Annotated in this window: 56 protein-coding genes, 1 tRNA gene and 1 other RNA gene (1 of these 58 cut by a window edge); 24 read left to right on the top strand and 34 right to left on the bottom strand. The window is 56.0% G+C overall.

The features are described from left to right. The 3 genes from ACWKXN_RS17410 to actS form a co-directional block, all read right to left on the bottom strand. On the bottom strand, nt 1-413 hold a 413-nt coding region (locus ACWKXN_RS17410), incomplete at its 3' end, for a POTRA domain-containing protein (protein ID WP_454544072.1). 422 nt (nt 414-835) lie between these two features. After that, nucleotides 836-909, bottom strand: a tRNA-Gly gene (locus tag ACWKXN_RS17405). 80 nt (nt 910-989) lie between these two features. Further along, a complete protein-coding gene (gene actS / locus ACWKXN_RS17400; protein WP_101744677.1) occupies nt 990-1,715 on the bottom strand; it encodes an amidase activator ActS in 726 nt (241 codons plus the stop codon). 181 nt (nt 1,716-1,896) lie between these two features. On the opposite strand from actS, the gene idi reads away from it, so the two are divergent. After that, nucleotides 1,897-2,439: an isopentenyl-diphosphate Delta-isomerase gene (gene idi / locus ACWKXN_RS17395; RefSeq protein ID WP_048980553.1), complete on the top strand. Its 543-nt coding sequence runs from the start codon at nt 1,897-1,899 to the stop codon at nt 2,437-2,439. 38 nt (nt 2,440-2,477) lie between these two features. Here the strand turns inward: idi and lysS are convergent, their stop codons facing one another. The 5 genes from lysS to xerD all read right to left on the bottom strand — a co-directional run bounded on the left by lysS (nt 2,478) and on the right by xerD (nt 8,571). Next, on the bottom strand, nt 2,478-3,995 hold the full coding sequence (gene lysS / locus ACWKXN_RS17390; protein ID WP_096151316.1) for a lysine--tRNA ligase: 1,518 nt from the start codon (nt 3,993-3,995) through the stop codon (nt 2,478-2,480). A 9-nt stretch (nt 3,996-4,004) separates the two neighbouring features. Further along, a protein-coding gene (prfB, locus tag ACWKXN_RS17385) for a peptide chain release factor 2 (RefSeq protein ID WP_096151315.1) occupies nt 4,005-5,103 on the bottom strand; the annotation gives its coding sequence in 2 pieces (ribosomal slippage) (nt 4,005-5,027 and nt 5,029-5,103; 1,098 coding nt in all). A 90-nt stretch (nt 5,104-5,193) separates the two neighbouring features. Next, the gene (gene recJ / locus ACWKXN_RS17380; RefSeq protein WP_454544071.1) at nt 5,194-6,927 is read right to left on the bottom strand and encodes a single-stranded-DNA-specific exonuclease RecJ; all 1,734 of its coding nucleotides are present in this window, start codon (nt 6,925-6,927) and stop codon (nt 5,194-5,196) included. A 5-nt stretch (nt 6,928-6,932) separates the two neighbouring features. After that, complete coding sequence (gene dsbC, locus ACWKXN_RS17375) at nt 6,933-7,646, bottom strand: bifunctional protein-disulfide isomerase/oxidoreductase DsbC (protein WP_023309097.1); 714 nt, start codon at nt 7,644-7,646, stop codon at nt 6,933-6,935. A 28-nt stretch (nt 7,647-7,674) separates the two neighbouring features. Further along, a complete protein-coding gene (xerD, locus tag ACWKXN_RS17370) occupies nt 7,675-8,571 on the bottom strand; it encodes a site-specific tyrosine recombinase XerD (RefSeq protein ID WP_023309098.1) in 897 nt (298 codons plus the stop codon). Nucleotides 8,572-8,672: 101 nt separating this feature from the next. Between xerD and fldB the strand changes: the two genes are divergently transcribed. Then, on the top strand, nt 8,673-9,194 hold the full coding sequence (gene fldB, locus ACWKXN_RS17365) for a flavodoxin FldB (RefSeq protein ID WP_023309099.1): 522 nt from the start codon (nt 8,673-8,675) through the stop codon (nt 9,192-9,194). Nucleotides 9,195-9,200: 6 nt separating this feature from the next. Here the strand turns inward: fldB and ACWKXN_RS17360 are convergent, their stop codons facing one another. Beyond that, entirely contained in the window at nt 9,201-9,611 is a 411-nt protein-coding gene (locus tag ACWKXN_RS17360; RefSeq protein WP_021242050.1) for a protein YgfX, read from the bottom strand. Next, nucleotides 9,592-9,858, bottom strand: coding sequence for an FAD assembly factor SdhE (sdhE, locus tag ACWKXN_RS17355; protein WP_010435322.1), 267 nt, complete (start codon nt 9,856-9,858; stop codon nt 9,592-9,594). The genes ACWKXN_RS17360 and sdhE overlap by 20 nt, the downstream gene beginning before the upstream one ends. A gap of 294 nt (nt 9,859-10,152) precedes the next feature. Here sdhE and ygfZ point away from each other — a divergent pair, with 294 nt between their 5' ends. Then, entirely contained in the window at nt 10,153-11,133 is a 981-nt protein-coding gene (gene ygfZ, locus ACWKXN_RS17350) for a tRNA-modifying protein YgfZ (RefSeq protein ID WP_045888315.1), read from the top strand. Between the two features lie 63 nt (nt 11,134-11,196). Here ygfZ and trhA read toward each other — a convergent pair whose 3' ends face one another. After that, nucleotides 11,197-11,856, bottom strand: a complete 660-nt coding sequence (trhA, locus tag ACWKXN_RS17345; protein WP_033146591.1) for a PAQR family membrane homeostasis protein TrhA — start codon at nt 11,854-11,856, stop codon at nt 11,197-11,199. Nucleotides 11,857-12,021: 165 nt separating this feature from the next. Further along, nucleotides 12,022-12,333 carry a N(4)-acetylcytidine aminohydrolase gene (gene yqfB / locus ACWKXN_RS17340; RefSeq protein ID WP_033146592.1) on the bottom strand — a complete coding sequence of 104 codons (312 nt, stop codon included), beginning with the start codon at nt 12,331-12,333 and terminating at the stop codon, nt 12,022-12,024. A gap of 51 nt (nt 12,334-12,384) precedes the next feature. Here yqfB and ACWKXN_RS17335 point away from each other — a divergent pair, with 51 nt between their 5' ends. Beyond that, nucleotides 12,385-13,116: a MurR/RpiR family transcriptional regulator gene (locus ACWKXN_RS17335; RefSeq protein ID WP_032660101.1), complete on the top strand. Its 732-nt coding sequence runs from the start codon at nt 12,385-12,387 to the stop codon at nt 13,114-13,116. A 116-nt stretch (nt 13,117-13,232) separates the two neighbouring features. After that, nucleotides 13,233-14,666, top strand: coding sequence for a 6-phospho-beta-glucosidase BglA (gene bglA / locus ACWKXN_RS17330; RefSeq protein WP_033146593.1), 1,434 nt, complete (start codon nt 13,233-13,235; stop codon nt 14,664-14,666). Nucleotides 14,667-14,749: 83 nt separating this feature from the next. On the opposite strand, the gene ACWKXN_RS17325 is transcribed toward bglA, so the two are convergent. The 8 genes from ACWKXN_RS17325 to ACWKXN_RS17290 form a co-directional block, all read right to left on the bottom strand. Further along, nucleotides 14,750-15,493, bottom strand: a complete 744-nt coding sequence (locus tag ACWKXN_RS17325; RefSeq protein ID WP_032660097.1) for an SDR family oxidoreductase — start codon at nt 15,491-15,493, stop codon at nt 14,750-14,752. Between the two features lie 70 nt (nt 15,494-15,563). Then, nucleotides 15,564-18,437: an aminomethyl-transferring glycine dehydrogenase gene (gcvP, locus tag ACWKXN_RS17320; RefSeq protein ID WP_454544070.1), complete on the bottom strand. Its 2,874-nt coding sequence runs from the start codon at nt 18,435-18,437 to the stop codon at nt 15,564-15,566. Nucleotides 18,438-18,563: 126 nt separating this feature from the next. Further along, entirely contained in the window at nt 18,564-18,953 is a 390-nt protein-coding gene (gene gcvH, locus ACWKXN_RS17315) for a glycine cleavage system protein GcvH (protein ID WP_008499718.1), read from the bottom strand. A 23-nt stretch (nt 18,954-18,976) separates the two neighbouring features. Next, nucleotides 18,977-20,071, bottom strand: a complete 1,095-nt coding sequence (gene gcvT / locus ACWKXN_RS17310) for a glycine cleavage system aminomethyltransferase GcvT (protein WP_454544069.1) — start codon at nt 20,069-20,071, stop codon at nt 18,977-18,979. A gap of 397 nt (nt 20,072-20,468) precedes the next feature. Next, the gene (ubiI, locus tag ACWKXN_RS17305; protein WP_039262975.1) at nt 20,469-21,671 is read right to left on the bottom strand and encodes an FAD-dependent 2-octaprenylphenol hydroxylase; all 1,203 of its coding nucleotides are present in this window, start codon (nt 21,669-21,671) and stop codon (nt 20,469-20,471) included. A 12-nt stretch (nt 21,672-21,683) separates the two neighbouring features. Further along, a complete protein-coding gene (gene ubiH / locus ACWKXN_RS17300; RefSeq protein WP_454544068.1) occupies nt 21,684-22,862 on the bottom strand; it encodes a 2-octaprenyl-6-methoxyphenyl hydroxylase in 1,179 nt (392 codons plus the stop codon). Next, nucleotides 22,859-24,172, bottom strand: coding sequence for a Xaa-Pro aminopeptidase (pepP, locus tag ACWKXN_RS17295; protein WP_454544073.1), 1,314 nt, complete (start codon nt 24,170-24,172; stop codon nt 22,859-22,861). Before pepP ends, ubiH begins: the two co-directional genes overlap by 4 nt. A 31-nt stretch (nt 24,173-24,203) precedes the next feature. Next, on the bottom strand, nt 24,204-24,782 hold the full coding sequence (locus tag ACWKXN_RS17290; protein ID WP_029739212.1) for a YecA/YgfB family protein: 579 nt from the start codon (nt 24,780-24,782) through the stop codon (nt 24,204-24,206). A gap of 167 nt (nt 24,783-24,949) precedes the next feature. On the opposite strand from ACWKXN_RS17290, the gene zapA reads away from it, so the two are divergent. The 3 genes from zapA (at nt 24,950) to ACWKXN_RS17275 (ending at nt 26,125) form a co-directional block, all read left to right on the top strand. Further along, a complete protein-coding gene (gene zapA / locus ACWKXN_RS17285; protein WP_006811891.1) occupies nt 24,950-25,279 on the top strand; it encodes a cell division protein ZapA in 330 nt (109 codons plus the stop codon). Nucleotides 25,280-25,320: 41 nt separating this feature from the next. Then, nucleotides 25,321-25,504: non-coding RNA, 6S RNA (gene ssrS / locus ACWKXN_RS17280), on the top strand. Nucleotides 25,505-25,528: 24 nt separating this feature from the next. Beyond that, a complete protein-coding gene (locus ACWKXN_RS17275; RefSeq protein WP_032660084.1) occupies nt 25,529-26,125 on the top strand; it encodes a 5-formyltetrahydrofolate cyclo-ligase in 597 nt (198 codons plus the stop codon). Between the two features lie 107 nt (nt 26,126-26,232). Here ACWKXN_RS17275 and serA read toward each other — a convergent pair whose 3' ends face one another. Next, nucleotides 26,233-27,465, bottom strand: a complete 1,233-nt coding sequence (gene serA, locus ACWKXN_RS17270; protein ID WP_023309113.1) for a phosphoglycerate dehydrogenase — start codon at nt 27,463-27,465, stop codon at nt 26,233-26,235. Between the two features lie 266 nt (nt 27,466-27,731). Next, nucleotides 27,732-28,391 carry a ribose-5-phosphate isomerase RpiA gene (gene rpiA / locus ACWKXN_RS17265; RefSeq protein WP_003860091.1) on the bottom strand — a complete coding sequence of 220 codons (660 nt, stop codon included), beginning with the start codon at nt 28,389-28,391 and terminating at the stop codon, nt 27,732-27,734. Nucleotides 28,392-28,518: 127 nt separating this feature from the next. On the opposite strand from rpiA, the gene argP reads away from it, so the two are divergent. Continuing rightward, the gene (gene argP / locus ACWKXN_RS17260) at nt 28,519-29,412 is read left to right on the top strand and encodes a DNA-binding transcriptional regulator ArgP (RefSeq protein ID WP_008499727.1); all 894 of its coding nucleotides are present in this window, start codon (nt 28,519-28,521) and stop codon (nt 29,410-29,412) included. 48 nt (nt 29,413-29,460) lie between these two features. Here argP and ACWKXN_RS17255 read toward each other — a convergent pair whose 3' ends face one another. The 7 genes from ACWKXN_RS17255 to tkt all read right to left on the bottom strand — a co-directional run bounded on the left by ACWKXN_RS17255 (nt 29,461) and on the right by tkt (nt 37,852). Beyond that, on the bottom strand, nt 29,461-30,201 hold the full coding sequence (locus tag ACWKXN_RS17255) for an oxidative stress defense protein (RefSeq protein ID WP_023309114.1): 741 nt from the start codon (nt 30,199-30,201) through the stop codon (nt 29,461-29,463). Nucleotides 30,202-30,292: 91 nt separating this feature from the next. After that, on the bottom strand, nt 30,293-30,928 hold the full coding sequence (gene argO, locus ACWKXN_RS17250) for an arginine exporter ArgO (RefSeq protein WP_021242063.1): 636 nt from the start codon (nt 30,926-30,928) through the stop codon (nt 30,293-30,295). 145 nt (nt 30,929-31,073) lie between these two features. After that, a complete protein-coding gene (mscS, locus tag ACWKXN_RS17245) occupies nt 31,074-31,928 on the bottom strand; it encodes a small-conductance mechanosensitive channel MscS (protein WP_033146600.1) in 855 nt (284 codons plus the stop codon). A 186-nt stretch (nt 31,929-32,114) separates the two neighbouring features. Further along, nucleotides 32,115-33,194 (bottom strand): class II fructose-bisphosphate aldolase, encoded by a 1,080-nt coding sequence (fbaA, locus tag ACWKXN_RS17240; protein ID WP_032660076.1) that lies wholly within the window; start codon nt 33,192-33,194, stop codon nt 32,115-32,117. A gap of 92 nt (nt 33,195-33,286) precedes the next feature. Continuing rightward, nucleotides 33,287-34,450 (bottom strand): phosphoglycerate kinase, encoded by a 1,164-nt coding sequence (gene pgk, locus ACWKXN_RS17235; RefSeq protein ID WP_023333323.1) that lies wholly within the window; start codon nt 34,448-34,450, stop codon nt 33,287-33,289. 49 nt (nt 34,451-34,499) lie between these two features. Then, nucleotides 34,500-35,519 (bottom strand): erythrose-4-phosphate dehydrogenase, encoded by a 1,020-nt coding sequence (gene epd / locus ACWKXN_RS17230; RefSeq protein ID WP_087823222.1) that lies wholly within the window; start codon nt 35,517-35,519, stop codon nt 34,500-34,502. 341 nt (nt 35,520-35,860) lie between these two features. Beyond that, nucleotides 35,861-37,852, bottom strand: coding sequence for a transketolase (gene tkt, locus ACWKXN_RS17225; protein ID WP_048977227.1), 1,992 nt, complete (start codon nt 37,850-37,852; stop codon nt 35,861-35,863). Nucleotides 37,853-38,124: 272 nt separating this feature from the next. On the opposite strand from tkt, the gene loiP reads away from it, so the two are divergent. Together loiP and ACWKXN_RS17215 are read left to right on the top strand one after the other, a co-directional pair. Further along, nucleotides 38,125-38,883, top strand: a complete 759-nt coding sequence (loiP, locus tag ACWKXN_RS17220) for a metalloprotease LoiP (RefSeq protein WP_047060435.1) — start codon at nt 38,125-38,127, stop codon at nt 38,881-38,883. Nucleotides 38,884-39,093: 210 nt separating this feature from the next. Further along, nucleotides 39,094-40,362 (top strand): OprD family outer membrane porin, encoded by a 1,269-nt coding sequence (locus ACWKXN_RS17215; RefSeq protein WP_454544067.1) that lies wholly within the window; start codon nt 39,094-39,096, stop codon nt 40,360-40,362. Between the two features lie 51 nt (nt 40,363-40,413). On the opposite strand, the gene speB is transcribed toward ACWKXN_RS17215, so the two are convergent. The 4 genes from speB to ACWKXN_RS17195 form a co-directional block, all read right to left on the bottom strand. Then, the gene (gene speB / locus ACWKXN_RS17210) at nt 40,414-41,334 is read right to left on the bottom strand and encodes an agmatinase (RefSeq protein ID WP_454544066.1); all 921 of its coding nucleotides are present in this window, start codon (nt 41,332-41,334) and stop codon (nt 40,414-40,416) included. A 208-nt stretch (nt 41,335-41,542) separates the two neighbouring features. Further along, complete coding sequence (gene speA, locus ACWKXN_RS17205) at nt 41,543-43,519, bottom strand: biosynthetic arginine decarboxylase (RefSeq protein WP_023309121.1); 1,977 nt, start codon at nt 43,517-43,519, stop codon at nt 41,543-41,545. Nucleotides 43,520-43,527: 8 nt separating this feature from the next. Beyond that, nucleotides 43,528-43,659, bottom strand: coding sequence for an acid stress response protein YqgB (gene yqgB / locus ACWKXN_RS17200; RefSeq protein WP_127341063.1), 132 nt, complete (start codon nt 43,657-43,659; stop codon nt 43,528-43,530). Nucleotides 43,660-43,753: 94 nt separating this feature from the next. Then, a complete protein-coding gene (locus tag ACWKXN_RS17195) occupies nt 43,754-43,897 on the bottom strand; it encodes a hypothetical protein (RefSeq protein WP_419095317.1) in 144 nt (47 codons plus the stop codon). A 425-nt stretch (nt 43,898-44,322) separates the two neighbouring features. On the opposite strand from ACWKXN_RS17195, the gene metK reads away from it, so the two are divergent. The 8 genes from metK (at nt 44,323) to ruvX (ending at nt 51,406) form a co-directional block, all read left to right on the top strand. Further along, complete coding sequence (gene metK / locus ACWKXN_RS17190) at nt 44,323-45,477, top strand: methionine adenosyltransferase (RefSeq protein ID WP_010435443.1); 1,155 nt, start codon at nt 44,323-44,325, stop codon at nt 45,475-45,477. A 359-nt stretch (nt 45,478-45,836) separates the two neighbouring features. Further along, nucleotides 45,837-47,234 carry a galactose/proton symporter gene (gene galP / locus ACWKXN_RS17185; protein WP_023309123.1) on the top strand — a complete coding sequence of 466 codons (1,398 nt, stop codon included), beginning with the start codon at nt 45,837-45,839 and terminating at the stop codon, nt 47,232-47,234. A 58-nt stretch (nt 47,235-47,292) separates the two neighbouring features. Continuing rightward, a complete protein-coding gene (locus ACWKXN_RS17180) occupies nt 47,293-47,790 on the top strand; it encodes a SprT family zinc-dependent metalloprotease (RefSeq protein ID WP_454544065.1) in 498 nt (165 codons plus the stop codon). Between the two features lie 94 nt (nt 47,791-47,884). Beyond that, on the top strand, nt 47,885-48,592 hold the full coding sequence (gene endA / locus ACWKXN_RS17175) for a deoxyribonuclease I (RefSeq protein ID WP_023333343.1): 708 nt from the start codon (nt 47,885-47,887) through the stop codon (nt 48,590-48,592). Between the two features lie 51 nt (nt 48,593-48,643). Further along, nucleotides 48,644-49,375 carry a 16S rRNA (uracil(1498)-N(3))-methyltransferase gene (rsmE, locus tag ACWKXN_RS17170; RefSeq protein WP_023309126.1) on the top strand — a complete coding sequence of 244 codons (732 nt, stop codon included), beginning with the start codon at nt 48,644-48,646 and terminating at the stop codon, nt 49,373-49,375. Nucleotides 49,376-49,394: 19 nt separating this feature from the next. Beyond that, the gene (gene gshB / locus ACWKXN_RS17165; RefSeq protein WP_029739222.1) at nt 49,395-50,342 is read left to right on the top strand and encodes a glutathione synthase; all 948 of its coding nucleotides are present in this window, start codon (nt 49,395-49,397) and stop codon (nt 50,340-50,342) included. Nucleotides 50,343-50,429: 87 nt separating this feature from the next. Next, nucleotides 50,430-50,990 carry a YqgE/AlgH family protein gene (locus ACWKXN_RS17160; protein ID WP_008499752.1) on the top strand — a complete coding sequence of 187 codons (561 nt, stop codon included), beginning with the start codon at nt 50,430-50,432 and terminating at the stop codon, nt 50,988-50,990. Next, the gene (gene ruvX / locus ACWKXN_RS17155; protein WP_029739223.1) at nt 50,990-51,406 is read left to right on the top strand and encodes a Holliday junction resolvase RuvX; all 417 of its coding nucleotides are present in this window, start codon (nt 50,990-50,992) and stop codon (nt 51,404-51,406) included. Before ACWKXN_RS17160 ends, ruvX begins: the two co-directional genes overlap by 1 nt. 10 nt (nt 51,407-51,416) lie before the next feature. On the opposite strand, the gene ACWKXN_RS17150 is transcribed toward ruvX, so the two are convergent. Beyond that, complete coding sequence (locus tag ACWKXN_RS17150; RefSeq protein ID WP_045888329.1) at nt 51,417-52,397, bottom strand: type IV pilus twitching motility protein PilT; 981 nt, start codon at nt 52,395-52,397, stop codon at nt 51,417-51,419. A 17-nt stretch (nt 52,398-52,414) separates the two neighbouring features. Between ACWKXN_RS17150 and ACWKXN_RS17145 the strand changes: the two genes are divergently transcribed. The 5 genes in view from ACWKXN_RS17145 to hemW are tightly spaced (at most 21 nt apart) and all read left to right on the top strand, a layout consistent with a single transcriptional unit that may run on beyond the window. Continuing rightward, nucleotides 52,415-53,116, top strand: coding sequence for a YggS family pyridoxal phosphate-dependent enzyme (locus ACWKXN_RS17145; protein WP_087823220.1), 702 nt, complete (start codon nt 52,415-52,417; stop codon nt 53,114-53,116). Between the two features lie 21 nt (nt 53,117-53,137). Beyond that, complete coding sequence (locus ACWKXN_RS17140) at nt 53,138-53,704, top strand: YggT family protein (protein WP_167819141.1); 567 nt, start codon at nt 53,138-53,140, stop codon at nt 53,702-53,704. Then, complete coding sequence (gene yggU, locus ACWKXN_RS17135) at nt 53,701-53,997, top strand: DUF167 family protein YggU (RefSeq protein ID WP_023309131.1); 297 nt, start codon at nt 53,701-53,703, stop codon at nt 53,995-53,997. Before ACWKXN_RS17140 ends, yggU begins: the two co-directional genes overlap by 4 nt. Before the next feature lie 3 nt (nt 53,998-54,000). Then, the gene (locus tag ACWKXN_RS17130) at nt 54,001-54,594 is read left to right on the top strand and encodes an XTP/dITP diphosphatase (protein WP_454544064.1); all 594 of its coding nucleotides are present in this window, start codon (nt 54,001-54,003) and stop codon (nt 54,592-54,594) included. Continuing rightward, nucleotides 54,587-55,286, top strand: the 5' portion of a protein-coding gene (gene hemW, locus ACWKXN_RS17125) for a radical SAM family heme chaperone HemW (protein ID WP_454544063.1). 437 nt of this gene lie beyond the right edge of the window; 700 of the gene's 1,137 nt are visible here — the first part of the coding sequence; the start codon lies at nt 54,587-54,589; the stop codon falls past the right edge of the window. The genes ACWKXN_RS17130 and hemW overlap by 8 nt, the downstream gene beginning before the upstream one ends.

Here is a 55,286-nt window from a genome sequence, read left to right as displayed (position 1 = left end):
CCGCCGGAGAGATCCTGCTCGGTAAGAAAGGCGCGGCTGGTGATATATCCCCGGCTGATATACCAGTCAGAAATACGGGCGAGAAGCTCCGTTATTTTCGCCATATCCAGACACCGGCCCTGCCACGGCGCGACAAGGGCCTGCTGCGTTTTCGGGGAAATGAGGGTCGTGCCGGAAAGGGTAATGGTATCAATGGTGAAGCAGGGCCCGGCGCCGGCTGCAGGCAGCGGTCTGTCAGGCGCGGGACGAGGAATACTCCGCTCCAGCTCTTCACGCTGTTGCTGGTTCTTTAATAACAGTTCCTCCTGCTGCTGACGCACGGTGTCCCGGTCAGCAGGAGTAAGGGGGGCTGCATGGCTCAGAGAGCAAAAAAATAACGAGCAAAAAAAGACGGCTTTGCTGTAATAGCGCATATAAAAGGATAATATTTTTTGGTTTTCTTAATTATGCCAGCTCCGACGCAATAGAGAATAGTCTCAAAAAGAGGGCTACTATAATTGGTAGTAATATTTGCGTTAAGTCTAAAAAAATAAAAATCCGTGATAAAGAAGAGTGTAGTTTCTGAAAGCTTTATTATTCGATCATGGTTCCTTCTTTCACAAAATATTAACTAACCTTCCCAATAATGAGATGTAAACGTCAGCGAGTAGTGCTGATTAAATTACCCGTTACACTCATCGTGCTGCAAACTCTGATGGAGTCTGATAATTCAGTGCTGAATATGGGGCTCGCGCGATAACGTCTTTGAAGTTATCAATCAACAGCATGACGATATCTGTATGGGAAAGCGTGGACAGGATAAAAACAGGCAAAGGAAGATAACATCAGGAAAAGCTGGAGCGGGCGAAGGGAATCGAACCCTCGTATAGAGCTTGGGAAGCTCTCGTTCTACCATTGAACTACGCCCGCTTTGAGGTGCGTATGGCATTATAGACCTTACGCACCTTCATACAAGCCTCTTAACAACTAACCGGCGATAAAATAATCACTTAGCACTTCGGTTTGCTGCCGGGCGCAGGCAGATAACGCTGCGGGTCGATGGCCGTCGCCTTATAGCGAATCTGGAAGTGCAGCTTCACCGCGTCCGTGCCGGTGCTGCCCATGGTGGCAATCTTCTGCCCGGCTTTGACGTTCTGCCCGTTGTTGACCAGCATAGTATCGTTGTGCGCATAGGCAGTGATGTAGTCTTCGCCATGCTTAATCATGATCAGGTTACCGTAGCCGCGCAGCTGGTTACCCACGTACACCACCTTCCCTGCCCCGGAGGCATAAACCGGCGTACCGCGCGCAGCGGCGATATCAATACCCTTGTTGCCACCTTCAGAGAGTGAGTAAGGGGCGACCACTTTACCGCTGGCAGGCCAAATCCAGCAGCGCTGTCCAACCGGCGGCCATGACGATTGCGGCACCTGATAGGACGGCGTCACTTTGGCGGTTTTGCCTTTCGAAGAGGATTTTTTACCCGAGGACGATCCGCCGCTAACTTTCAGCTGCTGCCCCACCTCGATGGTGTAGGGCGGAGAGAGATTATTCAGCCGCGCCAGATCCTTCACGCTGGTTCCCGTTGCGCGCGAAATCCGGTACAACGTATCCCCGCGCTTAACGGTATAGACCGAACCGGAATAGCTGCCCATATCCGAAGATTTGCTCCCTGAGCAGCCCGCCAGCAATAGCGTCAGCGTCAGGCAAAAAATGGCGGTGATGGGGTTTCTCATCAGGCTTCCTGCAAACAAAACAGATCCTCGGTCAGCGTGAATGGCGCACTATGATAACAGCCAAAACGAATATGGGTCATGCCCTTTTCCGCTCTACACGCCAAACCGTTCGTATAAGAATGCAGTATAATGATCCGGCTGATGGTGCTGAACCACTCGGCATTTTGGCACTGGAGCATCAATGAGTATTCAAGAACACGTTATTTTGGTAAACGACCAGGGAATGGTGATTGGCACTCAGGAAAAATATGCCGCGCACACCTTACATACCCCGCTGCATCTGGCTTTCTCTTCCTGGCTTTTTAACGCAAACGGCGAATGTCTGATCACCCGGCGCGCCTTAACCAAAAAAGCCTGGCCCGGCGTCTGGACCAACTCCGTCTGCGGCCACCCGCAGTCCGGCGAAGAGACGATACAGGCGATAATCCGCCGCTGCCGCTTTGAAGTGGGCGCTGAGCTGACCGATATCACCGCCGTCGCCCCTGAATTTCGCTATCGGGAAACCGACCCGTCGGGGATTGTGGAAAACGAAATTTGCCCGGTATTCGCGGCCCGCATCACCAATGACGTGACGATAAACGAAGATGAAGTGATGGACTATCAGTGGGTTGAGCTGGACGCGTTATTCCGCGCGCTGGACGCGACGCCCTGGGCCTTTAGCCCGTGGATGGTCATGGAAGCGATAACCGCCCGCGAAAAACTCAAAGCCTTCGCGGCGCAATAAAAAAGCCCCTTTCGGGGCTTTTTTTACATCTTAACGCCTTATTTCACCGGGCGCATCGCCGGGAACAGGATCACGTCGCGGATGGTGTGGCTGTTGGTGAACAGCATGACCATACGGTCGATACCAATCCCCAGGCCCGCCGTTGGCGGCAGACCGTGCTCCAGCGCGGTCACGTAGTCTTCGTCGAAGAACATCGCTTCGTCGTCGCCTGCCGCTTTCGCGTCAACCTGATCCTGGAAGCGCTGAGCCTGGTCTTCCGCATCGTTCAGCTCGCTAAAGCCGTTGCCGATTTCACGGCCGCCGATGAAGAATTCGAAGCGATCGGTGATTTCCGGGTTCTCGTCATTACGACGCGCCAGCGGAGAGACTTCAGCCGGGTATTCGGTGATGAAGGTCGGCTGAATCAGGTGCGCTTCGGCCACTTCTTCGAAGATCTCGGTCACGATACGGCCCAGACCCCAGCTCTTCTCAACCTTGATACCGATGCTTTCCGCGATCGCTTTCGCAGAATCGAAGTTATCCAGGTCCGCCATATTGGTTTCCGGACGGTATTTCTTGATCGCTTCGCGCATGGTCAGTTTTTCGAACGGCTTGCCGAAGTCGAAGACCTCTTCACCGTAAGGCACTTCGGTGGTGCCCAGAATGTCCTGCGCCAGGGTGCGGAACAGGGATTCGGTCAGCTCGATCAGATCTTTGTAATCCGCATACGCCATATAGAGTTCCATCATGGTGAACTCTGGGTTATGACGAACGGAGATACCTTCGTTACGGAAGTTACGGTTGATTTCGAACACACGGTCGAAACCACCGACCACCAGACGCTTCAGGTACAGTTCCGGCGCGATACGCAGGTACATGTCCAGGTCCAGGGCGTTGTGATGGGTGATGAACGGACGCGCAGACGCGCCGCCAGGGATCACCTGCATCATTGGGGTTTCCACTTCCATAAAGTCGCGGTTGACCATGAACTGGCGGATACCGGCCATGATCTGAGAGCGAATTTTGAAGGTCTTACGGGATTCATCGTTAGAGATGAGATCCAGGTAGCGCTGACGATAGCGCGCTTCCTGATCCTGCAGGCCGTGGAATTTGTCCGGCAGCGGGCGCAGGGCTTTGGTCAGCAGACGCAGCTCGGTGCAGTGGATAGACAGTTCACCGGTTTTGGTTTTGAACAGTTTACCTTTCGCGCCCAGGATATCGCCCAGGTCCCACTTCTTGAACTGCTCGTTGTAGATGCCTTCCGGCAGGTCGTCACGGGAAACGTACAGCTGAATACGGCCACCAACGTCCTGCAAGGTCACGAAGGAAGCTTTACCCATGATACGACGGGTCATCATGCGGCCAGCAACGGCCACTTCAACGTTCAGCGCTTCCAGCTCTTCGTTCTCTTTAGCGTCGAAGTCAGCGTGCAGTTGGTCTGAGGTATGGTCACGACGAAAATCGTTCGGGAACGGCACGCCCTGCTCGCGCAGCGCTGCCAGCTTCTCGCGGCGGGTTTTCAGTTCGTTGTTAAGATCGACTACCGCGTCAGCGCCCTGTGCTTGTTGTTCAGACATGTTGGTTCCTCATAACCCTGCTTTCAAACTTGCTTCGATAAATTGGTCCAGGCTGCCGTCCAGCACCGCCTGCGTGTTGCGGGTTTCAACCCCGGTACGCAGGTCTTTGATGCGGGAGTCATCAAGGACGTAAGAACGGATCTGGCTGCCCCAACCGATGTCGGACTTGTTGTCTTCCATCGCCTGTTTCTCAGCATTTTTCTTCTGCATCTCCAGCTCATAAAGCTTCGCTTTCATCTGCTTCATGGCCTGGTCTTTGTTCTTATGCTGGGAACGGTCATTCTGGCACTGTGTTACCAACCCGGTAGGAATGTGGGTAATACGCACCGCTGATTCCGTACGGTTAACGTGCTGACCACCCGCGCCGGATGCGCGATAAACGTCGATACGCAGGTCCGCCGGGTTAATTTCGATATCAATATCTTCATCAACTTCCGGATAAACAAACGCGGAGCTGAAGGAGGTATGACGACGGCCACCGGAGTCGAACGGGCTCTTACGCACCAGGCGGTGAACGCCGGTTTCGGTACGCAGCCAGCCGTAGGCGTAATCGCCAATGATTTTGATGGTGACGGATTTCAGACCCGCAACTTCACCTTCAGACTCTTCGATAATCTCGGTTTTAAAGCCGCGCGCTTCCGCCCAACGCAGGTACATACGCGTCAGCATGCTGGCCCAGTCCTGCGCTTCGGTGCCGCCAGAACCTGCCTGAATATCGAGATAGCAGTCAGCGCTGTCGTATTCGCCGGAGAACATACGGCGGAACTCAAGCTGCGCCAGCTTCTCTTCCAGCACGTCGAGTTCTGCCACGGCTTCGTTAAAGGTTTCTTCGTCGTCGGCTTCGACGGCCAGCTCCAGCAAACCGGAAACATCTTCCAGCCCCTGAGCCATTTGATCCAGCGTATCTACGATAGCTTCGAGAGAGGAACGCTCTTTACCCAGCGCCTGTGCGCGTTCAGGTTCGTTCCACACGTCCGGCTGTTCCAGCTCGGCGTTTACTTCTTCAAGACGCTCTTTCTTGGCATCGTAGTCAAAGATACCCCCTAAGAACGTCAGAGCGCTCCGTGAGGTCCTGAATACGGTTTTTTACCGGATTAATTTCAAACATGGTCTGTTTTCTTTTATGGACTTGTCAAAATGCGGTGATAAGAGCGGGATTGTACCGAATCCACGCCCTTTTTTATAGAGATTACTGCCGCTAAATTGGCCAGATATTGTCGATGATGATCTGAAGGGTGCGGTTACCGCGAAACTCGTTGATGTCCAGTTTGTACGCCAGCTCAACCTCGCGCACGCCGTTGTCCGGCCATACCGCCGTGTCAACGTTGAAGGCGATGCCGTCCAGCAGCGGACCACCGCCCACGGGCTCGACCATCACTTTCAGATGACGTTCGCCGACAATACGCTGCTGCAGCAGGCGGAAACGCCCGTCGAACAGCGGTTCCGGGAACATCTGCCCCCACGGACCGGCATCGCGGAGCATTTGGGCCACGTCCATCGTCATCTCAAGCGGTGAAAGCTCGCCATCGGACACCACTTCCCCCTGCAGCAGGGCCGGGTCAATCCAGTCGGTGACAAGCTCACCAAACAGACGCTGAAACTCGTCGAATTTCGCCTCTTCCAGAGACAGGCCAGCCGCCATCGCATGGCCGCCGAACTTGATCATCAGACCCGGATACAGCGTATCGAGACGTTCCAGCGCGTCGCGCATGTGCAGCCCCTGGATTGAGCGGCCCGAGCCTTTCAGCGTGCCGTCACCCGCGGGGGCGAATGCGATCACCGGCCGGTGGAAACGTTCTTTAATACGCGACGCCAGAATGCCCACCACGCCCTGATGCCACTCGGGATGGTACATCGCCAGGCCGCCCGGCAGCGTATCGCCGCTGCGTTCAAGCTTTTCGCACAGGGTCAGCGCTTCGGCCTGCATCCCCTGCTCAATCTCTTTGCGTGTCTGGTTCAGCGCGTCCAGCTCGTTGGCTAGCACGCGCGCTTCACCGATGTTGTCGCACAGCAGCAGCGCCACGCCGACGGACATATCGTCCAGCCTTCCGGCTGCGTTAAGACGCGGCCCGAGGGCAAAGCCCAGGTCGCTTGCCGCCAGCTTGAGCGGATCGCGGTTGGCAATCTCCAGCAGCGCCTTGATCCCCGGACGGCACTTGCCCGCCCGAATGCGGCTTAGGCCCTGCCAGGTCAAAATGCGGTTATTGGTATCGAGCGGTACCACGTCCGCGACGGTGCCCAGCGCCACCAGATCGAGATATTCGGCCAGGTTCGGTACGGCAATACCGCGAGAGTCGAACCAGCCCTTATCGCGCAGCAGGGTCCGTAACGCCAGCATCAGATAAAACGCTACGCCCACGCCTGCGAGGGATTTCGACGGGAAATCGCAGTCGCGCAGGTTGGGGTTAATAATCGCTTCCGCATCCGGCAGCGTTTCGCCCGGCAGGTGGTGATCGGTGACCAGCACCGGGATCCCCAACGCGTGAGCATGATCGACGCCCGCATGGGAGGAGATCCCGTTATCGACGGTCATGATCATCTGTGCACCACGGGCGTGGGCCTGATCGACCACTTCCGGGCTGAGGCCATAGCCGTCTTCAAAACGGTTCGGTACCAGATACGTGACGTTATCGCAGCCCAGCGCGCGCAGGCTGAGCACGCTCAGCGCGGTGCTGGTTGCGCCGTCGGCGTCGAAATCGCCCACCACCACAATCCGCGTTCCCTCTTGAAGCGCGTTGTAGAGCATTTCGGTAGCTTTTTCGATACCGCTCAGCTGCTGCCAGGGCAGCATCCCTTTCACGCTGCGTTCAAGATCCTCAGCGCGACGCACGCCGCGGCTGGCGTAGAGACGCTTAAGCAGCGCCGGGAGATCGTCCGGTAAATCAACGGGTTCAACCGCCTCGCGGCGGCGCAATTTTATCGGGGCTTTCACGCGGATTATTTACCACCAAACTGTTTCTGGTGCGCGTCGAGGAACTCTTTCATCTCTTTTGGTCCCTGATAGCCCGGAACAACATAGCCGTTGCTCAGGACAATCGCTGGCGTACCGCTCACGCCAAACTGCACGCCGAGCGCATAGTGGTTAGCGATATCAATGTCGCAGGAGGCCGGCTTAACGCCTTTGCCGTTCATCGCGTCGTCGAACGCTTTGTTGCGGTCTTTCGCACACCAGATAGCCTTCATGTCCTGCTCTGGCTGGCTCTGCACGCCCGCGCGCGGGAAGGCCAGGTAACGCACAGTAATGCCCAGCGCGTTATAGTCTTTCATCTCTTCATGCAGCTTGTGGCAGTAGCCGCAGGTGATGTCGGTGAAGACGGTAATGACGTGTTTTTCCTGCGCCGCTTTATAGACGATCATCTCTTTTTCGAGCGCGTTCAGGTTTTTCATCAGCAGCTGGTTGGTGACGTTTACCGGCTGCGCGCCGCTCACGTCGTACATTGGCCCCTGAATAATGTGTTTGCCGTCTTCGGTGACGTACAGCACGCCGCTGTTGGTGAGTACCGTTTTCATGCCGGCAACCGGTGCAGGCTGAATATCGCTACCGGTGACGCCAAGCTTAGCCAGCGACTGTTTGATGGCGGCGTCGTCCGCATGGGCGAAACCGGTAAATGAAGCTGCCAGCAGGGTGAACAGCGCGAAAGTCTTTTTCATATGTGATCCTGTTACAATTCGTCGGCACTCACGCACGAGGGTGGTGCTGTTGGTGTAGCTGCCGCAGGCGTTCCGTCGCGACATGGGTGTAAATTTGCGTCGTGGAAAGATCGCTGTGGCCCAGCAGCATCTGCACCACGCGTAAATCAGCGCCGTGGTTTAACAGATGCGTCGCGAAGGCGTGACGCAATACGTGCGGCGAAAGCTTTTCACTATCGATACCCGCCAGTGTGGCGTAATGCTTGATGCGATGCCAGAACGTTTGCCGCGTCATCTGCTGGGCGCGCTGGCTCGGAAACAGGACGTCGATAGACGTACCATTGAGCAGCCACGGACGACCATGCTCCAGGTAAGTTTCCAGCCAGTAAACCGCCTCTTCACCCAGCGGAACCAGCCTTTCCTTGTTGCCTTTACCAATGACGCGCACCACGCCCTGACGCAGGCTGATGTCGCTCATCGTCAGGCCAACCAGTTCCGAAACGCGCAAGCCGGTAGCATACAATAGCTCAAGCATGGCTTTATCGCGTAACTCCAGCGGCAGGTCAACAGCCGGTGACTGTAATAATCTCTCAACTTGTGCTTCGCTGAGATCTTTCGGCAGCCGCTGCGGGAGCTTAGGAGATGCCAGCAGCGCGCTGGGATCGTCTTCGCGGATCTTCTCACGGTAGAGGTGCTGGAACAGCCGACGCATGGCGCTGAGCAAACGCGCGGAACTGGTGGCTTTGTAGCCCCCTGCGATACGTTCCCCAAGCAGCGCCTGCAGGTCGTCACGCTGCGCGCTCGCAAGGGATAACCCCCGGTGCGCAAGCCACTCCACCAGCATGGTGAGATCGCGACGGTAGGCGCTGAGGGTATTCTCGGCAAGATTTTTCTCCAGCCACAGCGCGTCGAGAAACTGTTCGATCAGTGCGAGATCCTTTTCCACATCAGCCCCTTTGATTCTGCAGTCAGGCCATTATGCCTGATTGCGACCGGTTTCTGGTACACTACGAGCATAGTCAAAGCAAGAATTGAGATAGTTACGCGATGAATATTGGTCTGTTCTATGGTTCCAGCACCTGCTACACCGAAATGGCGGCAGAGAAAATTCGCGACATCATTGGCCCGGAACTGGTGACGTTGCATAACCTGAAAGATGACGCGGTCGCGCTGATGGAACAGTACGATGTCCTGATCCTTGGCATCCCAACATGGGATTTTGGTGAGATACAGGAAGACTGGGAAGCCATCTGGGATCAACTCGACTCGGTCAATCTCGACGGCAAAATCATTGCCATGTACGGCATGGGGGATCAGCTGGGCTACGGGGAATGGTTCCTGGACGCGCTCGGCATGCTGCATGACAAGTTGGCGCCGAAAGGAGTGTCGTTTATCGGCTACTGGCCAACCGAAGGTTACGAGTTCACCAGTAAAAAACCGATTATTGCCGACGGCGAACTGTTTGTTGGACTCGCGCTGGATGAAACCAACCAGTACGATCTCAGCGATGAGCGCCTGCAAAGCTGGTGCGAGCAGATTCTGGGCGAAATGGCTGAAAAGTTTAGCTAACGCGCATTACCCCTGCGTCGTCTGTTGCAACAGCATCCGGCGCAGGTCCCGCCACTCGGCAGCATCCATACTGTCAGCCGCCAGCCACAGATGCTGGCAACGCCCGCCGTCCACCTTGCGTAACCGTAACATCATGCCGCAGTTGAGCATCCAGGGCATACCGAGAATATCCCACTCTTTACCCTGCCAGCGCAGGCGGGAATCCATCAGTAATTTAATCTCTCCCTGACGGGCATTAATGCGACGCTGGCTGCGTACGCTGTCAAAAACGACAAACGACAGTAACAGCAGCCACAGCGGCGTATAGCTCAGCGGCCACGGCATCAGCAAAACAAAGGCCGCAACCAGGCCGTGGAGCAATAAAGACATCCACTGCGAGCGCCACGAGACGCGAAGATCAGATTGCCACAGGACCACGTTCCCGATTCCGTGTTTGAATTAATTGCACCATCCGTTGCAACTCGGTGTCGGCGGGTTTGCCGTGGTTCATCAGCCAGTTGAATAAATCCGGATCGTCAGACTCCAGCAGGCGAACAAACAGACGCTTATCATCATCGCTTAAGCTGTCATACTCATATTCGAAGAAAGGCATGATGGAAATATCAAGTTCACGCATGCCGCGACGGCACGCCCAGTGAATACGGGCCTTGTTGTTAATATCCATGTTCAGTTTCCTGCATTACGTTTGGCACAGTCGGTACCCCGTTCAGTGTTCTTTATTTCTCTACGGGGACACCAGCTAGTGTAACGTGTTTTTGACCGTTTCATTACTGGAATATTGCGATCGCCGAGCAGGCTTCCAGAATAATCCCTACAAAGACAGCGGATTACATTATTTTGCGTAGCGCTACGCATAACCGGTTTAGGGCACAAATGGTCTGCTGAAAGCGCTTGCATTGCCTGCAGGCTCTTTTACCATTAGGCATTATCAAAGCGTTAAGCAATTCAGGATATCGTTATGGCATTTACACCATTTTCTCCTCGCCAGCCCGCCGCCTCTGCGCGTCTGCCGCTGACGCTTATTTCTCTTGATGACTGGGCGCTGGCAACGCTCACCGGTGCCGACGCCGAAAAATATCTGCAGGGCCAGGTGACCGCCGACGTCAGCCAGATGACCGAACACCAGCACCTGCTGGCAGCGCATTGCGATCCAAAAGGCAAAATGTGGAGCAACCTGCGCCTCTTCCGCCGTCAGGACGGCTTTGCTTTTATTGAGCGCCGCAGCCTGCAAGAAGCCCAGCTCAAAGAGCTGAAGAAGTACGCAGTCTTCTCCAAAGTCACGATCGCCCCGGACGACGAACATGTCCTGCTGGGTGTGGCCGGTTTCCAGGCCCGTGCGGCGCTGAAAAATCTCTTCAGCGAACTGCCGGATGCAGAAAAGCAGGTGGTCAGCGAAGGCGGGACCTCCATCCTGTGGTTTGAACACCCGGCGGAGCGTTTCCTGTTAGTCACGGATGCGGCAACGGCCGAACGCGTGACCGAAGCGCTGCGCGGCGAAGCGCAGCTCAACAACAGTCAGCAGTGGCTGGCGCTGAACATCGAAGCGGGTCTGCCGGTGATTGACGCAGCAAACAGCGCGCAGTTTATTCCTCAGGCAACGAACCTGCAGGCGCTGGGGGGCATCAGCTTTAAAAAGGGCTGTTACACCGGCCAGGAGATGGTGGCGCGTGCAAAATTCCGCGGAGCTAACAAACGAGCGCTGTGGACGCTGGCGGGCCATGCCAGCCGTGTACCTGAAGCGGGTGAAGACTTAGAGCTGAAGATGGGTGATAACTGGCGCCGCACCGGCACCGTGTTAGCCGCCGTACAGCTCGATGATGGACGTCTTTTGGTACAGGCCGTCATGAACAACGACATGGAAGCCGACAGCGTGTTTCGCGTGCGTGACGATGCGAACACGCTGAGCATCGAGCCGTTGCCATATTCGTTAGAAGAGTAATCGTATCCAGGTGCCCTCCCTCTCCCTGTGGGAGAGGGCCGGTGGCCCGCACGGTGGAAAAAACTACACCTGCCCCACGTACAAATAGATCGCCAAAAAGTGGCATACGCTGCCGCCCAGCACAAAGCCGTGCCAGATGGCATGGTTGTACGGGATGCGCTTGCAGACGTAGAAAATCACGCCGAGCGAGTACACCACGCCGCCTAAGGCCAGAAGCGTCACGCCCCCTACCGACAGTTTGATTGCCAGTTGATACACCACAATCAGCGACAGCCAGCCCATTGTCAGATAGGTGACCAGTGACAGCACCTTAAACCGGTGCGCGATGGTCAGCTTAAACAGGATCCCCAGCAGTGCCAGGCTCCAGATAACAATCATCAGGCCACGCGACAGCGGTGAGTTGAGCCCCACCAGCAGAAACGGTGTGTAGGTACCTGCAATCAGAAGATAGATAGCACAGTGGTCAAATTTCTTGAGCCACATCTTGGCCCGCTGATGCGGGATCGCGTGATACAGCGTCGACGCCAGGAACAGCAGGATCATACTCCCGCCATACAGGCTGTAGCTGGTAATGGCCATCGCGCTGGCATTGGCATCCACCGCCTGCACCAGCAATAACACTAAACCGACAATCCCAAACACCAGGCCAATGCCGTGGCTGATGCTGTTGGCTACTTCCTCAGCCAGCGAATATCCCTGTGCGATTAATGGTCTGCTCACCATACAAAACTCCGGGAAAACAAAAGATGATTATTCATCGCATAACTATGCTAACTGAGAATGATTCCAGTGAACACCTGTTAGCTAAAATAAAGTTAAACATAACGTTTCTAAATTACAATCAGACAGTTACACTTTAATTTCAGCGAACGCGCGTTTCGATTTAAATTATAAACATTTAAAATCAATTACATAAAACTGGTTCTGCCTGGGGTAGATCTCTGCGATCACGCTTTTCAATGCATCCAGGGTCATGTTCTCCTGTTCAGCATGTTTTTGCGTCAATGTGTCGAACGTAACGGTTGACGTTCCTGTTACTTCGATGGTGCAAAAATAACCATCATCCTCATAACGCCCCACCCGCAGGATATCGCCGGTTTTGAAATGGGATTCACTTTTATCCCGGATAGTGATGGTTTTACGTCCGGCCAGGATGTCGTCCTGAAAGCGCTGAAAAAAAGTGATGTCGTTTGGCTGCATGTTATTATTCCCTGAAGAAAAGTCTGATGAGTGAGTGTAGCCATTGTGAGCATGTTCTCCCATTCCGCCATTGCCAGTCTCAATAACCTGGAGATGATGGTCTACAACTATGTCATAAAAAATCGTGACAAAGTGATGTACATGACCATCCGCGAGCTGGCGGATGCGGCAGACGTCTCAACCACGACCATCCTGCGCTTTTGCCGCAAGCTTAACTGCGAAGGGTATTCTGAATTTCGGGTGCGCTTTAAGCTTTATCTTGAACAGAACGAGCCCCAGCAGGCGAATTTCGGTGCCAGCGAAATTATCAGCTTTTTTAAAAGCGTGAATAATGAAGAGTTCGATGCGTTATTAGATAAGGCGGTTGATATTATTTTATCGTCAGAGCGAATTATATTTGTCGGTGCCGGAACATCGGGTTCGCTGGCAAAATATGGCGCACGCTTCTTTTCTAATATCGGGAAATTCAGTAACCATATTGATGATCCTTATTTCCCGGTCACCAATGATATGGCGAAAAATGCGCTGGCAATTGTGCTTTCCGTCTCTGGCGAGACCGAGGAAATCCTGCGCTTCGCCAGCCAGTTCAGCCTGCATCACTGCAAGGTGCTCTCGATAACCAGCCACGAGCACTCGCGTCTCGCAAAACTGGCGGACTTTAATCTCTCCTGGCATGTTCCTCAGACGCGTATTGCAGGCGTCTACGACATCACCACGCAAATTCCCGTCATTTATATTCTGGAGTCTCTCGGACGTAAACTGGCGAAGAAACTCACAGAATAAAACACCCTGTTTTTTTGGTGTAACAAATCACATTTACTGTGAATTGTTATATCGTGACATTCAATTTCGCTTTGCTAGACTCGATGCCAATAAGCCATTTATTGAGAAGAGCAGCGATGAAAAAATTAACCTTACCAAAAGATTTTTTATGGGGCGGCGCGGTTGCCGCTCACCAGGTTGAAGGCGGCTGGAACAAAGGCGGAAAAGGGCCAAGCATTTGTGACGTATTGACCGGCGGTGCGCACGGCGTCCCGCGCGAAATCACCCAGGAAGTAGTGCCGGGTAAATACTACCCAAACCACGAGGCCATCGACTTCCACGGCCACTATAAAGAAGACATCAAGCTGTTTGCCGAGATGGGTTTCAAGTGCTTCCGCACCTCTATCGCCTGGACGCGCATCTTCCCGAAAGGTGACGAAACGCAGCCAAACGAAGAGGGGCTGAAGTTCTACGACGACATGTTCGACGAGCTGCTGAAATACAACATCGAACCGGTGATCACCCTCTCCCACTTCGAAATGCCGCTGCACCTGGTGCAGGAGTACGGCAGCTGGACCAACCGTAAAGTGGTCGATTTCTTTGTGCGCTTCGCGGAAGTGGTCTTTGAGCGCTACAAAAACAAAGTCAAATACTGGATGACCTTCAACGAAATCAATAACCAGCGTAACTGGCGCGCGCCACTGTTCGGTTACTGCTGCTCGGGCGTGGTCTATACCGAACATGACAATCCGGAAGAGACCATGTACCAGGTCCTGCACCACCAGTTTGTGGCCAGCGCCCTGGCGGTGAAAGCCGCGCGCCGCATCAACCCGGAGATGAAGGTCGGCTGCATGCTGGCGATGGTGGCGCTCTATCCGTTCTCCTGCAAACCGGAAGACGTGATGTTCGCCCAGGAATCCATGCGCGAGCGCTATGTCTTTACCGACGTCCAGCTGCGTGGTTACTACCCGTCCTACGTGCTGAACGAGTGGGAGCGCCGCGGCTTCTCCATCAAAATGGAGGCAGGCGACGAGCAGATCCTGCGTGAAGGTACCTGCGACTACTTAGGTTTCAGCTACTACATGACCAACGCGGTGAAAGCGGAAGGCGGTACCGGCGATGCGATTTCCGGTTTCGAAGGCAGCGTGCCGAATCCGCACGTGAAAGCATCCGACTGGGGCTGGCAGATCGATCCGGTAGGCCTGCGTTATTCCCTGTGCGAACTGTACGAGCGTTATCAGAAGCCGCTGTTTATCGTGGAAAACGGGTTCGGCGCCTACGATAAGGTGGAAGAAGACGGCAGCATCAACGACGACTATCGCATCGACTACCTGCGTGCCCACGTGGAAGAGATGATCAAAGCCGTGACGCACGACGGCGTGGATCTGATGGGCTATACGCCATGGGGCTGCATCGACTGCGTGTCGTTCACCACCGGCCAGTACAGCAAGCGCTACGGCTTTATCTACGTGAACAAGCACGACGACGGCACGGGCGACATGTCGCGTTCCCGCAAGAAGAGCTTTAACTGGTATAAGGAAGTGATTGCCAGCAACGGCGAGAAACTTTAACGCCGTAACGCCGGGCGGTGCTTCGCTTTCACCGGCCTACGATTGATCCCCTCTCCCTTTGGGAGAGGGTTAGGGTGAGGGGCTTATTTCCCGCCAGCCAACTCAATAAAACTGCCCGTTACGTACGACGCCTTCTCGCTCAGCAGCCAGACAATCGCCTGCGCCACCTCTTCCGGTTGGCCGCCGCGCTGCATCGGCAGCAAGGATTTCACGCGATCCACCCTCCCCGGCTCTCCGCCGGACGCATGAATATCCGTATAAATCAGACCCGGACGTACGCAGTTGACGCGAATACCCTGCGCCGCCACCTCCAGCGATAGCCCGGTTGTCAGCGAATCCACCGCCCCCTTGGACGCGGCATAATCCACATATTCACCCGGCGCGCCCAGGCGAGACGCGGCGGAAGAGACGTTCACTATCGCCCCGCCCTTGCCGCCATGCCTGAAGGACATGCGTTTTACCGCTTCCCGGCAGCAGAGAAAGTAGCCCGTGACATTGGTCGCCAGGACGCGGTTAATGCGCTCAGCGGAGAGGTTCTCGATAGTGGATTGTTCAAACAGAATGCCCGCATTATTGACCAGCGCACGAAGCGGCTCGCCTTCACGATCGAGGCTGTCAAACATCGCCAGCACCTGGGCTTCATCACTGATATCCGCGCGGACGGCAAAGGCTTTACCGCCCGCTTCAACGATCTGGTTGATCACGTCCGTCGCGGCTTTAATGTTGTGGTGATAGTTCACCGCCACGGTGTAGCCTTCGCGCGCCAGCTGCAGCGCGGTGGCTTTCCCAATGCCCCGGCTGGCGCCGGTGACCAGTGCTATTGCCATTTTCTTCTCCCAATAAAAAAGCCGGGTGGCGGCTTCGCCTTACCCGGCCTTTATGACTACACCAATAATATTACTGGTATTCGCTCATCGGCACGCAGGAGCAGAACAGGTTACGGTCGCCGTACACGTCATCAAGACGCTTCACGGTCGGCCAGTATTTGTTTGCCACGCCTGCAGGGAAGACGGCCAGCTCGCGGGAATAACCGTGGTTCCACTCGGAAACCATTTCGTGCTGGGTGTGCGGGGCGTTAACCAGCGGGTTATCTTCCAGCGTCCATTCGCCGTCCTGCACGCGGTCGATCTCCATGCGGATCGCCAGCATCGCGTCGATAAAGCGGTCCAGCTCGGCTTTGCTTTCAGATTCCGTTGGCTCCACCATCAGCGTACCCGCTACCGGGAACGACATGGTTGGCGCGTGGAAGCCGTAGTCAATCAAGCGCTTGGCGATATCCAGCTCGCTGATGCCCGTCGCTTCTTTCAGAGGACGAATATCGAGGATGCACTCGTGCGCCACGCGACCGTCGCGGCCGGTATAGAGCACCGGGAAGGCAGACTTCAGGCGAGTCGCAATATAGTTGGCGTTCAGGATCGCCACCTGGCTCGCCTGCTTCAGCCCTTCCGCGCCCATCATGCGGATGTACATCCAGCTGATTGGCAGGATAGAGGCGCTACCGAACGGTGCCGCAGAGACCGCGCCCTGACGGGTCAGCATGCCTTCAATCTGCACTACGCTGTGGCCCGGTACAAACGGTGCCAGGTGCGCTTTCACGCCGATTGGGCCCATGCCCGGGCCGCCACCGCCGTGCGGGATGCAGAAGGTTTTGTGCAGGTTCAGGTGCGACACGTCCGCGCCGATAAAGCCCGGAGAGGTAATGCCCACCTGAGCGTTCATGTTTGCGCCGTCGAGGTAAACCTGACCGCCGAACTGGTGCACCACTTCGCACACTTCACGGATGGTCTCTTCGTACACGCCGTGGGTAGACGGGTAGGTCACCATGATGCAGGAGAGCTTGTCGCCCGCCTGCTCGGCTTTCGCACGCAGGTCGACCAGATCGATGTTGCCGTTCTTATCGCACGCTACCACCACCACTTCCATGCCCGCCATTTGGGCAGAGGCCGGGTTGGTACCGTGGGCGGAGCTTGGGATCAGGCAGATATCGCGGTGACCTTCGTTGCGGCTTTCGTGATAGTGACGGATCGCCAGCAGACCCGCGTATTCGCCCTGCGCGCCGGAGTTCGGCTGCATGCAGAGCGCGTCATAACCGGTCAGTTTCACCAGCCAGTCGGAAAGCTGGTTGATCATCATATGATAACCTTCCGCTTGCTCTGGCGGACAGAACGGGTGCAGCTCGGAGAATTCAGGCCAGGTGATCGGGATCATCTCCGCCGCGGCGTTCAGCTTCATGGTGCAGGATCCCAGCGGGATCATCGCCTGGTTCAGCGCCAGATCCTTGCGCTCCAGAGAGTGCATATAGCGCATCATCTCGGTTTCGCTGTGGTAGCGGTTAAACACCGGATGCGTCAGGATCGCATCATTACGCAGCATGCTTTCCTGAATGGAGCGGCTGTCGAGCGCGACCTCTTTGTCGAGCGCATCAATGTCCAGACCGTGCGCGTCACCCAGCAACACGCTGAACAGGTTCAGGATATCGTCGCGGGTGGTGCTTTCATCCAGCGTAATGCCGACGGCGTTGTGGATGTCGCTGCGCAGGTTGATCTCTGCTGCATTCGCGCGCGCCAGCACGGCCGCTTTGTCCGCCACTTCCACACACAGGGTGTCGAAGTAGTGAGCGTGGCGCAGCTTAAGACCTTTCTGCTGCAGACCGCAGGCCAGAATATCGGCCAGGCGGTGAATGCGGCTGGCAATGCGCTTCAGGCCTGCCGGGCCGTGGAACACGGCGTAGAGGCTGGCGATGTTTGCCAGCAGCACCTGGGAGGTACAGATGTTGGAGTTCGCTTTCTCGCGGCGGATGTGCTGCTCGCGGGTTTGCATCGCCATGCGCAGCGCGGTGTTACCGGCAGCGTCTTTTGAGACGCCGATAATGCGGCCTGGCATAGAGCGTTTGAATTCATCTTTCGCGCCGAAGAACGCCGCGTGCGGGCCGCCGTAGCCCATCGGCACGCCGAAGCGTTGCGCTGAACCGAATACGATATCCGCGCCCTGTTTACCCGGCGCCGTCAGCAGCACCAGCGCCATAAAATCGGCGGCAACGCTGACAACCACTTTGCGGGTTTTCAGCTCGGCAATCAGCGCGCCGTAGTCGTGAACTTCGCCGGTGGTGCCCACCTGCTGCAGCAGCACGCCGAAGACGTCCTGGTGATCCAGCACTTTGTCGGCGTCGTCTACGATCACGTCAAAGCCGAAGGTTTCTGCGCGGGTACGCACCACGTCCAGCGTCTGGGGATGCACGTCCCCCGCCACGAAGAAGCGGTTGGCATTTTTCAGCTTGCTCACGCGTTTTGCCATCGCCATCGCTTCGGCGGCGGCGGTCGCTTCATCCAGCAGCGAGGCGGAGGCGATATCCATACCGGTCAGATCCAGCGTCACCTGCTGGAAGTTCAGCAGCGCTTCCAGACGGCCCTGGGAGACTTCTGGCTGATACGGGGTATAAGCGGTGTACCAGCCCGGGTTTTCCAGCATGTTGCGCAGGATAACCGGCGGTAACTGCACGTTGGTGTAGCCCATGCCAATGTAAGACTTATAGCGCTTGTTCAGGCCTGCGATAGCCTTCAGCTCCGCCAGCGCGGCGAATTCCGTGGTGGCTTCCCCCACCTGAGGCGGCGTGGCAAGCTGGATGTCTTTTGGCACAATCTGGCCGATCAGTGCGTTTAATGAATCCGCGCCAACTGTCTTCAGCATCTCCTGCTGTTGCTGAGCATCCGGCCCAATGTGACGTTCAATGAAGGCGCCACGGTTTTCAAGCTGGCTTAAAGTCTGTGTCATGAGCGATGGTTCCTGAAACGTGCAGTGAATGTGTTGTCTCCCTCTCCCTTAGGGAGAGGGCTGGGGTGAGGGTATCGTCTGTTCCCCTCACCCTACCCTCTCCCCAAAGGGGAGAGGGATAATGGCTTACTCGTCTTCTAACAGTGCTTCGTACGCGGTCGCATCCAGCAGCGCGGCAACCTGAGATTCGTCGCTGGCTTTGATCTTGAAGATCCAGCCGCCTTCATAAGGCTCGCTGTTCACCAGCTCTGGCGAATCGCTCAGCGCGTCGTTGACGGCAACGATTTCGCCGCTTACAGGAGCGTAGATATCAGAAGCCGCTTTTACGGACTCCGCCACGGCGCAGTCGTCGCCCGCGCTAACGGTCGTGCCCACGTCAGGCAGGTCAACAAACACCATGTCGCCCAGCAGCTCTTGCGCGTGCTCGGTGATCCCTACGGTGTAAGTGCCGTCCGCCTCTTTGCGCAGCCACTCGTGTTCTTTGCTGTATTTCAGTTCTGCTGGCACATTGCTCATTGAAGTTCTCCTGATAAAAATGATTAGGCGACCGGCTTACCGGCGCGAACAAAAATCGGTTTGGTCACGTTGACCGGCATTTCGCGGTTGCGGATTTGCACCACCGCCGTTTCGCCAATGCCCGCCGGCACGCGTGCCAGTGCAATACTGTAGCCCAGCGTCGGGGAGAAGGTACCGCTGGTGATCACGCCTTCGCGAGGATTGCCGTCGGCATCGGTAAAGCGCACCGGCAGTTCACCGCGCAGCACGCCCTTCTCGGTCATCACCAGACCCACCAGCTGTTCAGTGCCCTTCTCACGCTGCATCTCCAGCGCTTCACGGCCAATAAAGTCACGGTCAGCCGGTTCCCATGCGATGGTCCAGCCCATGTTGGCGGCCAGCGGAGAAACGCCTTCATCCATCTCCTGACCGTAGAGGTTCATCCCCGCTTCCAGACGCAGCGTATCGCGCGCGCCCAGACCCGCAGGCTTCACGCCCGCTTCCACCAGCGCGCACCAGAAATCAGCGGCCTTCTCGTTCGGCATCGCAATTTCGTAGCCCGCTTCACCGGTGTAGCCGGTGGTGGCGATAAACAGATCGCCCGCCTGCACGCCGAAGAACGGCTTCATGCCTTCGGTTGCTTTGCGCTGCTCGTCGTTAAACAGAGATGCGGCTTTCGCCTGCGCGTTCGGCCCCTGCACGGCGATCAGCGACAGATCGTCACGGACGGTGATGTCGATGGCATAAGGTTCGGCGTGTTGGGTGATCCAGGAGAGGTCTTTTTCGCGGGTGGCGGAGTTGACAACGAGGCGGAAGAAATCTTCAGTGAAGTAATAGACGATAAGGTCATCAATCACGCCGCCCGAGGCGTTCAGCATGCCGGTATAGAGCGCTTTACCCGGCGTTTTCAGTTTGGCGACGTCGTTTGCCAGCAGATAACGCAAAAACTCCCGGGTGCGGCTACCGCGCAGATCGACAATCGTCATGTGGGACACGTCGAACATACCGGCATCGGTGCGCACCGCGTGGTGCTCATCAATCTGCGAGCCGTAGTGCAGCGGCATCATCCAGCCATGGAAGTCCACCATGCGGGCGCCGCATAACACGTGTTGTTCGTACAAAGGAGTCTGTTGAGCCATCTTGTCCTCGTTGAAAAATTCACCGTGAAACCCGGTATCGGCCCCGTCACCTGGCGCCGACGCAAACGTTCTCTTTTACCCGAACTTACCACCGAAACCGGCGGTTAACCATAAGGTAAAACGGGTCATCACATTAGCTTATGACCAAAAAATGCTAAAAAGCCTACAGAGTTATTCACTGGAAAAATGCGATTAACCCCACACAAAATTAACAATGATCTAACAGGATTTAGCACATGGTGATATTTCATGCGGAAAAACGGGCCGAATTTCCGTAACATAAAATCCCGTAGATTAGATTTTCTAATGCGAAAAATGACGTGAAATTAGAATATTTCAAACGAGGGAATTTCCCCGGCGCAGAGGCCGGGAAAATAAAGTGTGACAGGGGTCTAAATTAACGTAGCCAGTCCGGCAGGTCGTTAAGACCCATCGCCTGACGGAGGAGTTGAGGTTTGACGCCAGGAAGCGTATCGGCCAGTTTAAGACCAATATCGCGCAGCAGTTTTTTCGCCGGATTTGCGCCGGCAAACAGCTCGCGGAAGCCCTGCATGCCCGCCAGCATCATCGCCGCACTGTGCTTGCGGCTGCGCTCGTAGCGACGCAGGTAAAGATGCTGACCGATATCTTTGCCTTCGCGATGCAGGCGACGCAGTTCCTCAACCAGCTCCGCCGCGTCCATAAAGCCAAGGTTGACGCCCTGCCCGGCCAGCGGATGAATGGTATGAGCCGCATCCCCCACCAGCGCCAGACGGTGCGCGGCAAACTGACGCGCGTAGCGGCCGGTTAACGGGAACACCTGCCGCTCGCTTTCAAGGGTGCACAAGCCAAGGCGGTTATCAAACGCCATGCACAGCGCCTGGTTAAAGGCATCCGGCGTCGCCTCCTGCATCAGCTGGGCTTTTTCAGGCACCAGGGACCAGACAATCGAGCACAGGTGCGGATCGGCAAGCGGCAGGAACGCCAGAATGCCGTCGTTGTGGAAAATCTGCCGCGCCACGCCGCCGTGCGGCTCCTCGGTACGGATCGTCGCCACCAGAGCGTGATGACGATAGTCCCAGAAGGTCAGCGGGATATCGGCTTTATTCCGCAGCCAGGAGTTCGCACCGTCAGCACCGACCACCAGACGCGCGGTCAGCATGTCGCCGCTCTGTAAGGTGATAAACGCCTCGTTTTCACCCCACGCCACCTGCTGGATCTGCGCAGGCGCAATCAGCGTCACGTCGCTGCACTGCTGCGCTTTCTGCCACAGCGCGTGGTGGATCACCGCGTTTTCGACGATATGACCCAGATGGCTGTAACCCATGCTTTCATCATCAAAAGCAATATGACCAAAGCTGTCTTTATCCCACACTTCCATGCCGTGATAGCAGCTGGCGCGCTGCGCCACAATATCTGCCCAGACGCCAAGGTGCGTCAGCAATTTCTCGCTGGCGGCATTGATCGCCGAGACGCGGAGTTCCGGCGGGGCATCTGGTGCAACGGGCTGAGGCTGCTTTTGCTCCAGCACCGCCACGCGCAGGCCGCTGCCCTGTAAACCACAGGCCAGAGCCAGTCCGACCATACCGCCGCCAACGATGGCGACATCAACATTTTGCACGGTGATAACTCCTTAACGCGCGACCCAACCAAGAGTCCGCTGCGCCAGCACGTCACGTGCCGGAATGAATAATTCCATCGCCATTAGCCCGAGGTTGCGACCCGCAACCAGCGGTGCCCAGCGATTGGCAAAAAGATGGACTAAGCCGTCGGTGACGCCAATCGTCGCCTCTTTATCCGCCTGGCGGCGCTTCTGGTAATGGCTGAGCACCGAATAAGCGCCACAGTCTTTTTGTTCGCCCCATGCCTGAGACAGGGTTTCCGCCAGGCTCATAACATCCCGCAGGCCAAGGTTGAACCCCTGCCCCGCGATGGGGTGTAGCGTCTGCGCGGCATTACCGACAAGCGCCAGACGATGCGAGATGGACTGAGAGGCAGTAGTCAGCGAAAGCGGGTAAACCGCCCGCTGTCCAGCATGGGTAATACGCCCCAGCCGCCAGCCAAAGGCTTTCTGCAGCTCGGTACAAAAACGTTCGTCTGACCAGGCTTTAACCTCTTCGGCCTTATCCTGCGAATGACACCAGACAAGCGAACAGCGCCCGTCCGACATCGGCAGCATCGCCAGCGGGCCATGCTGCGTAAAGCGTTCAAACGCCCTGCCGTGGTGTTCAGCTGCGGTAGAGACGTTGGCAATGACCGCAACCTGCCCGTAAGGCTGCTGACGCCACTCCACGCCGCACTGGGCGCCGAGCGATGAGCGCGAGCCGTCCGCGGCGACCAGAAGCTGGCCTTCAAGCACGGTGCCGTTTTCCAGCGTTACGCTGACCGACTCCTCACTGCGGCTCACGCTGGCCACGCGCGCCGGGCAATGCAGCGTGACGCCCGGCGCATCCTGGAGCAGACGAAACAGACGCAATCCGACGTCGTGCAGCTCGACAACCTGACCCAGCGCGTCAATGCGGTAATCCTGCGCGTCCAGCGTGACAAAGCCAGCATGGCCGCGATCGCTTACGTGAACGGTTTTAATTGCCGTCGCGCAATCAGCGATGGCCTGCCAGATGCCAATGCGGGACAGCTGCTGGCAGGTGCCCTGCGCCAGGGCAATCGCGCGCGAATCAAAACCGGGATGATTCTTCGCCTGCGGTGCGATAGCTTCAACCAGGTGCACCGGAAGCTGCCCCTTCGTCAAATGCGAAATGGCCAGCGCCAGCGTGGCCCCGGTCATGCCGCCGCCAACGATAATCACGCTCATGCGCGTGCCGCTGCCATCAGCGCCTCGATATCGTCAGCGTTTTTCACGACGCTCGCGGTCAGGTTTTCGTTACCGGTTTCGGTGATCACGATGTCGTCTTCGATGCGAATGCCAATTCCGCGGTACTCTTCAGGCACGTCGGCATCCGGCGCGATATACAGGCCTGGCTCCACGGTTAACACCATGCTCGGCTCCAGCACGCGCGAACGGTCGGTGCCGTACGCGCCAACGTCATGCACATCCAGCCCCAGCCAGTGGCTCAGGCCGTGCATGAAATACGGTCGATGCGCATTTTCAGCGATCAGGATATCGACCTCCCCTTTCAGGATCCCGAGCCTGACCAGACCGGTAATCATGATGCGCACCACTTCGCCGGTCACTTCCTGCATGGAGGTACCGGGACGATACAGCCTGAGCGCCGTCTCAAGCGATTCCAGGACAATGTCATAAATGGCGCGCTGTGCCGGTGAGAATTTACCGTTCACCGGGAAGGTACGGGTGATGTCCCCCGCGTAGCCCTGGTATTCGCAACCGGCGTCAATCAGGACCAGATCGCCGTCGCGCAGCGCGCTTTCGTTTTCGGTGTAGTGCAGAATGCAGCCGTTTTCTCCGCCGCCAACAATGGTGTTGTAGGAGGGATAACGCGCGCCGTGGCGGTTAAATTCGTGATGAATTTCGCCTTCCAGCTGGTATTCGAACATCCCGGGACGGCACTTTTCCATGGCGCGGGTGTGCGCCAGGGCGCTGATTTCGCCCGCACGACGCATCAAATTCAGCTCTTCTTCAGACTTGAACAGGCGCATTTCATGCACCACCGGACGCCAGTCCGTCAGCGTGGCCGGCGCGGACAGGTTCTGCCGCGAGCCTTTGCGCAGCTTATCCAGCGCGGTGAAAACAATCTCATCGGCGTAGGCATATTCACCCTGCGCGTGATAGAGCACGTCTAGGCCGTTAAGCAGCTGATAGAGCTGCTGGTTGATTTCGCTAAACGCCAGCGCGCGGTCAACGCCCAGCTTCGCCGGTGCGGCCTCCTGGCCCAGGCGGCGGCCAAACCAGATTTCGGCCGTTAGATCGCGCACGCGGTTGAAAATCACGCTGTGGTTGTGGGTGTCATTGCTCTTAATCAGCACCAGCACCGCTTCCGGCTCGTTAAAGCCGGTGAAGTACCAGAAGTCGCTGCTCTGGCGATAGGGATATTCGCTGTCGGCGCTGCGCGTGACTTCGGGTGCAGCAAAAATCAGCGCGGCGCTGCCCGGCTGCATTGTTGCCAGCAGCGCCTGACGGCGGCGGGAATACTCTTGACTCGAGATAACCATGACACCCTCCTGTGCGTTATTTTTCTTAATGTAAGGTTGGCTTGCGGACTTCCGGCGCGGTCGGCTGAGAGCGCGTGAAGTTATCGTGGCACAGCAGTGCCGCCACGCGCACGTACTCGATAATCTCTTCAAGAGACATTTCCAGCTCTTCCTGGTCTTCGTCTTCATCGTAGCCGAGCTGGGCAATGTTACGCAGGTCGTCGATCGCCTCACCCGCTTCGCCGGTCACTTTATCCAGTTTAGGCTGCGTCACGCCCAGCCCCAGCAGATAGTGGTTTACCCAGCCGGCCAGCGCATCGGCGCGATCGAACACGCTGACGTCGTCGCCTTCAGGCAGATAAAGCTGAAAAAGGAAGCCATCGTCTTCCAGCGAATCGCTGGTTGCGGCGTGCATTTTACGCAGCGCTTCCGCCAGCTCGTGACCAAACGCCAGCCCTTCATTCGTGAGGTCGTGGATCAGCGGCTGCCATGAGCTGTCGCTGTTTCCGCCGCACAGCATGCCACTGATCAGACCGTGCATTTCGGCAGGGGTTAAACCGACTCCCTGCTGGTTCAGTAACTGGTTTAAATCCTTGTAACCAGGCATTTCGTTCTGTATAGACATGAGCATTCGTCATCAAAGGGGGGAAGTTTCATGATATGCTACCACTTTGGACCCTGGTGATACCAGAAAAGGGCTTGTATCTTCACATCAGGGTAGCTATAGTGTCGCCCCTTCGCAGCCCCGGGGCAGTAAGCGAAGGCAGCGCAGTCAATCAGCAGGAAGGTGGCATGTCTGCACAACCCGTCGATCTCCAGATTTTTGGCCGTTCACTGCGAGTGAATTGTCCGCCTGAACAAAGGGATGCTTTGAATCAGGCAGCGGACGATTTGAATCAGCGGTTGCAAGATCTAAAAGAACGCACTAGAGTCACAAATACTGAGCAGCTGGTTTTCATCGCCGCGTTGAACATCAGCTATGAACTGACTCAGGAAAAAGCAAAGACCCGCGATTACGCGGCAAGCATGGAGCAGCGCATTAAAATGCTCCAGCAGACCATAGAACAGGCATTGCTTGATCAAGGTCGCAATCCCGAAAGACCGGGACCAAAGTTTGAATAACACTTCTCAGTTGACTATGGTAGAGTAACTGTGAAGACAAAATTTCTCTGAGATGTTCGCAAGCGGGCCAGTCCCCTGAGCCGATATTTCATACCACAAGAATGTGGCGCTCCATGGTTGGTGAGCATGCTCGGTCCGTCCGAGAAGCCTTAAAACTATGACGACACATTCACCTTGAACCAAGGGTTCAAGGGTTACAGCCTGCGGCGGCATCTCGGAGATTCCCTCTCTTTTCTTCTACCGACTACCATGACCCAATTCCCTGAAGTTTCTGCTTCACGCCAGGACATCCGTCAGTTAATTCGTCAGCGCCGCCGTGCGTTAACCGCCGATCAGCAAGCGCATTTTGCCCAGCAGGCCGCCGCCCGTATGATGGCGTATCCCCCTGTCGTGATGGCGCACACCGTTGCGCTGTTTCTGTCATTTGATGGAGAACTGGATACCCAACCGCTGATAGAGCAGCTCTGGCGCGCCGGGAAGAAGGTCTATCTGCCGGTGCTGCACCCGTTCAGCGAAGGTAATTTGCTGTTTCTGCACTACCACCCGCACAGCGAGCTGGTGGTGAATCGCCTGAAAATCACCGAGCCGAAACTCGACGTGCGCGACGTGCTCCCGCTGTCACAGCTGGATGTGCTGATCACGCCACTGGTGGCGTTTGATGAACAGGGCCAGCGTTTAGGGATGGGCGGCGGTTTTTATGACCGGACGCTGCAAAACTGGCAGCAGTACGGATTGCAGCCGGTGGGTTATGCGCATGATTGTCAGGGTGTGGAGGCGTTGCCGGTGGAGAAGTGGGATGTGCCGTTGCCGGCGGTAGTGACGCCATCAAAGTTGTGGGAGTGGTGAATCAAACGTGCGGCCTGATGCCCTCACCCCAGCCCTCTCCCACAGGGAGAGGGTGAAAACATAAAAAACGGTAACTATCGTTACCGTTTTGCATTTACCTCGCACCATCAGTACAGCAGACGCGCGCGAATCGTCCCCTGAATCGCCTTCATGCTCTGCAGCGCTTTCTCAGCAACATCGTCATCCGCTTCGATATCAATAACCACGTAGCCCATCTGCGAATTCGTTTGCAGATACTGTGCGGCAATGTTGACGCCCTGCTCGGCAAAGATCTGGTTGATCGCGGTCAGCACGCCAGGACGGTTTTCGTGGATGTGCAGCAGACGACGACCACCGTGCAGCGGCAGAGACACTTCCGGGAAGTTCACGGCAGAGAGCGTAGAACCGTTGTCGGAATATTTGCTCAGCTTACCCGCTACTTCCAGGCCGATATTCTCCTGCGCTTCCTGGGTAGAGCCGCCGATGTGCGGCGTCAGGATCACGTTGTCGAATTCGCACAGCGGAGAGGTAAACGGATCGCTGTTAGTCGCTGGCTCCGTCGGGAAGACGTCGATGGCCGCGCCCGCCAGGTGCTTACGCTTCAGCGCATCCGCCAGGGCCGGGATATCGACAACCGTGCCGCGCGCGGCGTTGATCAGCAGTGAGCCCGGCTTCATCAGCGCCAGCTCTTCCGCGCCCATCATGTTTTTAGTAGACGCATTTTCCGGCACGTGCAGGCTCACCACGTCGCTCATGTTCAGCAGGTCAGAAAGGTGTTGAACCTGGGTCGCATTGCCCAGCGGCAGCTTGCTTTCGATATCGTAGAAGAACACGTGCATACCCAGGGATTCCGCCAGAATACCGAGCTGCGTACCGATGTGGCCGTAGCCGATAATCCCCAGTTTTTTACCACGCGCTTCATATGAGCCGGACGCCAGCTTGTTCCACACGCCGCGGTGCGCCTTGGCGTTCGCTTCAGGAATGCCGCGCAGAAGCAGCAGCAGTTCGCCAATCACCAGCTCCGCCACGGAACGGGTGTTGGAGAACGGGGCGTTGAAGACGGGAATACCACGTTTGGCGGCAGCATTCAGGTCAACCTGGTTGGTACCGATACAGAAGCAGCCGATAGCCACCAGCTTTTCCGCCGCGGCAATAACCTCTTCAGTCAGGTGAGTACGGGATCGCAGGCCAATGAAGTGGGCATCACGGATGGACGCTTTCAGCTCTTCGGTATCGAGCGCGCCTTTGTGAAATTCGATGTTGGTGTAACCTGCCGCACGAAGGCTATCGATTGCTTTTTGATGCACGCCCTCGACCAGCAGGAATTTAATCTTGTCTTTCTCCAGTGATACCTTTGCCATTTACCCGACCCTGTTTTTGTCTGAACTGATGTTGTGCTGGATATGAATCCGCTGTAGCCAACATATCAAAAAAAACTATTGCAGCAATATGAACGTTTGCGTCGGCACTCTGAAGAAAAGTCATACAGAGCAAAATGTCAGAGGAAAATGCTATGGAAATTTACAAACGCGGCAGGATCGGCAAATGAGGCGTAAAAACGTGACACAAGTCACCGAATTTAGCTTTTCAAAAATTTTTTAGCGGGGGGAGGACTCCCCCCGTCAGATCATTTTACGATGGTTTTCACGCCGTCAGCGGTGCCGATCAGCGCCACATCCGCGCCACGGTTGGCGAATAGCCCTACGGTCACTACGCCTGGAATACCGTTGATGGCATTTTCCAGCGCAATCGCGTCAAGAATTTCCAGACCGTGAACGTCGAGGATCACGTTACCGTTGTCGGTGACGACGCCCTGACGGTATTCCGGACGACCGCCCAGCTTCACCAGCTGACGGGCAACCGCGCTACGCGCCATTGGGATCACTTCGACCGGCAGCGGGAAATTACCCAGAATGTCGACCTGCTTGGAGGCATCCGCGATGCAGATGAACTTGTCCGCAACGGAGGCGATGATCTTCTCGCGCGTCAGCGCCGCGCCGCCGCCTTTGATCATCTGCATGTGGCCGTTGATTTCATCCGCACCATCAACGTAAATCCCCAGACGATCCACTTCGTTGAGATCGAAAACGGTAATGCCGAGGCTTTTCAGCTTTTCCGTGGAAGCATCAGAGCTGGAAACCGCGCCCTCGATTTGCCCCTTCATCGTGCCCAGCGCATCGATAAAGTGTGCCGCGGTTGATCCCGTACCGACACCGACAATGGTACCCGGCTGCACGTACTGGAGAGCGGCCCATCCTACTGCTTTTTTCAGTTCATCCTGCGTCATGATCGTTTTGCCTGTGGTGTGAAAACTCAGGGCGCATTATAGAACACGTCGAATGGAATTCGTCTGCCACGAAGGGAAAATTGTGTCATAGTGCAGAATAAGCAAAATTAGGGAGCCAGCCAGAGCAATGAAACGTCCGGACTACAGAACACTACAGGCACTTGATGCAGTTATTCGTGAACGCGGTTTTGAGCGCGCGGCGCAAAAGCTTTGCATCACCCAGTCCGCCGTATCACAGCGTATCAAACAGCTTGAAAACATGTTCGGCCAGCCGCTGCTGGTGCGTACCGTGCCGCCACGTCCAACCGAGCAAGGGCAAAAACTTCTCGCCCTGCTGCGCCAGGTTGAACTGCTGGAAGACGAGTGGCTGGGTGACGAACAAACGGGCTCTACGCCGCTGCTGCTCTCTCTGGCGGTTAACGCCGACAGCCTGGCAACCTGGCTGCTGCCGGCCCTTGCGCCGGTATTAGCGGATTCCCCTATCCGTCTGAATTTACAGGTTGAAGATGAAACCCGTACCCAGGAGCGCCTGCGTCGCGGTGAAGTGGTTGGGGCAGTCAGTATTCAGCCTCAGGCGCTGCCAAGCTGTCTTGTCGATCAGCTGGGCGCGCTGGACTACCTGTTTGTGGGTTCAAAAGCCTTTGCCGAGCGCTACTTCCCGAACGGCGTCACCCGCGCCGCGCTGCTGAAAGCCCCTGCCGTGGCGTTCGACCATCTGGACGATATGCATCAGGCGTTCCTGCAGCAAAACTTCGATCTGCCGCCGGGCAGCGTGCCGTGCCATATCGTCAACTCGTCTGAAGCCTTTGTGCAGCTTGCGCGTCAGGGCACCACCTGCTGCATGATCCCGCATCTGCAGATTGAGAAAGAGTTGAAAAGCGGTGAGCTGATTGACCTCACGCCGGGGCTATATCAGCGCCGGATGCTCTACTGGCACCGGTTTGCGCCAGAAAGCCGCATGATGCGCAACGTCACCGACGCGCTGCTGGCCTACGGGCACAAGGTGTTGAGACAGGATTAATCGATTGAATTCCCTCTCCCTGCGGGAGAGGGTTAGGGTGAGGGCAAATTACTGCGCCTTAGCCGCCTCAGTTTGCTGAGTTTGGGTTGGCTCCAGCTGGAACACCACATCCACCTGATCGTCAAACTGAATGGTTGGCTGCTCGTAAGTTTCCTGAGCAGACACCGGAGCTGCATCAGCTTTCATCATCCGTACCATCGGGCTTGGCTGGTAGTTAGAGACGTGGTAACGCACGCTGTAAACCGGGCCGAGCTTGCTCTTAAAGCCAGAAGCCAGCTGTTCCGCCTGGTGAATGGCATCATCAATCGCCGCTTTACGCGCTTCGTCTTTGTATTTCTCCGGTTGCGCAACGCCCAGCGACACGGAACGAATTTCGTTCAGACCCGCCTTCAGCGCGCCATCCAGCAGCGAATTAAGCTTATCCAGCTGACGCACGGTCACTTCGACGGTACGCACGGCACGGTAGCCTTTCAGGATGCTTTTACCATTCTGGTAGTCGTAATCGGGTTGAGTACGCAGGTTCGCGGAGTTGATATCTTTTTTACCGACACCGTTCTGCTCGAGGAAAGAGAGGTATTGCGCAACACGATCGTCAGCCTGCTTCTTGGCAGATGCCGCATCTTTCGCAGACACATTGACTTCAATTGCCAGCGTTGCGACATCGGGTACCGCGTCCACGCTTGCGGTGCCTGAAGTGACGATGTGCGGGCCATCCGGCAGTTCACTTGCCTGCACCGACACCGCACCAAAACTTACTAATGCCGCCAGGGCCATCACCTTAAACTTCACTGTTATTCCTCCATGTTGCGAAGAGTGCCCATTAACAGGGCGCATGCCAGCAAGCTTAGCGGGTCTTGTTCAGTTGTCCATAAGACAAGGATTAGTTGAACAATTCCTGTACGTGATGAATCCCCTCTTTTGCCAGCTGAAAAGCAATAAACCACATCACCAGCCCCACCAGCGTATTAATGATGCGCTGGGCTTTGGCCGTACGCAGGCGAGGAGCCAGCCATGCAGCCAGAATGGCGAGGCCAAAGAACCAGAGGAAAGAGGCGCTAACCGTACCCAGCGCAAACCAGCGTTTCGGCTCAACGTCCAGCTGCCCGCCCAGGCTGCCCAGCACCACGAAGGTGTCCAGATAAACATGCGGATTAAGCCAGGTGACCGCCAGCATGGTGACGATAATCTTCCAGCGGCCCTGCTTCATGACTTCCGCGCTCGCCAGTTCGAGGTTGCTGCTCATCGCCGTTTTCAGGGCACCAAAACCGTACCAGAGCAAAAACGCCACGCCACCCCAGGTGACCAGCGCCAGTAGCCAGGGAGACTGCATGAGCAATGCGCTGCCGCCAAAAATTCCGGCACAGATCAGCAGTAAATCGCTTACCGCGCACAGCAGGGCAATCATCAGATGATACTGGCGGCGAATGCCCTGGTTCATCACAAACGCATTTTGCGGGCCAAGGGGAAGGATCATGGCCGCACCTAAGGCAAGCCCTTGAAAATAATAAGATAACATGACGAAATTCTCACAGTATTGTTCTGGAAGGAGACTATACTGCGCGAATTACATTAGAGGAAATTGATAATATTAATTGGGGATTAGCAGCACTTATAAAAATAAAGCCCGGTGGCGCTAGCGCCTACCGGGCCTGCGGGAGAAGTTATTCGGCTTCTTTGACTTTTTTGACGTTTACATCCATCTGAGGGTACGGGAAGCTGATGCCGTTGGCATCAAAGTCGCGCTTAATGCGCTCAAGCACGTCCCAGTACACGTTTTGCAGATCGCTGCTTTTGCTCCAGATACGCACCACGAAGTTAATGGAGGAAGCGCCCAGCTCGTTCAGGCGAACCGTCTGCTCTTTGTCTTTCAGAATGCGATCGTCTGAAGCAATGATGTTGCTGATCAGCGACTTCACCTGATCGATGTCGGAGTCGTACGCCACGCTGATAATCAGTTCGTTACGACGCACCGGTTCACGGGAAAAGTTAATGATGTTGCCCGCGATGATTTTCCCGTTCGGCACGACCACGATGCGGCCATCGACGGTACGCATGGTCGTTGAGAAAATCTGCACCTGCAGCACGGTTCCGGCAATGCCGCCAAGGTCAACGTATTCACCGGAGCGGAACGGACGGAAGGTGACCAGCAGAACGCCAGCCGCCAGGTTTGACAGCGAACCCTGCAGCGCCAGACCAATAGCCAGACCGGCGGCACCGAGAACGGCAATGACGGAAGCGGTCTGCACGCCCACACGGCCCAGCGCCGCAATCAGCGTAAAGGCGATAATGCCGTAGCGCACCAGCGCGGAGAGGAAGTCAGCCACCGTGGCGTCAATATTACGGGCCAGCATTACGCGGTTAACCGTGTTCGATACAATGCGCGCCACGATCATCCCGACGATGATGATGGCAATCGCCGCGACGATGTTCACGGCATAGCTCAGCAGCAGCGCCTGGTTGCGCACCAGCCAGTTACCGGCGTTATTGATGCTGTCTACAACATCGAGTTGTTCCATTTATTCTTCCTTTTGTTAAACCAAAACACAAAATCCATCCCCCATGGAGACAGGCAGGTCCGTAAAGGGTAAACAAAAAGCGCAAGTATTGCCAAACAGATCACAAAAACCGGCCTGGCAGGGTATTGAAAAAGCATAAAAAAAGGCCCGCATTTGCGGGCCTTCTGATGCTGTTAGCAGCTCAAATTACAGAACGTCTACCGCGTTCAGTTCTTTGAATGCCTGCTCCAGACGAGTAATCATTGAAGTCTGGGCAGCGCGCAGCCATACGCGTGGATCGTAGTATTTCTTGTTCGGCTGGTCTTCGCCTTTCGGGTTGCCCAGCTGACCCTGCAGGTAAGCTTCGTTGGTTTTGTAGTACTGCAGGATACCGTCCCATGTTGCCCACTGGGTGTCGGTATCGATGTTCATTTTCACTACGCCGTAGCTTACGGAGTCTTTGATTTCCTGAGCAGAAGAACCGGAACCGCCGTGGAAGACGAAGTTCAGGCTGTTGTGCGGCAGGTTGTGTTTCTTGGAAACATATTCCTGAGAATCACGCAGGATGGTCGGGGTCAGAACCACGTTACCTGGTTTGTAAACGCCGTGTACGTTACCGAAGGACGCTGCGATGGTGAAGCGTGGGCTGATTTTGCTCAGCTCGGTATAAGCGTAATCAACGTCTTCTGGCTGGGTGTACAGTGCAGAAGCGTCCATGTGGCTGTTGTCCACACCGTCTTCTTCACCACCGGTGCAACCCAGTTCGATTTCCAGAGTCATGTCCATTTTGGCCATGCGCGCCAGGTATTTGGAGCAGATTTCGATGTTTTCGTGCAATGACTCTTCAGACAGGTCGATCATGTGAGAAGAGAACAGTGGCTTACCGGTAGCCGCGAAGTGTTTTTCACCCGCGTCCAGCAGACCGTCGATCCACGGCAGCAGTTTCTTCGCGCAGTGGTCAGTGTGCAGGATAACTGGAACACCGTAGTGCTCAGCCATCTGGTGTACGTGGTGCGCACCAGAGATAGCGCCCAGGATTGCAGCACCCTGAGGAATGTCAGTTTTAACGCCTTTACCTGCGATGAACGCAGCGCCGCCGTTAGAGAACTGAACGATAACTGGCGCTTTAACTTTAGCAGCAGTTTCCAGTACGGCGTTGATGGAGTCGGTACCCACGCAGTTAACTGCTGGCAGAGCGAAGTTGTTTTCTTTAGCTACCTGGAACACTTTCTGTACGTCATCACCAGTGATAACGCCAGGTTTTACGAAATCAAAAATTTTAGACATGTTGCTTAGTCCTGTATCTTCGGCCGTTAGAAAAGGTGCGAGCTCTTAAAAGCGCGCTGAAAATTGGGCAGGTTTCCCTGCCCTGGAATGGCTTACTTCTTAGCGCGCTCTTCGAGCATTGCTACTGCTGGCAGTACTTTGCCTTCCACGAATTCGAGGAATGCGCCGCCACCAGTGGAGATGTAGGAGATCTTGTCAGCGATACCGAACAGGTCGATTGCCGCCAGGGTGTCACCACCGCCTGCGATAGAGAACGCTTCGCTGTCTGCGATAGCGTTAGCAACGATTTCAGTACCTTTGCGGAAGTTCGGGAATTCGAACACGCCAACAGGACCGTTCCACAGGATAGTTTTTGCGTTTTTGAGGATTTCAGCCAGTTTCTGTGCAGAAACGTCGCCCAGGTCCAGAATCTGCTCTTCGTCTTTGATGTCGTTAACAGATTTCAGGGTCGCGGTTGCGGTTTCGGAGAACTCGGTCGCAACGCGAACGTCAGTTGGAACCGGGATATCGCAGGTGCTCAGCAGGCGTTTGGCTTCGTCAACCAGGTCTGCTTCGTACAGGGATTTGCCCACGTTGTGGCCCTGAGCGGCAACGAAGGTGTTCGCGATACCACCGCCAACGATCAGCTGGTCAGCGATTTTAGACAGGGAATCCAGAACGGTCAGTTTGGTAGAAACTTTAGAACCACCAACGATAGCCACCATTGGACGAGCAGGTTCTTTCAGTGCTTTACCCAGCGCTTCCAGTTCGTCAGCCAGCAGAGGACCGGCGCACGCTACGTCTGCAAATTTACCGATACCGTGGGTTGACGCCTGAGCACGGTGAGCCGTACCGAATGCATCCATCACGAACACGTCGCACAGTGCAGCGTATTTTTTGGAAAGAGTTTCGTCGTCTTTCTTTTCGCCTTTGTTAAAGCGAACGTTTTCCAGAACAACCAGTTCACCGGCTGCAACTTCAACGCCGTCCAGGTAATCTTTCACCAGGCGAACCGGGTTGGACAGTTTGTCTTTCAGGTAATTAACCACTGGCAGCAGAGAGAACTCTTCGTTGTACTCGCCTTCAGTTGGACGACCCAGGTGGGAGGTGACCATCACTTTCGCGCCCTGCTTCAGAGCCAGTTCGATGGTTGGCAGAGATGCACGGATACGCGCGTCGCTGGTCACTTTGCCATCTTTAACCGGTACGTTCAGATCGGCACGGATGAAAACGCGTTTACCAGCCAGATCCAGATCGGTCATCTTAATTACAGACATGGTGAATCCTCTCGTTGATTCTTAAAGTTTTGCAGACGCACAATGCGTCTTACCTGAAACCTTGAGCGGCCATTGCTAACGTAGTGTCGAGCATTCGGTTAGCAAAGCCCCATTCGTTATCACACCAGACCAGCGTCTTGATAAGGTGTGCGCCACTGACTCTCGTTTGCGTGCCATCGACGATGGCGCTGTGCGGGTCGTGGTTAAAATCTACTGAGACCAACGGTAATTCCGTATAGTCAACTATACCATGAAATGCCCCCTGTGCCGCTTTTTGCAGCAACAGGTTGACTTCACAGGCTTTTACCGGTTTTTTCACCGTCACGCTAAGGTCGATTGCGGTGACGTTAATCGTCGGAACACGCACGGCAATCGCTTCAAATCGGTCATTAAACTGCGGAAAAATTCGGGTGATCCCTGCAGCCAGTTTCGTGTCCACCGGAATGATTGACTGGCTCGCTGCGCGAGTGCGTCGTAAGTCCGGATGGTAGGCGTCGATAACCTGCTGATCGTGCATGGCGGAGTGAATCGTGGTCACGGTGCCGGATTCAATGCCATACGCATCGTCTAACAGTTTGATGACCGGAATAATGCAGTTAGTGGTACAGGAGGCGTTGGAAACAATGCGGTGTTCGGCCTGCAGCTCATGCTGGTTGACGCCAAACACGACGGTCGCGTCGAGGTCGTTACTGCCGGGATGAGAAAACAGGACTTTTTTCGCGCCTGCTGCCAGATGCGCTTCGCCATGTTCGCGGCTGCCGTACACGCCGGTACAGTCAAGCACCACATCCACACCCAGTTCACGCCAGGGTAGCCCGGAGATGCTGTTCTCATGCAGCACACGAATAGCGTCGTCACCCACAAACAGCTGTTCTCTTTCCTGGCGTACGTCCCAGGCAAAGCGTCCGTGGCTGGTGTCATATTTCAACAAATGCGCCATGCCCGTAGCATCCGCCAGTTCATTGATTGCCACCACGGTTATTTCCGCCCGACGTCCTGATTCATATAAAGCACGAACCACGTTACGTCCGATGCGACCGAAGCCATTAATCGCTACGCGTACGGTCATAGATCTCCTGCAAAGCAATCCCTGAGTTTGAGGTGGCTGAAAGAGTAATCCAGCTACGCCCGAAGGGGAATCCTTGCTGTCACAAACTGCGATTGATTGGTCAATTGTCGAACATTTAATCGACTGAAACGCTTCAGCAAGAATAAGCGAATCGGGGAATAAAAGGAATGTCTGTCCAGATGAATAAGCGCGCTATATGACTTGCGTCACATTTTAGGTGGAATAATGGCAGCAAGGTAAAAGCAAAACGGTAACCGAGAGGTTACCGTTTTTTAGTGTATGCACCCTCTCCCCGTGGGAGAGGGTTGGGGTGAGGGCATCAGCCCGCACCGTACAAACGATTACAGCAGTTCTTTCGCTTTCGCGACAACGTTCTCAACGGTGAAGCCGAACTCTTCGAACAGCAGCTCTGCCGGAGCAGATTCACCGAAGGTGGTCATACCGACGATAGCGCCGTTCAGGCCCACGTATTTGAACCAGTAGTCAGCGATACCCGCTTCCACTGCCACACGCGCGGAAACCGCTTTAGGCAGGACGGATTCACGGTAGGCAGCATCCTGTTTGTCGAACGCATCGGTAGACGGCATGGAGACCACGCGCGCTTTCACGCCTTCGGCAGTCAGTTTTTCCCACGCTGCAACCGCCAGTTCAACTTCCGAACCGGTGGCGATGAAGATCAGCTCTGGCTGGCCCGCGCAATCTTTCAGCACGTAACCACCGCGAGCGATGTTCGCCAGCTGCTCAGGCGTACGCTCCTGCTGTGCCAGGTTCTGACGGGAGAGGATCAGCGCGGTTGGACCGTCCTGACGCTCAACGCCGTATTTCCACGCCACCGCGGATTCCACCTGGTCACATGGACGCCATGTGCTCATGTTCGGGGTCACGCGCAGGGAAGCCACCTGCTCTACCGGCTGGTGAGTTGGACCATCTTCGCCCAGACCGATGGAGTCGTGGGTGTAGACCATCACCTGACGCTGTTTCATCAGCGCGGCCATACGCACGGCGTTACGTGCATATTCGACAAACATCAGGAAGGTAGAGGTGTACGGCAGGAAACCACCGTGCAGGGAGATACCGTTGGCAATCGCGGTCATACCGAATTCACGTACACCGTAATGGATGTAGTTACCGGCAGTATCTTCGTTGATTGGCTTAGAACCAGACCACAGGGTCAGGTTAGATGGCGCCAGGTCAGCGGAGCCGCCCAGAAATTCTGGAAGCCATGGGCCGAACGCTTCAATCGCATTCTGAGACGCTTTACGGCTCGCGATTTTAGACGGGTTCGCCTGCAGCTTAGCGATGAATTCGTTCGCTTTCGCGTCGAAGTCTGACGGCATATCACCTTTCATACGACGGGTGAATTCAGCCGCTTCCTGCGGGAACGCTTTCGCATAGGCAGCGAATTTCTCGTTCCAGGCCGCTTCTTTCGCCTGGCCTACTTCTTTTGCATCCCACTGAGCGTAGATCTCAGACGGGATTTCGAATGCAGGGTGTTTCCAGCCCAACGCTTCGCGGGTCAGTGCGATTTCCGCGTCGCCCAGCGGTGCGCCGTGGGAGTCGTGAGTACCCGCTTTGTTCGGGGAGCCGAAGCCGATGATGGTTTTGCACATCAGCAGGGACGGTTTGTCCGTCACAGCGCGCGCTTCTTCCACTGCACGTTTAATCGAGTCAGCATCGTGACCATCAACGCCACGCACTACGTGCCAGCCGTAGGCTTCGAAACGTGCAGCGGTGTCGTCGGTGAACCAGCCTTCAACGTGACCGTCGATGGAGATACCGTTGTCGTCATAGAACGCAACCAGTTTGCCCAGCTTCAGGGTACCTGCCAGGGAGCACACTTCGTGAGAAATGCCTTCCATCATGCAGCCGTCGCCCATGAACGCGTAGGTGAAGTGGTCAACGATGTCGTGACCAGGACGGTTGAACTGCGCCGCCAGCGTCTTCTCGGCAATCGCCATACCCACAGCGTTAGCAATACCCTGACCCAGCGGGCCGGTGGTGGTTTCTACGCCAGCGGTGTAACCCACTTCCGGGTGACCTGGAGTTTTAGAGTGCAGCTGACGGAAGTTTTTCAGCTCTTCGATAGGCAGATCGTAGCCGGTGAGGTGCAGCAGGCTATAGATCAGCATAGAGCCGTGGCCGTTGGACAGCACGAAGCGGTCGCGGTCAGCCCATGACGGGTTCTGCGGGTTGTGGTTCAGGAAATCACGCCACAGGACTTCGGCGATATCAGCCATACCCATAGGAGCCCCTGGGTGGCCGGATTTGGCTTTCTGTACTGCGTCCATGCTCAGCGCACGAATAGCATTAGCAAGCTCTTTACGTGAGGACATTTTAACTCCAGATCGGACTGTTAAAGGCCATGCCCTTGACGACAGCGCGTTTTGGGCTACGCCGGAAAAAAGTGCCAACAATGTAACCCAAGCCGCAAGTCATGTACATGGAGCATTCTTTTGCTTGTTAAGAAATCTCTGGATCATGCTCGCATGTTGCGCAATCTGCTCGCCCGGCCCTGTAGATATTCCTTATACTTAGCCCGACACCGGCTTCGCTGACGGTGCCCTTTTCGGATTTTATTCAGTTTAACGAGTACGGAAGCAACCTCATGAAAATGCGTGCAATAGTGCTGACCCTGGGTACAACGCTCCTGCTGAGCGGCTGTCAGAATATGGATTCTAACGGTCTGATGACGTCAGGCGCAGAGGCCTTTCAGGCCTATTCCCTGAGCGATGCGCAGGTGAAAGCGCTGAGCGACCAGGCCTGTAAAGATATGGACGGAAAAGCCACGCTTGCGCCGGCTAACAGTACCTACACGCAGCGTCTGAATAAGATTGCTTCCGCGCTGGGCGACAACATCAACGGCCAGCCGGTGAACTACAAGGTGTACATGGCGAAAGATGTCAACGCCTTCGCGATGGCGAACGGCTGTATCCGTGTCTACAGCGGGCTGATGGACATGATGACCGACAACGAAGTGGAAGCGGTCATCGGCCATGAAATGGGCCACGTTGCCCTGGGACACGTGAAGAAAGGGATGCAGGTTGCCCTGGGCACCAATGCCATCCGCGCAGCGGCGGCCTCTGCGGGCGGTATCGTTGGCAGCCTGTCGCAGTCACAGCTTGGCGACGTGGGTGAAAAACTGGTTAACTCTCAGTTCTCACAGCGTCAGGAGTCCGAGGCGGATGACTACTCCTACGACCTGTTGCGCAAACGCGGCATTAATCCATCAGGCTTAGCCACCAGCTTCGAAAAACTGGCCAAGCTGGAAGCCGGACGCCAAAGCTCCATGTTTGACGATCACCCGGCCTCAGAAGAACGCGCACAGCATATTCGCGACCGTATGGCCGCAGACGGGATTAAATAATTTCAGAAGGAGGCAATTTTGCCTCCTTTTTATTTCGCATGAATTGTTAACTTAACAGCACGTATCGATAACACCCCTGAAAGCCCCGCCAAATCTGCCTTATCGCCTTGAAATGTCTGGTCACATAATTATTGCAAAGGTTACTTTTTCCGGTAATTATCACCCCCGCAGTTATTCAAATTACTATATCCAGACAGAGACGTTCCCTCCGTGAAAAAAGAATTATCATTAATTGCTTTAAGTTTATTTGCTGCATTACCTGCCGCTGCAAGCCAGCAATCCGACAGCCAGGGTTTTATTGACGACAGCCATCTGGATCTGTTTTTACGCAATGCGTATATCAGCCGCGACTACCATCAGGGCCAGCAGGACAAAGCCGAATGGGGTCAGGGGATCATCGCCACGTTTGCATCCGGCTATACCGAAGGGCTGGTGGGCTTTGGCGTGGACGGAATCGCGCAGTATGGCGTGCGCCTGGACGGCGGCCGCGGCAAGAGCGGCGCGGGCGGCATCGACTTCTTTAAGCAGGAAGACGACGGCCGGGCAAAATCCGATCTGGCAAAGTTTGGCGCAACCGCCAAAATGCGCATCTCGAATACCGTACTGAGCTACGGAAATCAGCGCCCTGAGCTGCCCATCGTGAATGCCGACAGCTCCCGCCTGCTGTTTGAAAGCTACACCGGCACCATGCTGACCTCGAAAGAGATCGACGGTCTGGAAATCAACGCCGGTTACTTCACCGACGAGCAGCGTAAAAGCGATGACCGCCACGACAGTGGACTGAAGAGCCTCTCCTTCGGCGGTGCGAGCTATCAGTTTAACGACCAGTTCAGCGGCGCGCTGTACGCCTCTCGTAATGAAGAGGTGATGAACAAGCAGTACCTGGGCATGAACTTCAAACAGCCGTTCAGCACCGGGCAGCAGCTGGTGCTCGACTTCAACGGCTATAACTCCCGTCTGGATCAGGGTTACGCGGACAGCCTCGACACGGGCCGCAGCAACACCATCTGGAGCCTGGCGGCGAGCTACATCTGGGATATTCACACGTTCAAAGTGGCGTACCAGCAGAGCAGCGGCAGCACCGGCTACAACTACGGCGGCTATCGTGACAAGGGCGGCGTGGGTGACGGCGGAAACACCATCTGGCTGGCGAACTCCTACTGGTCTGATTTTAACGGCGAAGACGAACGTTCCTGGCAGGCATCCTACGGTCTGGACTTTGGCGGCCTTGGCTTACCGGGCCTGAGCTGGACCACTGCCTACGTGCGTGGGGATAATATTAAAACCTCTGAAACCAGCAACGGCAAAGAGCACGAGTGGTTTAACCAGATCCAGTACCAGGTGCAGGATGGTCCGGCGAAGGATCTGAAGCTTAAACTGCGCTACTCCGTACTGCGCGTCTCCGGCAACGCCAGCGAGTACAACGTGGGCGGGGACGAGATCCGCGCTTATGTGGAATACCCGTTTAACGTGTTCTGAAGACAATAAAAAACCTCTCAATAGAGAGGTTTTTTTCACGCAAGGTGAGGCTTATTCGCCTTTTTTGGCTGCCTGAATGTAGAGCATTTCCAGCGCCAGAGTCGCTGCGGCCAGCGCGGTGATCTCGGACTGGTCATACGCAGGCGCCACTTCCACCACGTCCATCCCGACAATGTTCAGATCCTTCAGGCCGCGCACCAGCTTGATGGCACGATCTGAGGTCAAACCGCCGATGACCGGCGTACCGGTGCCCGGTGCAAATGCCGGATCCAGACAGTCGATGTCGAAGGTCAGATACACGGGCATATCACCCACGATCTGCTTCACCTGAGCGATGATGTCGTCGACGCCGCGATCGTTAACCTGGCCCGCATCCAGCACGGTGAAACCGTTGTCTTTGTCGAACTCGGTGCGAATGCCGATCTGCACGGAGTGGTTCGGGTCGATCAGACCTTCGTTCGGCGCGGTGAAGAACATGGTGCCGTGGTCAAACTCGCAGCCGTTCGCGTAGGTGTCGGTATGTGCATCGAAGTGCACCAGCGCCATTTTACCGAAGTGCTTCGCATGGGCACGCAGCAGCGGCAGGGTCACGAAGTGGTCGCCGCCGAAGGAGAGCATGCGCTTACCGGCAGCCAGCAGCTTCTCGGCGTGCGCCTGCAGCTTCTCGCTCATCTCACGCGCGTCGCCGAAGGCGTACACCAGGTCACCGCAGTCCACCACGTTCAGGCGCTCGCGCATGTCGAAGCTCCACGGGAAGCGGTTATGCTCCCAGGCCAGGTTAGTGGAAACCTGACGGATCGCTGCCGGGCCGTGACGACCACCCGCGCGGCCAGATGTTGCCATATCGAACGGCACACCGGTGATCACCCAGTCAGCGTCGCTGTCGTACGGCTGGAAGTTCATCGGAAGGCGTAAAAAACCAAACGCGTTAGATACCAGAGAGTTATCGTACTGATGACCTAAAGTGCTCATGTCCTGACCTCTTTTAAAGTCGATACATTAAAAACAGATGAAAAAAAATCCCCTCCGCGTCGTTAAACCCGACGAGGAAGGGATTGATTCGTAAATCGCTTATTGGGGCGAATTATCGCCGGTAATGCATACGGGTTCAAGTGAGTATAGGGCATTGTGCGGTCTGATGCCCTCACCCCGCCCTCTCCCTGTGGGAGAGAGCGTTTTCCTACTCGTCTTCCAGGTAGGTGTACCCGTACAGGCCCGCTTCAAACTCTTCCAGGAACTGCTGCTGGAGCGCATCGTCCAGACCGGTGTTTTTCACCTGGTCGCGGAACTGAGTGAGCAGTTTTTTCGGATCCAGCTGAACGTATTCCAGCATGTCCGCCACGGTGTCCCCTTCATCGGACAGCTCGATTTCCACGTTGCCGTCAGGGAACACGAACACGTCCACCGCTTCGGTATCACCGAACAGGTTGTGCATGTTGCCGAGGATCTCCTGATACGCGCCGACCATAAAGAAGCCCAGCATCGGTGGGTTCTCCGGGTCGTATTCCGGCATTGGCATCGTCGTTGCGATACCGTCGCCGTCAACGTAGTGGTCGATGGCACCGTCGGAGTCACAGGTGATGTCCAGCAGCACCGCACGGCGTTCCGGCGCGTGGTTCAGCCCTTCCAGCGGCAGAACCGGGAACAGCTGGTCGATACCCCAGGCATCCGGCATCGACTGGAAAAGCGAGAAGTTGACGTAAATCTTGTCCGCCATACGTTCCTGCAGCTCGTCGATAATCGGACGGTGCGCGCGGTTGCTCGGGTCGAGCTGTTTCTGCACTTCATGGCACATGTTCAGGTAGAGCTGCTCCGCCCACGCGCGCTCCTGCAGGCTGAAGGTGCCTGAAGAATAACCCACGTGAATATCATGCAGGTCCATCTGGCTGTCGTGCAGCCATTCGCGCAGGGAACGACGCGTGCCCGGCTCGTGCATTTCCTGCCAGGTTTCCCACATGCTTTGCAGGGAACGCGGAGCATCGTCTGCCGGAGGCGTCGCTTCGCTGATTTCGCTACGCTCAACGCCGATGATGTTAGAGACCAGCACCGTATGGTGCGCGGTCACCGCGCGACCGGATTCGGTGATCACCGTCGGGTGCGGCAGGCCGTTCTCTTCACAGGCATCACCGATCGCCCAGATGATGTTGTTCGCGTATTCGTTCAGGCCGTAGTTCACGGAACAGTCAGACTGCGAGCGGGTCCCTTCGTAGTCCACGCCGAGGCCGCCGCCCACGTCGAAGCACTGAATATTCACGCCGAGCTTGTGCAGCTCAACGTAGAAACGCGCTGACTCACGCACGCCGGTGGCGATGTCGCGAATATTGGCCATCTGCGAGCCGAGGTGGAAGTGCAGCAGCTGAATGCTGTCCAGACGACCGCGCTCGCGCAGGATTTCCACCAGCTGCAGCACCTGGTTTGCCGCCAGGCCGAACTTGGATTTCTCGCCGCCTGAGGACTGCCATTTACCGGAACCTTGTGACGCCAGACGCGCACGCACGCCAAGGCGTGGCACCACGTTCAGACGTTCGGCCTCTTCCAGCACGATGGCGATTTCGGTCATCTTTTCGATAACCAGATAGACCTTGTGGCCCATCTTTTCGCCGATCAGCGCCAGACGAATGTATTCACGGTCTTTATAGCCGTTACAGACGATCACTGAACGGGTCATGCCTGCATGCGCCAGAACCGCCATCAGCTCCGCTTTGGAGCCTGCTTCCAGGCCCAGCGGCTCGCCGGAGTGGATCAGGGATTCAATCACGCGGCGGTGCTGGTTCACCTTGATCGGGTAAACCAGGAAATAGTCGCCTTTATAGCCGTAGGACTCACGCGCGCGCTTGAACGCGGCGTTAATAGAACGCAGGCGATGTTGCAGGATCTGCGGGAAGCAGAACAGTGCAGGCAAACGCTGGCCCTGAGCCTCACGGGCTTTCACCAGTTTCGCGAGATCCACGCGCGCTTCAGGGACGTCCGGATCCGGGCAGACGCTGATGTGGCCCAGTTCGTTGACGTCGTAGTAGTTATTGCCCCACCAGGCAATATTGTAAGTGCGCAGCATCTTGCTGGCTTCCTCGGAGCTCATCGCAACCTCCTGCATAGAACGTAGTACACCCTGTTCGCCCGCTGACGAAGGCGAAAAAGAAGACATGTCGTCAGACATAGCGAACCTCAACTCTTTGTAATAAGTGTAAAACAGTTGACTACTATCGCAGCGTTATACGGCGATAACAACCCATAAACGGCTCCGTTTCCCAGCAGAGTATGCTGAAAACCAGACCGTGCGACCGGTTTCTTATTCATATCATTGTAAAACACGTATCCGAACTCTGTATGACAAGGTTCGGCGAAACCACGAGAAAACTCTTGTATTAACAAGAGCGCCCTTGTTCAGTTTTCACAAAGCGTGACCGGCCCTGGAATCCTGAGAAGCGCCGAGATGGGTATAACATCGGCAGGTTTGCAGACTAGAAATGCGGGTTGCGGGAATCAAATACGCGCCAGAACGGCTGCGCTGAATGTGCGGAAAACGATGGTTCATTATCTCGTATCACCTCCACGGCCGCTTCTGTTGAAACGGACCACAAGCCAAAGCTAAAAGTTCACTGCTTAACCCGGCTGGAAGTGGCGACACGATGAGTTCATCGAGCGCTTATTTTATATGAGCCGCGCGCCGCGTTTTATACCGAGAAGGGGGCTAAAAAGCAAAACAAAAATGCGCGAGCTGCCAGCAGCGTCAGGAAAAATTTCCAGCCGCCATTTCAACGCAGTGAGAGATGAATCAAAAAAAACTGGAAATCGGGCGAAGAAGTGACCTAAAATAGCCGTCCAGATGTTAATCCATCTATACTGATTAACACTCATACTGCCAGTGTCAAAAACCTGCAGGCCTTGGTAGAATTATCTCCTTTGGCTATTCCGCACAGCAGCTTGAGCTAACCAAATTCCTCTTAGGTGAAATAAAACATGGCAAAACACCTGTTTACGTCCGAGTCCGTATCAGAAGGACATCCTGATAAAATTGCTGACCAAATCTCTGATGCGGTGCTGGATGCGATCCTGGCGCAGGATCCTAAAGCGCGCGTCGCGTGCGAAACCTATGTCAAAACCGGCATGGTTCTGGTTGGCGGTGAGATCACCACCAGCGCATGGGTTGATATCGAAGAGATCACCCGTAACACGGTGCGTGAGATCGGCTATGTGCATTCTGATATGGGCTTTGATGCCAACTCCTGCGCGGTTCTGAGCGCGATTGGCAAACAGTCTCCAGACATCAACCAGGGCGTTGACCGTGCCGATCCGCTGGAACAGGGCGCGGGCGACCAGGGCCTGATGTTCGGCTATGCAACCAACGAAACCGACGTGCTGATGCCAGCACCGGTCACCTACGCACACCGTCTGGTGCAGCGTCAGGCTGAAGTGCGTAAAAACGGCACCCTGCCGTGGCTGCGCCCGGATGCGAAAAGCCAGGTCACCTTCCAGTATGACGACGGCAAAATCGTTGGGATTGACGCGGTAGTGCTTTCTACCCAGCATTCCGAAGATATCGATCAGAAATCCCTGCAGGAAGCAGTGATGGAAGAGATCATCAAGCCGGTTCTGCCGACCGAATGGCTGAGCTCTGCGACCAAATTCTTCATCAACCCAACCGGACGCTTCGTTATCGGCGGCCCAATGGGCGACTGCGGCCTGACCGGTCGTAAAATCATCGTTGATACCTACGGCGGCATGGCGCGTCACGGTGGCGGTGCGTTCTCTGGTAAAGATCCGTCTAAAGTTGACCGTTCTGCGGCGTACGCGGCACGTTATGTGGCGAAAAACATCGTTGCAGCCGGACTGGCTGACCGCTGTGAGATCCAGGTTTCCTACGCGATCGGCGTAGCTGAGCCAACCTCCATCATGGTTGAAACCTTCGGTACCGAGAAAGTGCCTTCAGAACAGCTGACGCTGCTGGTGCGCGAGTTCTTCGACCTGCGTCCATACGGCCTGATTCAGATGCTGGATCTGCTGCACCCAATCTACAAAGAAACCGCGGCATACGGTCACTTTGGTCGTGAACATTTCCCATGGGAAAAAACCGACAAAGCCGCCCTGCTGCGTGAAGCTGCCGGTCTGAAGTAATCGACTGACATCTGCGTGATAAAAGGCCAGCCTTCGGGCTGGCCTTTTTTTGTTGGTGGCGCCGCAAAGGTGCACATATGGTACCGATTACACCGCACCGGACGCGTCTCGCTTTCAGAATATTCTCTTTGCATGATCGCCTTTCTTCTGCTGTTACATCGCCTTTCAGTTAAGTCTGAAATGTGTTCTTTCGCGATGCATATCACCTCGTTTACCTCTATATTTTCAAAGCTTTAATTATTTTTACGGTTGCACGCTAGTGTAACCGATTACACCTATGTGATTAATCTCACATATTTTTACGGGTCACTCACCTACCCTTTACATCAATAAAACTGATAACCCAACTGGAGGGCATAATGCCTGACAATAAAAAACAGGGGCGTACGTCCAACAAGGCGATGACATTCTTCGTCTGTTTCCTCGCCGCCCTGGCAGGATTACTTTTTGGCCTGGATATCGGCGTTATTGCCGGTGCATTACCTTTCATCACTGACGAGTTCCAGATCAGCGCTCACACCCAGGAGTGGGTGGTCAGCTCCATGATGTTCGGTGCCGCAGTGGGTGCCGTCGGCAGCGGCTGGCTCTCCTTCAAGCTCGGGCGTAAAAAGAGCCTGATGATCGGCGCGATCCTGTTCGTTGCCGGTTCACTCTTCTCTGCCGCTGCGCCTAACGTTGAGGTTCTGCTGGTTTCCCGCGTGCTGCTCGGCCTGGCCGTGGGCGTGGCGTCCTATACCGCCCCGCTTTACCTGTCTGAAATCGCGCCGGAGAAAATCCGCGGCAGTATGATTTCGATGTATCAGCTCATGATCACCATCGGTATTTTGGGCGCGTACCTTTCCGATACCGCGTTTAGCTACAGCGGCGCATGGCGCTGGATGCTCGGCGTGATCATCATCCCGGCAATTCTGCTGCTGATTGGCGTCTTCTTCCTGCCGGACAGCCCGCGCTGGTTTGCCGCCAAACGTCGATTCCACGATGCCGAACGCGTACTGATGCGCCTGCGCGACACCAGCGCCGAAGCGAAAAACGAGCTGGAAGAGATCCGCGAAAGCCTGAAGGTCAAACAGTCCGGCTGGGCGCTGTTTAAAGAGAACAGCAACTTCCGCCGCGCGGTGTTCCTCGGCGTGCTGCTTCAGGTCATGCAGCAGTTCACCGGGATGAACGTCATCATGTATTACGCGCCAAAAATCTTTGAGCTGGCGGGCTATACCAACACCACCGAGCAGATGTGGGGGACCGTCATCGTGGGTCTGACCAACGTGCTGGCGACCTTTATCGCCATCGGCCTGGTGGACCGCTGGGGACGTAAGCCAACCCTGACGCTGGGCTTCCTGGTGATGGCGGCCGGTATGGGTGTCCTCGGTACCATGATGCATGTGGGCATTCACTCACCAACCGCCCAGTACTTTGCGGTCGGCATGCTGCTGATGTTTATCGTCGGGTTTGCGATGAGCGCCGGCCCGCTGATTTGGGTGCTGTGCTCTGAGATCCAGCCGCTGAAAGGGCGTGATTTTGGTATCACCTGCTCTACCGCAACCAACTGGATTGCCAACATGATCGTCGGCGCAACGTTCCTGACCATGCTCAATACCCTGGGCAACGCGAACACCTTCTGGGTCTACGCTGGTCTGAACATCTTCTTTATTGTGCTGACAATCTGGCTGGTTCCAGAAACCAAACACGTTTCTCTGGAACATATTGAACGTAACCTGATGAAAGGTCGTCCGCTGCGCGAAATCGGCGCCCACGACTGATCCTCATGCGGGAGGCGCCTCTTGCGCCTCCCCGCTTCGCACTTTATGCTCTGCCTCTATGAAAGCACCCCGTCTCCCCATCGCCCTTCAGCAAGCCGTTATGCGCTGCCTGCGGGAAAAACTCGCCCAGGCGAACCTGAAGCTCGGTCGCAATTACCCTGAACCTAAGATCGTTTATCAGCAACGCGGAACCGCGGCGGGTACCGCCTGGCTCGAGCCCAATGAGATCCGCCTTAACCCGGTGCTGATGATGGAAAACCAGCAGGCGTTTATCGAGGAAGTGGTACCGCACGAGCTGGCGCATTTGCTGGTGTGGAAACACTTCGGACGCGTCGCGCCCCACGGAAAAGAGTGGAAGTGGATGATGGAAGCGGTGCTCGGCGTTCCGGCACGCCGTACCCATCAGTTCGAGCTGGAATCGGTGCGCCGCAATACCTTCCCCTACCGCTGCCAGTGTCAGCAGCACCAGCTCACCGTCCGCCGCCATAATCGCGTGGTGCGCGGCGAGGCGACCTACCGCTGCGTCAAATGCGGCGAGCCGCTGGTTGCGGAATAATCATCTGAACTTTCAGGAACTTTCCTGATCTGACTGATTGCATACGGGAACAACATTCGTTACGTTGCGGGCTCGTTTTGACACGGAGTGTAAGATGTCCCGTAATTTTTCTCTCGCGGTCGCCTTTCTGACGACGGCGCTCTCAGGCCATGCTCTGGCCGACGGTATCAACAGTTTTTCCCAGGCCAAGGCAGCAGGCGTGAAGGTAAACGCCGATGTGCCGGGCGATTTCTACTGCGGCTGTAAAATTAACTGGCAGGGTAAAAAAGGGGTCGTTGACCTTGAGTCCTGCGGCTATAAGGTGCGTAAAAACGAAAACCGCGCCAGCCGCATTGAATGGGAACATGTCGTTCCGGCCTGGCAGTTTGGCCACCAGCGCCAGTGCTGGCAGGATGGCGGACGTAAAAACTGCGCCAAAGATCCGGTTTATCGCCAGATGGAAAGCGATATGCATAACCTGCAGCCTGCCGTCGGTGAAGTGAACGGCGACCGGGGTAATTTCATGTATAGCCAGTGGAACGGTGGCGAAGGCCAGTACGGCCAGTGCGGTATGAAGGTTGATTTTAAAGAGAAAGTCGCCGAGCCCCCTGCCCGCGCGCGCGGCAGCATTGCCCGCACCTACTTCTATATGCGCGACCGTTACGACCTCAACCTCTCCCGCCAGCAGACGCAGCTGTTCAACGCCTGGGACAAGCAGTACCCGGTGACGGAGTGGGAATGCCAGCGCGACGAACGTATCGCCAGAGTCCAGGGGAATCACAACCCTTACGTCCAGCGGGCTTGCCAGGCGCAAAAGAGCTAACCTACACTACGGCAATTCGCTTATATCGCATGACACATGGAATTTCTGACTATGCGCATTCCCCGCATTTACCATCCTGAACTGATTACCGCAGGCCGCGAAATCGCCCTGTCTGATGACGCCGCCAACCACGTTGGCCGCGTGCTGCGCATGGGCGCAGGTCAGGCAATACAGCTGTTCGACGGCTCGAACCAGGTTTTCGACGCGGAAATCACGCGGTCTGATAAAAAAAGCGTACACGTTAACGTCCTGCGTGGCGAAGTGGATGACCGGGAATCACCGCTGCACATCCATCTGGGCCAGGTGATGTCGCGCGGCGAGAAAATGGAGTTCACCATTCAGAAATCCATTGAACTGGGTGTAAGCCTCATTACGCCACTTTTTTCTGAGCGCTGTGGCGTTAAACTGGATGCGGAACGTCTGAACAAAAAGATCCAGCAGTGGCAGAAAATTGCCATTGCGGCTTGCGAACAGAGTGGCCGCAACCGTATTCCGGAGATCCGCCCGGCGATGGATCTGGAGGACTGGTGTGCAGAAGAGGAGAGCGGGCTGAAGCTCAATCTTCATCCGCGCGCCAGCGCCAGCATCAATACGCTGCCTCTGCCCGTTGAGCGCGTACGCCTGCTGATTGGCCCCGAAGGCGGCCTGTCGGCGGATGAAATTGCGATGACGGCACGTTACCAGTTTACTGATATTCTGTTGGGACCTCGCGTTCTGCGCACTGAGACAACGGCACTCACGGCCATTACCGCGCTACAGGTACGGTTTGGCGATCTGGGTTGAAGCATTAACGGAGAAGAACATGATCAAGCTCGGCATCGTGATGGACCCCATCGCAAACATTAACATCAAGAAAGATTCCAGCTTCGCCATGCTGCTGGAAGCGCAGCGTCGCGGCTATGAACTCCACTATATGGAGATGAACGATCTTTACCTGATCAACGGTGAAGCCCGTGCGCGCACCCGCATCGTTAACGTCGAGCAGAACTACGACAAATGGTACGAGTTCGGCACCGAGCAGGATATTGCCCTGGCCGATCTCAACGTCATCCTGATGCGTAAAGATCCGCCGTTCGACACCGAATACATCTACAGCACCTACATCCTTGAGCGTGCAGAAGAGAAAGGCACGCTGATCGTCAACAAGCCGCAGAGCCTGCGCGACTGCAACGAGAAGCTCTACACCGCCTGGTTCTCTGACCTGACGCCGGAAACCCTGGTGACCCGCAGCAAAGCGCAGCTGAAAGAATTCTGGCAGAAGCACGGCGATATCATCATGAAGCCGCTGGACGGCATGGGCGGCGCGTCGATTTTCCGCGTGAAAGAGAGCGACCCGAACATTGGCGTGATTGCCGAAACGCTGACCGAACTGGGTACGCGCTACTGCATGGCACAGAACTATATTCCGGCGATCAAAGACGGCGATAAGCGCGTTCTGGTGGTAGATGGCGAACCGGTTCCTTACTGCCTGGCGCGTATCCCGCAGGGTGGCGAAACTCGTGGGAACCTGGCAGCCGGTGGCCGCGGTGAGCCGCGCCCGCTGACCGAAAGCGACTGGGAAATTGCCCGCCGCGTTGGCCCGACGCTGAAAGCCAAAGGCCTGATCTTCGTTGGCCTGGATATCATCGGCGATCGTCTGACCGAAGTGAACGTCACCAGCCCGACCTGCATTCGTGAAATCGAAGCGGAATTCCCGATTTCGATCACCGGAATGCTGATGGACGCTATCGAAAAACGTTTACAGAAATAACCTAACAATACTATTAGTGACAGCGCCTGTGTTTGTCCCCATACTGGGCGCTGTCGCTTTTTAAACCAGGAAACAGTACCTCTGACAATGAATTTACAGCATCACTTTCTTATTGCCATGCCTGCTCTCCAGGACCCGATTTTTCGCCGCGCCGTAGTTTATATTTGTGAATACAATGAAGACGGCGCGATGGGTATTATCATCAATAAACCGCTGGAAAATCTTCAGGTTGAAGGAATTCTGGACAAGCTGAAAATACCGGCTGAAGCGCGACTGCCGGAAATCCGGCTTGATAAACCGGTGATGCTGGGTGGACCTCTTGCAGAAGATCGCGGCTTTATCCTGCATACGCCGCCGGTATTCTCTTCCAGTATTCGAATTTCGGATAACACCGTTATCACGACCTCGCGCGACGTGCTTGAAACGCTGGGCACCGCTGAGCAGCCTTCTGAAGTGCTGGTGGCGCTGGGCTATTCGTCGTGGGAGAAAGGCCAGCTTGAGCAAGAGATCCTCGATAACGCCTGGCTTACCGCGCCTGCGGACATGAATATCCTGTTTAAAACCCCGATCGCCGATCGCTGGCGTGACGCGGCGAAGCTGATTGGCATTGATATCCTGACCATGCCTGGCGTAGCGGGGCACGCCTGATGAGCGGAACGCTTCTGGCCTTCGATTTTGGTACCAAAAGCATTGGCGTCGCCGTGGGTCAGCGCATCACCGGTACCGCGCGTCCGCTTACGGCCCTGAAGGCCAACGACGGCACGCCAGACTGGAATCTTATCGAGCGTCTGCTCAAAGAGTGGCAGCCGGATGACGTGATTGTTGGGCTCCCGCTGAACATGGACGGTACAGAACAGCCGCTTACCGCCCGGGCGCGTAAGTTCGCCAATAAAATCCATGGCCGCTTTGGCGTCTCCGTGAAGCTTCACGACGAGCGTCTTAGCACCGTCGAAGCGCGCGCGGGCCTGTTTGAGCACGGCGGCTTCCGGGCGCTCAACAAAGGCAGCGTGGACTCCGCTTCAGCAGTAATCATCCTCGAAAGCTATTTCGACCAGGGCTTTTAAACACAGGGGCTTATAGCCGCCCCTGCGCCCGTCTCTCCGCCAGGCTCTGGTCAAAGTTCTGCATTCCTGCCTGCTGACCGGTCTGGATGATGCCGGGCAGTTGCCACGTTTTCCCTTCACGAATCAGATTCGCCGCCGCCGCTGTGTTCACCAGCAGTTCATACAACGCGACGCGCCCGCCCTGCAGATCGGGAAGCAGCCTCTGCGCCAGCACCGCCCGCAGGCTGCCGGCCAGCTGGCTACGCACCGGATCTTTCTCCTGCGCCGGGAACGTATCGACCAGCCGTTCAATCGCCTGCGATGCCCCGCGCGTATGCAGCGTCGCCAGCACCAGATGTCCGGTTTCCGCCGCCGTCAGCGCCAGGCGGATCGTTTCGCTGTCGCGCAGCTCCCCCAGCAGAATAACGTCCGGATCCTGGCGTAAGGCGCTGCGCAGCGCTTCAGCAAATGACGGGCTGTGCTGGCCTATCTCCCGCTGCTGGATCAGGCAACGCTCGCTCTGGTAGATAAACTCCACCGGATCTTCAAGCGTGAGGATATGGCCGTCAGCATGGTGGTTTAGAAAATCGACCATCGCCGCCAGCGTAGTGGATTTGCCGCTGCCGGTCGCCCCCGTGACCAGAATCAGCCCGGCGTCATTGGATAACAGTTCCGGGATTACCCGCGGCGCGCCCAGCGAAGCGAGCTGCGGGCAGCTACGCGGCAACAGCCGCAGCGTCACAGAAACACCTCTCATCTGCTTAAAGGCACTGCCGCGCAGGCGCTGGCCTCCCGTTACCGTCGCGGCAAAATCCACCTGCCCCTTTGCCCACCATATCCCCTGCTGCTCATCGTTAAGCCACGCTTTTAATAACGCCCCAACGTCGGGAGGCTGAAAGGGAGCGGGTTCAAGCCGGCCTAATCTGCGCCAGCGCGGTGGCGAATCACTGCACAGGTGTAGATCGGAGACGTTATGCTTTACACTAAGGGCCACAATTTCTTCCACATCCATAGACTACTCCTCGGAAAATGAACGACATTGCGCATAACCTGGCACAGGTCCGGGACAAAATCTCAGCCGCCGCAGCGCGTTGCGGCCGTGCTTCAGAAGAAATTACGCTGCTTGCAGTCAGCAAAACCAAGCCTGCGAGCGCCATCGCAGAAGCTATTGATGCAGGCCAGCGGGCGTTTGGTGAAAACTACGTGCAGGAAGGCGTGGATAAAATTCGCTACTTCCAGGAACAAGGGAAGACGGATCTGCAGTGGCACTTTATTGGCCCCCTGCAGTCGAACAAAAGCCGTCTGGTGGCAGAGCACTTCGACTGGTGCCACACCATCGACCGCCTGCGTATTGCTACCCGTCTGAATGACCAGCGTCCGGCAGAAATGCCGGCACTCAACGTGCTTATTCAGGTCAACATCAGCGACGAAAACAGCAAGTCCGGCATTGCGCTGAGCGAGCTGGGCGCGCTGGCCGCCGAGGTGGCCGAACTGCCGCGCTTAACCCTGCGCGGGCTGATGGCAATTCCTGCGCCTGAGTCAAGTTATGAAAGGCAGTTTGCCGTGGCACAGCAAATGGCTGTAGCATTTGAGGCGCTTAAAGCGCGCTATAACACGGTAGACACGCTTTCACTGGGCATGTCGGATGATATGGAAGCCGCCATCGCGGCAGGCAGCACTATGGTGCGCATCGGCACGGCAATTTTCGGTGCGCGCGACTACTCAAAATAATAAGGAAACCTGAGGAACGCCATGAAGACGTTGACTTTCCTGCTCTCAACAGTGCTTGAGCTGTATACGATGGCGCTTTTGCTGCGCGTCTGGATGCAGTGGGCCCGCTGTGATTTTTACAATCCGTTCTCGCAGTTTGTCGTGAAAATCACGCAACCTGTTGTCGGACCGCTGCGCCGCATTATTCCGGCGATGGGTCCCATCGACAGTTCGTCTCTGCTGGTGGCGTTTATTCTGAGCGTTATCAAAGCGATCGTGCTGTTTATGGTCATCACCTTCCAGCCGATTATCTGGATTGCTGCGGTCCTGATTTTAGTCAAAACCATCGGCCTGCTGATTTTCTGGGTGCTGCTGGTCATGGCCATCATGAGCTGGGTAAGCCAGGGGCGTAGCCCGGTGGAGTATGCTTTGATTCAGCTGGCCGAACCGCTGCTGCGCCCGATCCGTAACCTGCTTCCGTCTATGGGCGGCATCGATTTTTCCCCGATGATCCTGGTTCTGCTGCTCTATGTGGTCAACATGGGGATCGCTGAGCTGTTACAGTCCACGGGCGATATGCTGCTGCCGGGGCTGTGGATGGCGCTATGAGTGCCGTAAGCACCTGCGCTGACGGGCTGGTTTTGCGGCTGTATATTCAGCCGAAAGCCAGCCGTGACGGTATTGTCGGTCTGCATGGCGACGAGTTAAAAGTCGCCATCACCGCCCCACCGGTTGACGGCCAGGCGAACGCGCATCTGACCAAATATCTGGCAAAACAGTTTCGCGTCGCCAAAAGCCAGGTCATCATTGAAAAAGGTGAACTTGGGCGACATAAACAGGTAAAAATCCTTAATCCGCAATCTATCCCGACGGAAGTCGCGGCTCTGAAAGAACAGGACTAAACCATGCAGAAAGTTGTTCTCGCGACCGGCAACGCCGGTAAAGTGCGCGAGCTGGCCTCGCTATTAAATGATTTTGGGCTGGACGTGGTCGCCCAGACCGATCTTGGCGTGGATTCCGCCGAAGAGACGGGGCTGACGTTTATCGAAAACGCGATCATTAAAGCGCGCCACGCCGCGCAGATTACCGGCCTGCCCGCGATTGCCGACGACTCCGGCCTGGCCGTGGATTTTCTCGGCGGTGCACCGGGGATTTACTCTGCGCGCTATTCCGGCGTGGACGCCACCGACCAGCAGAATCTGGAAAAGCTGCTTGTCGCCCTGAAAGACGTACCGGACGAACAGCGCACCGCGCAGTTCCACTGCGTGCTGGTCTATATGCGCCACGCGGAAGACCCGACGCCGATTGTCTGCCACGGCAGCTGGCCGGGCGTGATTACCCATGAAGCAGCTGGCAACGGCGGCTTTGGCTACGACCCGATTTTCTTTGTCCCGACCGAGGGCAAAACCGCTGCGAAACTGACCCGCGAAGAGAAAAGCGCGATTTCCCACCGTGGACGCGCGCTGAAACTGTTACTGGAAGCACTGCGTAATGGCTAATTTGCCGCCTCTGAGTCTGTATATCCACATCCCGTGGTGCGTGCAGAAATGTCCGTACTGCGATTTCAACTCGCACGCGCTGAAGGGCGAAGTGCCGCACGATGACTACGTTGCGCATCTGCTGGCCGACCTGGACGCCGATGTCGCTTACGCACAGGGACGTGAAGTTAAGACCATTTTCATTGGTGGCGGTACGCCGAGCCTGCTGTCCGGCCCGGCAATGCAGACGCTGCTGGACGGCGTGCGTGCGCGCCTGAACCTGGCGGCAGATGCTGAAATTACGATGGAAGCCAACCCCGGCACCGTTGAGGCCGACCGTTTTGTCGACTATCAGCGCGCGGGCGTGAACCGCATCTCCATCGGCGTGCAGAGCTTTAGCGAGCCGAAGCTGAAACGTCTGGGGCGCATTCACGGCCCGGAAGAGGCAAAGCGCGCGGCACACCTGGCAACGGGGCTTAACCTTCGCAGCTTTAACCTGGATTTGATGCACGGCCTGCCGGATCAGTCACTGGAAGAGGCGCTGGACGACCTGCGCCAGGCGATCGAACTGAACCCACCGCACCTGTCGTGGTATCAGCTCACCATAGAGCCAAACACGCTGTTCGGTTCCCGCCCGCCGGTGCTGCCGGACGACGACGCGCTGTGGGATATCTTCGAGCAGGGTCACAGGCTGCTGACCGCTGCGGGCTATC

The organism is Enterobacter sp. UPMP2060, from assembly GCF_053709655.1.
Note: the sequence above shows the minus strand (reverse complement) of the source record. Positions and strands in the feature narration are given on the sequence as shown.

Coding starts and splice junctions, on each gene's coding strand:
- actS (WP_101744677.1), bottom strand. CDS start 1,715: ATGAGAAACCCCATCACCGCCATTTTTTGCCTGACGCTGACGCTATTG.
- idi (WP_048980553.1), top strand. CDS start 1,897: ATGAGTATTCAAGAACACGTTATTTTGGTAAACGACCAGGGAATGGTG.
- lysS (WP_096151316.1), bottom strand. CDS start 3,995: ATGTCTGAACAACAAGCACAGGGCGCTGACGCGGTAGTCGATCTTAAC.
- dsbC (WP_023309097.1), bottom strand. CDS start 7,646: ATGAAAAAGACTTTCGCGCTGTTCACCCTGCTGGCAGCTTCATTTACC.
- fldB (WP_023309099.1), top strand. CDS start 8,673: ATGAATATTGGTCTGTTCTATGGTTCCAGCACCTGCTACACCGAAATG.
- sdhE (WP_010435322.1), bottom strand. CDS start 9,858: ATGGATATTAACAACAAGGCCCGTATTCACTGGGCGTGCCGTCGCGGC.
- ygfZ (WP_045888315.1), top strand. CDS start 10,153: ATGGCATTTACACCATTTTCTCCTCGCCAGCCCGCCGCCTCTGCGCGT.
- trhA (WP_033146591.1), bottom strand. CDS start 11,856: ATGGTGAGCAGACCATTAATCGCACAGGGATATTCGCTGGCTGAGGAA.
- yqfB (WP_033146592.1), bottom strand. CDS start 12,333: ATGCAGCCAAACGACATCACTTTTTTTCAGCGCTTTCAGGACGACATC.
- ACWKXN_RS17335 (WP_032660101.1), top strand. CDS start 12,385: ATGTTCTCCCATTCCGCCATTGCCAGTCTCAATAACCTGGAGATGATG.
- bglA (WP_033146593.1), top strand. CDS start 13,233: ATGAAAAAATTAACCTTACCAAAAGATTTTTTATGGGGCGGCGCGGTT.
- ACWKXN_RS17325 (WP_032660097.1), bottom strand. CDS start 15,493: ATGGCAATAGCACTGGTCACCGGCGCCAGCCGGGGCATTGGGAAAGCC.
- gcvP (WP_454544070.1), bottom strand. CDS start 18,437: ATGACACAGACTTTAAGCCAGCTTGAAAACCGTGGCGCCTTCATTGAA.
- gcvH (WP_008499718.1), bottom strand. CDS start 18,953: ATGAGCAATGTGCCAGCAGAACTGAAATACAGCAAAGAACACGAGTGG.
- gcvT (WP_454544069.1), bottom strand. CDS start 20,071: ATGGCTCAACAGACTCCTTTGTACGAACAACACGTGTTATGCGGCGCC.
- ubiH (WP_454544068.1), bottom strand. CDS start 22,862: ATGAGCGTGATTATCGTTGGCGGCGGCATGACCGGGGCCACGCTGGCG.
- ACWKXN_RS17290 (WP_029739212.1), bottom strand. CDS start 24,782: ATGTCTATACAGAACGAAATGCCTGGTTACAAGGATTTAAACCAGTTA.
- zapA (WP_006811891.1), top strand. CDS start 24,950: ATGTCTGCACAACCCGTCGATCTCCAGATTTTTGGCCGTTCACTGCGA.
- ACWKXN_RS17275 (WP_032660084.1), top strand. CDS start 25,529: ATGACCCAATTCCCTGAAGTTTCTGCTTCACGCCAGGACATCCGTCAG.
- serA (WP_023309113.1), bottom strand. CDS start 27,465: ATGGCAAAGGTATCACTGGAGAAAGACAAGATTAAATTCCTGCTGGTC.
- rpiA (WP_003860091.1), bottom strand. CDS start 28,391: ATGACGCAGGATGAACTGAAAAAAGCAGTAGGATGGGCCGCTCTCCAG.
- argP (WP_008499727.1), top strand. CDS start 28,519: ATGAAACGTCCGGACTACAGAACACTACAGGCACTTGATGCAGTTATT.
- argO (WP_021242063.1), bottom strand. CDS start 30,928: ATGTTATCTTATTATTTTCAAGGGCTTGCCTTAGGTGCGGCCATGATC.
- mscS (WP_033146600.1), bottom strand. CDS start 31,928: ATGGAACAACTCGATGTTGTAGACAGCATCAATAACGCCGGTAACTGG.
- fbaA (WP_032660076.1), bottom strand. CDS start 33,194: ATGTCTAAAATTTTTGATTTCGTAAAACCTGGCGTTATCACTGGTGAT.
- pgk (WP_023333323.1), bottom strand. CDS start 34,450: ATGTCTGTAATTAAGATGACCGATCTGGATCTGGCTGGTAAACGCGTT.
- epd (WP_087823222.1), bottom strand. CDS start 35,519: ATGACCGTACGCGTAGCGATTAATGGCTTCGGTCGCATCGGACGTAAC.
- tkt (WP_048977227.1), bottom strand. CDS start 37,852: ATGTCCTCACGTAAAGAGCTTGCTAATGCTATTCGTGCGCTGAGCATG.
- loiP (WP_047060435.1), top strand. CDS start 38,125: ATGAAAATGCGTGCAATAGTGCTGACCCTGGGTACAACGCTCCTGCTG.
- speB (WP_454544066.1), bottom strand. CDS start 41,334: ATGAGCACTTTAGGTCATCAGTACGATAACTCTCTGGTATCTAACGCG.
- speA (WP_023309121.1), bottom strand. CDS start 43,519: ATGTCTGACGACATGTCTTCTTTTTCGCCTTCGTCAGCGGGCGAACAG.
- yqgB (WP_127341063.1), bottom strand. CDS start 43,659: ATGAATAAGAAACCGGTCGCACGGTCTGGTTTTCAGCATACTCTGCTG.
- ACWKXN_RS17195 (WP_419095317.1), bottom strand. CDS start 43,897: ATGAACCATCGTTTTCCGCACATTCAGCGCAGCCGTTCTGGCGCGTAT.
- metK (WP_010435443.1), top strand. CDS start 44,323: ATGGCAAAACACCTGTTTACGTCCGAGTCCGTATCAGAAGGACATCCT.
- galP (WP_023309123.1), top strand. CDS start 45,837: ATGCCTGACAATAAAAAACAGGGGCGTACGTCCAACAAGGCGATGACA.
- ACWKXN_RS17180 (WP_454544065.1), top strand. CDS start 47,293: ATGAAAGCACCCCGTCTCCCCATCGCCCTTCAGCAAGCCGTTATGCGC.
- endA (WP_023333343.1), top strand. CDS start 47,885: ATGTCCCGTAATTTTTCTCTCGCGGTCGCCTTTCTGACGACGGCGCTC.
- rsmE (WP_023309126.1), top strand. CDS start 48,644: ATGCGCATTCCCCGCATTTACCATCCTGAACTGATTACCGCAGGCCGC.
- gshB (WP_029739222.1), top strand. CDS start 49,395: ATGATCAAGCTCGGCATCGTGATGGACCCCATCGCAAACATTAACATC.
- ACWKXN_RS17160 (WP_008499752.1), top strand. CDS start 50,430: ATGAATTTACAGCATCACTTTCTTATTGCCATGCCTGCTCTCCAGGAC.
- ruvX (WP_029739223.1), top strand. CDS start 50,990: ATGAGCGGAACGCTTCTGGCCTTCGATTTTGGTACCAAAAGCATTGGC.
- ACWKXN_RS17150 (WP_045888329.1), bottom strand. CDS start 52,397: ATGGATGTGGAAGAAATTGTGGCCCTTAGTGTAAAGCATAACGTCTCC.
- ACWKXN_RS17145 (WP_087823220.1), top strand. CDS start 52,415: ATGAACGACATTGCGCATAACCTGGCACAGGTCCGGGACAAAATCTCA.
- ACWKXN_RS17140 (WP_167819141.1), top strand. CDS start 53,138: ATGAAGACGTTGACTTTCCTGCTCTCAACAGTGCTTGAGCTGTATACG.
- yggU (WP_023309131.1), top strand. CDS start 53,701: ATGAGTGCCGTAAGCACCTGCGCTGACGGGCTGGTTTTGCGGCTGTAT.
- ACWKXN_RS17130 (WP_454544064.1), top strand. CDS start 54,001: ATGCAGAAAGTTGTTCTCGCGACCGGCAACGCCGGTAAAGTGCGCGAG.